The sequence below is a fragment of the Pseudomonas medicaginis genome, assembly GCF_965119365.1.
GTDB lineage: Bacteria > Pseudomonadota > Gammaproteobacteria > Pseudomonadales > Pseudomonadaceae > Aquipseudomonas.
Genome location: NZ_OZ221631.1, coordinates 630,687 through 687,302, shown reverse-complemented (window position 1 = coordinate 687,302; position 56,616 = coordinate 630,687). Strand labels below are relative to the sequence as shown.

Genomic DNA, 56,616 nt, shown 5'->3' with positions numbered 1-56,616 from the left:
CTGGACCCAGGCCTGCTCAAGAATGCCATTTCCTCAGCCGTGGACTCGCGCCCCAACACCGCATTGCGGTGGGGAAACCGTCCAAACCGGGCAATGATCCTCTGGTGCCGCTCGGCATAATCCAGGTTGTCTTCAAACACCGCCCGCCGCGCTTCAGGCTGTTCTCGAACCAGGTCGATAAACCGTGACACGGCTTCGTTCTGCACCGCGAGGTTTTCGCAGTGTTCGAGTACGAGGTAGATGAATACGCGCTGGATCGGCTTGAGTTGTCGGTCGAACCCCGCCGCCAGGCCTTGGGCGACCAGTGCTTGGGCACGCAGGTCGCCGGAAAAGCTTTTAGGGGTGTCGCGATAGATCATCCGCGGGAGTTGATCCAGTAGCAGTACCAGGGCCAGCCAACCTTCCGGGCGTTGCGCCCAGTCGGTCAATCCGCCGGTCAGCGCCTGCTCGACCCGATCGCCGAAGCGCTCTTGCGCCTGGCGATCATGGCCTTTGCCAAACCACAGCTTGCCCTTGTCAGCCGCTATGTCGTCCGGCGTCTGGGCTGAACCAAACCACCAATCGAGCAACGGCTGCCAGGGCTCGGCCATGATTTACTCCTTGTGGTATGCCGTGGCGCGGGCCACTTCTTCCTTCGAACCGAGGAACACGGCCACGCGCTGGTGCAGGCCTTCAGGCTTGATATCGAGGATGCGCTGGTGACCGTCGGTGGAAGCACCGCCGGCCTGCTCCACCAGGAACGACATCGGGTTGGCTTCGTACATCAGGCGCAGCTTGCCCGGCTTGGACGGCTCACGGCTGTCGCGCGGGTACATGAACAGGCCGCCACGGGTGAGGATCCGGTGCACATCGGCAACCATCGCGGCGACCCAGCGCATGTTGTAGTTCTTCTTCAGCGGACCTTCTTCACCGGCCAGCAGCTCACTGACGTAGCGTTGTACCGGAGCTTCCCAGTGACGCTGGTTGGACATGTTGATGGCGAATTCCTGGGTGGTTTCAGGAATGGTGATGTCTTCGTGGGTCAATACGAAGCTGCCCATCTCGCGGTCCAGGGTGAAGCCCTTGACGCCGTCGCCCAGGGTCAGCACCAGCATGGTCTGCGGGCCGTAGATGGCATAACCGGCGGCGACCTGCTCGGTGCCTGGTTGCAGGAAGGCCTTTTCATTCAAGGCTTCGTTCTGGCTCAGGTACTCGTTCGGGCAACGCAGTACCGAGAAGATGGTGCCGACCGGCGCGTTGATGTCGATGTTCGACGAACCGTCCAGTGGGTCGAACACCAGCAGGTAGGCACCCTTGGGGTATTTGCCCGGGATCTGGTAGGCGTTGTCCATTTCCTCGGACGCCATGCCGGCCAGGTGACCACCCCATTCGTTGGCTTCGAGCAGGATTTCGTTGGACAGCACGTCGAGCTTCTTCTGCACTTCGCCCTGCACGTTTTCGGTGCCCATGCTGCCCAGGACACCACCCAGCGCGCCTTTGGAGACGGCGTGGCTGATCTCCTTGCACGCACGCGCCACCACTTCGATCAAAAAGCGCAGATCGGCAGGGGTATTGTTGCTGCGGGTCTGCTCAATCAAATAGCGACTCAAGGTAACGCGGGACATGGACGGCTCCGAAGAATAGGGGGCGGAAAAACCAGCGCAGTTTAGCGCGAGTCGCGACTTAATTCCTCCTATGAGACGGGGAATGGCGGATTGAGTTCACGGGGTGGCGGCTTGCTTGGATATTTCTGTGATTGGAAAGGACGCCATCGCGAGCAAGCTCGCTCCCACAATAGACCGCGTTCGTCGAAACAACTCGATCAACTGTGGGAGCGAGCTTGCTCGCGATGAACGCACCTCAGTCCTTGACCGGTGGCTTGCGCAGCAAGCTGAACGCCATCGCAGCAAGGAACAGCACGCTGAGCAGCAGCACCGCCCACAAGCCGATTTTCTTCCAGTGGGTCTCGACCGTCGCAGGCGTGGTTGCCGTGGCCGCAGCCGGGGTCGATGTGGCCGCGCCGATCACAGTCGCCGTACCCAGCGTCGCCAGGCGCGACGGTTTGTAGTCGGGCACCAGCGTGGTCAATGGCAAGCTGGCCGCCTTGACTGTCGCGTTGCCCAGCGCCAGTCGATAGGGCCCTTCGCCCCGTGCCAGGAACACCACCTGGGTCGGACGCACGGCAAAGCGCAGGGGCGGGGCTTCGGCTCCCAGGCCGCCGCCACGCTCGTCCACGGTCAGTTTCAATTGCTGCACGGTCTGGCCGGACAGTCGCAATTGATTTTGCAGCACATCCTGGCCGTTCTGGGTCAGGCGATAGAGCAAGCCACTGCCCAGCGGCTGCCACGGATGGCTGCTTTCACGGCGACCGGCCAGGGTCACCGGCGCCAGGCTGTTGGCCTGGCTCAGCTCGACCTCCACCTGTTCGATGTTCAGCCCCATGGGCAACTGCCAGGTGTATTCACCGGCCTTCGTCGTGCTGCCGGCCAACGGTTGCGACCAGGCCAGCGGCAACGGCAGGTTTTCGCGACGGGTGCTTTGCAACTGGGCCGAAGTCAACACCGGTGCGGAGGACGGCGAATCCCACAACAGCCGCAGGTAACGCGCCGGCTGCCCCGGCAGGTTCACTTCATGCTGCTCGACCTGTTCGTCGGCGAAGGTCAAGCGCGCCACCTGGCCTTCGCCCCACGACTGCCAGTGCTGCAAGTCGTCACTGGCTTCGACGGTGAACCGCTGGAAGCCGTCCCGCTCGCTGGTCCAGTCGAGGATCAACTGCTGCAGCGGCGCCTTGATCGCGCTGGCATCCAACAACCAGCCACGCAATTGCTCCTCCCCCGCTTCGAGCCGGCTCGCGGGCTGGACTTCCACCAGGGTGCCGTTGGCGTTCGATTGCACCCGCACGCTGGGCGCGCGCTCGTCGTCATCGGCGGCGTTGTACAGCGGGAACCACTTCACGTCGGTGAGGGTGCGGTTTTCCCGGCTCTGGGCCGACTCACGCACCAATGCATAGGCCTGGGCCTGGCCTGCGGCGTTGAAGACCCGCAGGTCGCTCAGGTCGGTCTGCCGCGCTTGCAACTGGACGTCCAGCGGCAACGGGAAGCGATACCACGGCCCCTCGCCGCTCAAGGCCAATGGCACCTGATGGGCGAAATCCGTCGGTTGCTCCTGGGCCACGGCCGACAAGGCCACCCATAACCCGATCCCACCCAGCCCGATCCGATTCAACTTGCGACTCAAGACGACACTCCCTCACTGACAGGCGCAGGCGGCTCATCCTGGACGACCGTCTCCGGACGCTTGGGTGGCAGTGGCGCGAAGTAGCCCACCACCAGCAACAGGACACCCACGCCGATAAACGACACGATCCGCGCCAGACCGCCACGGTTACTCAATTCGACAAAGAACAGCTTGGCCACGACCACGGCGATCAACGCCGCACCGATCAGCCACACTTCCCGGCGATGGCGCAGATGCCCACCGATCATCAGGCCCAGGGCAATCAGGGTCCAGACAATGGACAACCCGGCCTGCACGAACATCGATTCCAGCAGCGCATCCAGCTCGAACGGCACCCCCATCCATTGATGGGCACTGCGCATCACCAGGGCGGTGAAGAATGCGAACAGCGACACACCGGCGATCAACTGGGCGATGTGCCCGACGCGACTCCATCGGTTCGTCGATTGCGCCACGGCGTTGCGAGCCCATACATAGATACCGAACAAGGCAAACAGCAGGCCCAGCTCCAAGGGATTGAGCAATGGCACGTAAGGCAGTGGCTCTGCGGTGCCATCACTGAAGGTGTTGGTCAGCCAGAACCAACCGAGCATCAACAGCGCCATGGGCGCCGCCGCATAGACACGATATTCCCGTGGCTGCGCCGAAACCGGCCATGGCAAGGCACGCGGCGTGGCCATCAGCACCAGGTAAAGACCTGGCAGGATCGCCCAGGCCAGCCAGCGCCAGGCGTTGTACTGCTCGGACAGCAACAGCAGGCCGTAACGCAACTCCAGCATCAAGACTGCCATCAGCAACCAGCAACCGAGCACATGGGCCGTACTGCGCGCCGGGGCCGGCAGCGTCTCGGCCAAGTGCTTGAGCGACAGAAAATGCACGGCGAATACCGCCAGCCAGGCCAGCCAACCGAAATCCGCGGCAGGGTGATAGTAGCCGTGCCCCGTGGCCACCAGCACACAGCCCGCCGCCGGGATCAACAAGGTGCACAGCAGCCCCAGCGCCGGCCATTTCAACCTCAGCGACAAAACGCTCCACACCGCCACGCTGAGCGCCGCGACCACCAATAGCAAGCTGCCTTGCAGGTTCGCCGGGGCAAAGCGCAGCACTTCGCTGACCCACGCCAGTGCCCACCAACCGGCGCCCCAGATCAGCAGCAGCTCGGACAGGCGCTGCAAGCTCAAGGCCTCCAGCTCCTGCGCCGCGTGCGCCCGCTGCAGGCGCCATGCCCCCACCAGCGCCGCCAGCCCCAGCACCAGCGGCGTCCAGAAGCCGCTATGGGCCAGGGGTCGCAGATCCTCGGCATTGAGTGGCCCCAACAGCGCCGGCCCGGCCGTCAGGAACGCCGCGCCACCCAGCAGTTGCAGCAGCAGGCCGAAGACAAAGCTCACCCGTTGTTTCAGGTACAGGCTCAGCCAGATGATCAACAGGCCGCTGGCCGCCCACACACCGCTCGCCGCTTGCCACGGCAAGACGAACAATACCGCCAGATTGATCAGCACCAGCCCCGCCAGCAACACCACCGACAAGCCACGCAGCAACCGGGCGTCGTTGCGCACCATGTCGTCGCGCGCCGCCAGCAACATACCGCCGATCAACGCCAGGCCAATCAACGAAGCGCTGAGCAAACCGCTCCAGCCCGCGCTGAACACCGCCGTCGAATCGCCCTGGGCGCCTTGCAAGCGCAGCAGGAACAGCGCGCCGCCGAGCAATTGCACCGCAAATGCCGTGAACAGGAAGCTGCGCGATTGCAGGCGCAGGCCGACAAACAGCGTCGCCAATCCGGCCAGGGCCCAAGCGATGGCGGTGCCGTGGGTGAGGAAGAACAGCGGTGCCAACAGATAGAGAAAACCCAACCCCAGCACCGCCAGCACCGGCCGACCTTGGCGCTCCCACGGTGCGCAGTGTTCAGGCTCAGCCTTGTGCAGTTGGTAGAAGGTGAATAGCAAGGCGGCGCCGAGCATCAACGCGCCCAGCGGTGAGCCATCGAGCAGGCTGCCGACGCCGCCGCGCAATTCGCTGACAAACGCCACTGCCGAGCCCAACTGCAGCAACAAGGCAAAGGCCCGGGCGAATGGACGTTGCTGGCGCAGGCCCAGCCAGAAGATTCCCGCGCCTTCCACGGCCCACGCCGCAGCGGTCCAACGGGCGTCGAGCCCCAGGGGGATCGCCAGGCTGGCGAAAATAACCCCCAGGGCCAGGCAGGTTTCCGCCAACAACAGGGCACGACCGCCCATCAATAGCCGCGCCAGGCCCATGTAGATGATGCCCAGGGCCAGGGCGCTGAAGGCGGCGGCGAATTCCAGGTGCTGCACCACCGCGAACTGCAAGCCGAAGCCCACCAGCGGTGGGCCGAACAGCATGCTGCCGTCCACGTAGTCGCCCTTGCGGGCCGACCAGCGCAGCAACCCATCACGGCTGCCGTCTTCGGGGGCATCGCTCATTTCCAGCAGTTTGCGGCGGGTGAACAGCAAGCCGATTGCCAGATAAATAAGGAAGAAGAGCACCAGGAACGGCTCGGTGCTCCAAAGCAGTTCTGGCGTGTAGGAACGCAGGCCCCAGGCGAAACCGATGCCGAAGGTGCCGACAAAGCCGATCAGGTTGAGCAGGCGCCAGGCCTTGAACCAGGCAATCGCCAGGATACCGGCATTGAGCAGGATGAAATAACTGAACAGGGCGACGTGGTTGCCACTGCCGGTGGAGGTCAGGATCGGCGCGGCAAACCCGCCCAGGGCCGCCGCCGCAGCCAGGCCCAGGGCGTTCTGGGTCACCGCCAGGATCGCCGAGAACACCGTCACCGCTACCAGCAAGCCCAGGGCTGCCTTGGAGTCGAGCAATGGATGCAGGCGCATGGCGGCAAACACGGTCAGGTACAGCACGGCGATCCCGGTGCCCTGGAGCATCAGCGCATAACTGTTGTTACGTTGGCGCAACCACCAGCCCAGGCCCAACAGGCCCAACGCGCTGGCCGCGACGCCGGCGTAACGCACTTCGATCGGCACCACCATGCCTTCGGTGGCATAGCGCAGCAGAAATGCCAGGCCGAGGAACAACAGCACCACACCGACCCGCAGCACCGTATTGCCGCCGAACAACCAATTGCGCGCACCGATGATGGCGCGGTCGAACAGATTCGGACCACGCGGGGCCGCCGGTTCCGCCGCGACGGGCTCCAGGGGCAGAGGGGCAAAGTCGCGGGCAGCACGTCGACTGGACGTGGCGGGCGCGGGTGTCCAAATGTCATCGGGCAACGGCTGGCTGGCCTGGGGGGCCATCGTGGGGACGGGTTCGAGGTCTGGTGGCAGTTCCCAGACGAGTGGCGGCTCGCTGTGCGGTTCGGGCTTCGCGGCCTGGGGCACGACCCTCTCGGGCGCAGGAGCCGACTCACTCGATTCGGCCACCTGACCGCGTTCGAGAACCGCCAGACGGGCTTCCAAGGTGAGCAAGCGCTGCTGGGCCTCTTGCAACACAGTCTGTTGCTGGGCCGCCTGGACACCCAGGCGCCCCAATCGAAACGCCTGGGCGACGCCAAGCCCCACCAGCGCGCCTATCAGCGCATCGGCGATCGACTCGTCCACCACCCAGCCGAGTGCCAGGCCCAACAGCGTCAAGATCCATTGCATTGGTCGATATCCCTAAGCGGCCCGTTGCGGGCGTAACCGGGGTGATGCGGTGCCTGGATCAGTCTAGTGGAAACCCCCAAACCCTGTGGGAGCGAGCTTGCTCGCGATAGCGGTGTGTCAGGCGACACTCATATTGCCTGACCTGCCGCTATCGCGAGCAAGCTCGCTCCCACATTGGATTGTTGGCACTTCCAGCGCTGAGCCCGGCCACATAGCCCGGCGATACTGGCGCCTAGTATATCGACGAAGCCCAAACGCCGTTGGGCTTCGCTCACATTTCTTGCAGCAAAGGCTACTCCAGGGCTTTCCAGATGTCGGTGGCGTATTCGCGTATGGTCCGGTCCGAGGAGAACCAGCCCATGCGCGCGGTGTTGAGCACCGCCGAACGCCACCATTGCTTGGAGTCGTGCCAGCGCTCTTCGACCCTGGCCTGGGCGCTCCAGTAGGCGTCGAAATCGGCGCATACCAGGAAGCGGTCGTAATCCACCAACGAGTCGACGAGCCCGGCGTAGCGCATCGGGTCATCCGGCGAGAACACCCCGCCACGAATGGCCTGCAGCACATCGTTGAGCCGATGGGAGGCGGCTATGTCCGGCGCGGCGCTGAATTCGCCATTGCGCTTGCGGGCTTCCACCTGCTCGGCCGTCAAGCCGAAGATGAACATGTGCTCACCGCCGACACGCTCATGCATCTCCACGTTGGCGCCGTCCATGGTGCCAATGGTCAGCGCGCCGTTGAGGCCGAACTTCATGTTGCTGGTGCCCGACGCTTCGAAACCGGCGGTGGAAATCTGCTCCGACAAGTCCGCCGCCGGGATGATGCTTTCGGCCAGGCTGACGTTGTAGTTGGGCAGGAACACCACCTTGAGCAAGCCGCGCACGGTCGGGTCGTTGTTCACCACCCGGGCGATGTCGTTGGTCAGCTTGATGATCAACTTGGCCTGGTGGTAACTGGCGGCGGCCTTGCCGGCGAAGATCTTCACCCGCGGCACCCAGTCCACTTCCGGCTCGGCGCGAATCGCCTGGTACAGCGCCACGGTGTGCATCAGGTTGAGCAACTGGCGCTTGTATTCGTGGATCCGCTTGACCTGCACGTCGAACATCGCCGCCGGGTTGACGGCAATGCCCAGTCGTTCGTGGATCAGGTAAGCCAGGGCCTTCTTACTGTGCAGGCGCTGCTCGGCGAACTGCTTGCGAAACGCCGGCTTGTCGGCAAACGGCTCCAGCTCGATCAGGCGCTCCTCGGGGTTGTCGAGCACACTCGGACCGAGGGCGTCGACCATCATCGAGGTCAATTCGGCGTTGGCCTGGAACAACCAGCGGCGGAAAGTAATGCCGTTGGTCTTGTTATTGATCCGCTCCGGATAGAGCTTGTGCAGTTCGGAGAACACCGTGCTGCGCATCAGTTGGGTATGCAAACCGGACACGCCGTTGACGCTATGAGAACCAAGGAACGCCAGGTTGCCCATGCGCACCCGACGACCATTATCCTCCTCGATCAGCGAAACCGAGCGCAGCACGTCGAAATCGTGCACGCCCTTGGCCCGTAGCGAATCGATGTGCTGGGCGTTGATCAGGTAGATGATCTGCATGTGCCGGGGCAACATGCGTTCCATCAGCCCCACCGGCCAGGTCTCCAGGGCTTCGGGCAGCAGCGTGTGGTTGGTGTAGGACAGCGTGTCCTGGGTGATCTGCCAGGCCGCGTCCCACGCCACGTCGTAGACGTCCACCAATTGCCGCATCAGCTCGGCCACGGCAATGGACGGGTGCGTGTCATTGAGCTGGATCGCGGCGTGATCACCCAGGGTCAGTACTGAGGTGTGCATGTTGCGATGGCGGCGCAGCAAATCCTGCAACGAGGCCGCGACGAAGAAATACTCCTGGCGCAACCGCAGCTCCTGGCCGGCTTCGGTGCTGTCGGCCGGGTACAGCACCCGGGAAATACTTTCGGCCCGGGCCACTTCCGCCACCGCACCGAGGTGATCGCCGGCATTGAAGCGTTCCAGATGCAACTCTTCCATGGCCCGGGCGCGCCACAGGCGCAGGGTGTTGACGCTGGCGCCACGCCAGCCCACCACCGGCGTGTCATAGGCAATGGCCCGCACGGTTTCGGCCGGCGACCAGACCTGGCGGGTCTTGCCGGTGTCATCGGTGACGGTTTCGACGCTGCCGCCAAAGCCGATCGGGTAGACCACTTCCGGCCGCTCGAACTCCCACGGGTTGCCGAAATCCAGCCAATGCTCGGTCTGCTCCTGCTGCCAACCGTCGACGATGGCCTGGCGGAACAGGCCGTGTTCATAACGAATCCCGTAGCCATGGCCGGCAATGCCCAGGGTCGACATGCTTTCCATGAAGCACGCCGCCAAACGACCAAGACCGCCGTTGCCCAAGGCCGCGTCCGGCTCGAGCAGGCGGATGCGCTCCAGGTCCACACCCAGCTCAGTCAGGGCTTCGCGCGCAGTGTCCAGCAGGCCCAGGTTGCTCAGGCTGTCGTAGAGCAAGCGGCCGATGAGGAATTCCAGGGAGAGGTAGTACACGCGCTTCTGGCCCTTGCGGTAGATCTGTCGCGTGTGGTCCATCCAGTGTTCGACCATGTGGTCGCGGGCGGCGAGGGCGATGGCTTCGAACCAATCGTGATCAAACGCATGATCCGGGTCCTTGCCGACGGCATAAGTGAGTTTGGTCAACACGGCATCGCGAAATGCAGCCACTTCGGCTTCGCGAACAAGTGGTTCTTGAGTCATTGATGAGACCTCGAACGAGCATGGAATTGTCTTAGCCTAGTCGGTCTGACAGACGGTACAGGCTCTTGGTTCGGTGGTAGTTCCCCGAACGCCGGAGAATCGTCGCCAAGGAATTGCCGATGGACGAATGAATGCAGGGGCCGTGCCGGTACGGGCGGGTTTTGCCGGGATGTAAAAAAAACTGGCGGATGGTCGTTCAAAATTTCACCAGTCCCGGTATGATCGCGCGCCCTGATGCATGCTGGTAAACCGTGATGATGAAGCCCAACCTGATCGCCGCCGCGGAGATCGACCGACTCGATACCTGGGCCAAGTACTCCGCCCCGATGTGCGGTTCCTGCGTGTCGAGCTGCTGCACGCTGCCGGTGGAGGTCAAGATCAAGGACCTGATCCGCATCGGCATCGTCGATGAGTTCGAACTGGGCGACCCGCCGAAGAACATCGCCAAGCGCCTGCAAAAGGAAGGGATCGTCGAGCGCTACAACCAGAAGTCGGAAATCTTCACGCTCCAGCGCATGAGCAACAACGACTGCCTTTATCTGGACCGCAAGAGCCGGCTGTGCACCATTTACGAGAAGCGTCCCGACACCTGCCGCAACCATCCGCGGGTCGGGCCACGGCCGGGCTATTGCGCCTACAAGCCCAAGGAAGTGGAGCGCGAGCGCAATCCACGGACGTTGGACAAGTTCTGATCGGCTGCTGATTCAGCGGTGCCTGAGCCGGCGCCATCGCGAGCAAGCTCGCTTGTATGGTAGGACTTGAAGGGAGGAGGAGGGACAAGGCTCGATTCTGACTGTTTGGCGCAGTACAGACCGTGGGAGATTTCGCCCCTCCTCCTTTCACCCAAGCGCCGATAAAGAATGCATCTGGCCTAAACCGACGATAGGAACAAGCCTGCGCCTCTGGGTGAACCCTTCAAGTGTTCAAACCTTAGCCCGGAGAATTTTCAATGGCAATGCCGGTTTCTGTCACAAAGCCGATTGTGGGCGTGGATGTCGCCAAGAACGAACTGGTGATCTATCACGCCGAACTTGACGTACTGGAGGCGACTCCCAACAACAAAGCGGCCATCAAAAAGTGGTTGAAAGCATTGCCGGGCCCCGTCGCTGTAGCCATTGAGTCGACCAATATCTATCACCTGGAATTCGCTGATCTGGCCTATGAGGCCGGCTGCGAGATCTACATGGTGGGCGGTTATGAACTGCATCACTACCGCGAAGGCGTAAAAATCCGCGCCAAAACTGACGCGCTGGATGCCAAGCTGCTGGCCCGTTACCTGAAAAACGAAGGGCATGAGCTTAACCCCTGGACCCCGCCATCTCCGCTGTATCGCCAGCTCCTGAGCCTTTTCCGCCGTCGCGCAGCCCTGGTTCAGGCTCGAGTGGCCCTGGTACAAAGCTGGGCTAACGAGCCGCTGCTGAAGACCGCTTTCGCCGAACAAATTGCAGCCATGCAGAGGCTTGAGACATTGATCGAGAAGACGATCAAGGATCATCTGAGGGATGCCGGTTTGCAGGGTCAGTTGAACCGTTGCTTGAAGGTTGAGGGCATTGGATTTCTGACCGGAGCCCGCTTGCTTACGGCATTTCAACGAGGGGATTTCAGAAACTCAGACGCCTTCATTGCCTTTTTGGGAATGGACTTGCGAGTGTCGAAATCAGGACAAAAAGATGGGCGCCGTAGCTTGAGTAAACGAGGCGACCCGGAAGTCCGTCGGCTGTTACACAATGCCGCCATGTCGGCTAGCCGCACGTCCGCCTGGAGAGGCTTCTATGAAAAGCAAAGAGCTCGCGGTTTCACTACCACTCAGGCGTTGGTAATGCTGGCTCGCAAGCTTGCTCGGATCGTATTCGCTCTGCTGAAAGGGCAAAGCGAATACCAACCTAACGCGGCTTGAGGGCTTTCCCTCAACCATAGAATCTCCCACAGGGAATTCATGTTGGACACAACATCTGTATCCACTGAAGATCCACTGTGGGAGCGAGCTTGTTCGCGATAGGGCCCTGACAGCCGCCACATAACTTCCAGGCATAAAAAAACGCCCCCGATCTCGCGACCGGGGGCGTTTTTCATTCAGCCGGGGCTAAACGATCAAGCCTTGGCTTTCTTGGCGGCGCGGGTACGCTCGCTTTCGTCCAGGATCTTCTTGCGAAGACGGATGGACTTAGGCGTCACTTCGCACAGCTCGTCGTCCTGGATGAATTCCAGGGCCTGTTCCAGGGTGAAGCGAACAGGTGGAACCAGGGCGATGGTTTCGTCTTTACCCGAAGCACGCATGTTGTCGAGCTTCTTGCCCTTGGTAGGGTTCACACCCAGGTCGTTGTCACGGCTGTTCAGACCAACGATCTGGCCGCCGTAGATTTCCTGGCCGTGCTCGACGAACAGCTTGCCACGCGCCTGGAGGGTTTCCAGGGAGTAGGTCAGCGCCTTGCCGGTTTCGACCGAAACCAGAACGCCGTTCTGACGCCCGGACATGTCGCCGGACTTCATCACGTCGTAACGGTCGAAGATCGAGGTCAGGATGCCAGCGCCGTTGGTCAGGGTCAGGAACTGGTTACGGAAACCGATCAGGCCACGAGCAGGGATGTTGTATTCCAGACGAACACGGCCCTTGCCATCCGGCACCATGTTGGTCAGGTCGCCCTTACGCAGGCCCATCTCTTCCATCACCTTGCCCTGGGATTCTTCTGGCAGGTCGATGGTGACGTTTTCGAACGGTTCGTGCTTCACGCCATCAACCAGGCGGATGATCACTTCCGGACGGCCTACAGCCATTTCGAAGCCTTCGCGACGCATGGTTTCGATCAGTACCGAGAGGTGCAGCTCGCCACGGCCGGAGACCTTGAACTTGTCAGCCGAGTCGCCTTCTTCAACGCGCAGTGCAACGTTGTACAGCAGCTCTTTGTCCAGACGCTCCTTGATGTTACGGGAGGTCACGAACTTGCCTTCTTTACCGCAGAACGGCGAGTCGTTCACCTGGAAGGTCATGGAAACGGTTGGCTCGTCAACGGTCAACGGCTTCATCGCTTCGACAGTGTCCGGGTGGCACAGGGTGTCGGAGATGAAGAGCGATTCCATGCCGCTGATGCAAACGATGTCGCCAGCAGCTGCTTCTTCAACGTCTACACGATGCAGACCGTGGTGCCCCATCAGCTTCAGGATACGACCGTTACGCTTCTTGCCGTCAGCGCCGATAGCGACAACCGGGGTGTTCGGTTTGACGCGACCGCGGGCGATACGGCCAACGCCGATCACACCCAGGAAGCTGTTGTAGTCCAGTGCGGAGATTTGCATCTGGAACGGACCGTCACGGTCAACCGCCGGCGCCGGTACGTTGTCGACGATCGACTGGTACAGCGGGGTCATGTCTTCAGCCATTTCGTTGTGGTCCAGACCGGCAATGCCGTTCAGGGCCGAGGCGTAGACGACTTTGAAGTCCAGCTGTTCTTCGGTGGCACCCAGGTTGTCGAACAGATCGAAGATCTGGTCCAGGACCCAGTCCGGACGCGCGCCTGGACGGTCAACCTTGTTGATGCACACGATCGGACGCAGGCCGGCTTCGAAAGCCTTCTTGGTCACGAAACGGGTTTGCGGCATAGGGCCGTCCTGGGCATCGACCAGCAGCAGCACGGAGTCGACCATCGACATCACGCGCTCTACTTCACCACCGAAGTCGGCGTGGCCCGGGGTGTCCACGATGTTGATGTGGTAACCGTTCCAGTTGATGGCGGTGTTTTTAGCCAGGATGGTAATACCGCGCTCTTTTTCCTGGTCGTTGGAGTCCATCACGCGCTCGTCGTTGAGCTCGTTGCGCTCCAGGGTGCCGGATTGACGCAAGAGTTTGTCTACCAGGGTGGTCTTACCATGGTCAACGTGAGCAATGATGGCGATGTTGCGTAGATTTTCGATCACTTGTGTATCTCGATCAGAGGATTCGGTGTGCTGACAGGTCGTGGCAGCGATTTACGTTGAGTTCCGACAGCCGTTACAGCCTGTCGGCGGCGTCGGGGGGCCGGTGACGCAGGCCACAGGCAAACAGCCCCGGGCACTTAGCTCGGTCGATAAACGCGCACATTGGCATGCCCCTCACTGAGCAAATGGTGGGCATGCAGGCGACTCATCACGCCTTTGTCGCAATAGAGCAGGTACTGGCGAGTAGGGTCCAGTTCCTTGAAACGCGCGTTCACGGCATAGAACGGCATCGTTTTTACCTCGATGCCGGCGACACTCAGCGGATCGTCTTCAGCGTCATCCGGGTGGCGGATATCGATGATGATCTGACCGGCCAGCGCTTCGCCGACTTCTTCAATCCTGATGTCCTGGCCCAATTCGTCGATCACCCGATCGATTGGCACCAGCCTGGCGTTTTCGAGCGCTCGCTCGAGCACCGCCATGTCGAATTCTTTCTCTTCGTGCTCAACCCGCCCACGCTTGGCCGCCGTCTTCGGATTGACCGATATGACGCCGCAATACTCCGGCATGTGCCGGGCAAACTCGGCGGTGCCGATTTCATTGGCCTGGTCGATGATGTCCTGCTTGTGGCTGGCAATCAGCGGCCGCAAGACCAGTTTCTCGGTCACGCAGTCGATCACCGACAGGTTCGGCAACGTCTGGCTCGACACCTGGGAGATCGCCTCGCCGGTCACCAGCGCATCGATGTGCAGGCGGTCGGCAATGCTCGACGCGGCACGCAACATCATACGCTTCAAAATGACGCCCATATGACTGTTATCGACTTTGCCGAGAATCTCGCCCAGGACTTCCTCGAACGGCACACTCACAAATAACACGCGTTGGGAGCTGCCGTACTTCTTCCAGATGAAGTGCGCCACTTCCATCACGCCCAGTTCATGGGCGCGGCCGCCGAGGTTGAAGAAGCAGAAATGGCTCATCAGCCCGCGACGCATGATCTGGTAGGCGGCCACCGTAGAGTCGAAGCCCCCCGACATCAGCACCAGGGTCTGCTCCAGCGAACCCAGCGGATAACCGCCGATGCTGTTGTGCTGGCTGTGGATCACGAACAGCCGCTGGTCGCGGATTTCGATACGCACTTCGATTTCCGGGTCTTTCAACGAAATACCGGCCGCGCCGCACTGCCGGCGCAACTGGCTGCCGACATACTTCTCTACATCCATCGAACTGAACGGGTGTTTGCCGGCACGCTTGCAACGCACCGAAAAGATCTTGCCGGTCAGTGCATCACCATAATGAAGCATGCACTTGGCGAGGATGTCGTCGAAGTCTCCCAACGGGTATTCATCGACTTGCAGGAAATGCGCGATGCCCGGCATGCAGCTCAGGCGCTCGGTCATTTCCTTCAGGACCTTGGGTTCGCTGACACGGGTTTCCAGTTCGAGGTTGTCCCACACGCCGTTCACCACCACGGCCGGGTCCAGGTCTCGGAGCACGGCACGGATGTTCTTGGCCAACTGGCGGATGAAACGCATCCGTACCGGGCGGCTCTTGATGGTGATCTCGGGGAAGACTTTTACGATTAGTTTCATGAAAACAGCGCGCGAACGGCCAGCCGAAAAAGGGGGGCGCGGATTATAGCGGAAATTGCTCAAGGTTTAACCAGTTAATGTGCAGATGGTTTTGAACGCACCAAAAAAGATCACTGGCCGCGATTGGCGCCACATTACAGTGCGCTATTGTCCGACAATCCTGGATTCAAGCCCCGAAAAGCCTGGAATTGGTGCAAAAAACCCATGCTGGGGCACTGGCATGCAAATTGCTCCCTTGTGAGGCAGGTTGCCTTGGCAGAGTATTCGCGCCGGCATCACCCATATCTAAGGGCACTCCACTACCCGCCCGAAGCCACCCGGAGGACATATGTCGAAGTCGGTTCAACTCATCAAAGATCATGACGTCAAGTGGATTGATCTGCGCTTCACTGACACCAAAGGCACTCAACATCACGTGACCATGCCGGCCCGTGATGCGCTGGACGACGAATTCTTTGAAATCGGGAAAATGTTCGACGGCTCCTCCATCTCCGGCTGGAAAGGTATCGAAGCCTCCGACATGATCCTGATGCCGGATGACGAAACCGCCGTCCTGGACCCGTTCACCGAAGAGCCGACCCTGATCCTGGTCTGCGACATCATCGAACCTTCGACCATGCAAGGCTATGACCGCGACCCACGCGCCATCGCCCACCGCGCCGAGGAATACCTGAAGTCCACCGGTATCGGCGACACCGCTTTCTTCGGTCCTGAGCCTGAGTTCTTCATCTTCGACTCGGTCAAATTCAAGTCCGACATTTCCGGCTCCATGTTCAAGATCTTCTCCGAACAAGGTTCGTGGATGTCCGACCAGGACGTGGAAGGCGGCAACAAAGGCCACCGTCCAGGTATCAAGGGCGGCTACTTCCCGGTTCCACCGTTCGATTTCGACCACGAAATCCGTACCTCCATGTGCAACGCACTGGAAGAAATGGGCCAGACCGTGGAAGTTCACCACCACGAAGTGGCAACTGCCGGCCAGAACGAAATCGGCGTGAAGTTCAACACGCTGGTCAAGAAGGCTGACGAAGTCCAGACCCTCAAGTACTGCGTACACAACGTTGCCGACGCCTACGGTCGCACCGCGACCTTCATGCCGAAGCCACTGTACGGCGACAACGGTTCGGGCATGCACGTTCACATGTCGATCTCCAAAGACGGCAAGAACACCTTCGCAGGCGAAGGTTATGCCGGCCTGTCGGACACCGCCCTGTACTTCATCGGCGGTATCATCAAGCACGGTAAGGCTCTGAACGGCTTCACCAACCCGTCGACCAACTCCTACAAGCGTCTGGTACCAGGTTTCGAAGCACCGGTCATGCTGGCCTACTCGGCTCGCAACCGTTCCGCCTCGATCCGTATTCCTTACGTGAACAGCCCTAAAGCTCGCCGTATCGAAGCGCGCTTCCCGGATCCGGCTGCCAACCCGTACCTGGCCTTCGCAGCACTGATGATGGCCGGCCTGGACGGTATCCAGAACAAGATCCACCCTGGCGATGCCGCTGACAAAAACCTGTATGACCTGCCGCCTGAAGAGGCCAAGGAAATCCCACAGGTGTGTGGCAGCCTGAAAGAAGCCCTGGAAGAGCTGGACAAGGGCCGTGCGTTCCTGACCAAGGGCGGCGTATTCAGCGATGACTTCATCGACGCTTACATCGCACTGAAAAGCGAAGAAGAAATCAAGGTCCGCACCTTCGTACACCCACTGGAATACGAGCTGTACTACAGCTGCTGATCCAGTAAACGCCGCCACGCACGGCGTGAATAAAGAGAGGCCTCCTTCGGGAGGCCTTTTTTATGGGCGCAGGTTACGTGCATGATGCCTCGTCGCTCCCCCATAGAAGACGAGACTGCCCATGACTTTGCGCTTCAAGCTCTGCCTTGCCCTGTCTGCCGCACTGCTGGCCTCCACCGCCGAAGCCGCCTCGGCCCCCGCCCCTGAGGCCCTTACCCCGTTGCTTAACGCCATTGGCGAACGCCTGGCCCTTGGCGATCAAGTGGCGCTGAGCAAATGGGACAGCCATAAACCGGTAGAAGACCGTCAGCGCGAGCGTGAAGTCATTGCCGCCGCCGTCGCCCAGGCACCGGCCTACAAGCTGAGTGGCGAAACCGTGGAAGCGTTTTTCGCTGCCCAGATAGAAGCCAACAAAATGGTGCAGTACATCAACCTGTCCGACTGGGCCCTGGAAGGCAAGGCCCCGGACCTCCCACGGCCGGACCTGGTGGGACAGATCCGCCCGCAACTCGATCGACTGCAAAAACGCCTGTTGCAACAACTGGCCGACTTCGCCCCCTACCGCACAGACCCGCAGTGCCCGCAATGGCTGGCCCGGGCCACGCACCATAACAAGCAACACCCGGTGCACCGCCTCGCCCTGATCCGAGCGACCGGAGAGCTGTGCATTTCCACAAAGTCCTGAAACACCCCACCTCCCCCTGTGGGAGCGAGCTTGCTCGCGATGAGGCCAGCACATTCAACATCTCAGTGACTGACATGCCGCTTTCGCGAGCAAGCCCGCTCCCACAGGGGTTATGTGCATCAACTTGGGTCAATCACCCTCCCTGGCCTATGCTGCAACCCATCACTTTTCGTTTTCGGTCGATTTTCCATGGGTCGTGGTTTTTCAATCATCCTGTTGTTGCTGTTGGCTCTGCCAGCCACCGCGCAGATCTACAAGTACACCGACGCCGACGGCAACACCGCCTACAGCAACCAACCGCCCCAGGGCGTGCCGGCGCAGACGGTGGAGTTGCCGCCGCTCAACAGCATCGAACGCCAGTCCCCGGCCAACCCGGACACACCGCCAGCCCCCGCCAACAGCGACGAGCCGCGCAATGCCTACGAGATATTGGAACTGACGGACATCCCCACCGACAAGGCCCTGCGCGCCAACAACGGCACCTTCACCGTTGGCGTCCGGGCGCAACCACGCCTGCAGAGCCCGCATCTGTTCCGGCTGTTGCTGGACGGCCAACCCTACGGCCAGCCGTCCAACGTGCCGCGCCTGCAATTGGTGAACATCGATCGGGGCGAGCACAGCCTGGCGGTTCAAGTCATCGACGGGAACACCCTCGTGCAACAAAGCGAAACCGTCACGTTCACCGTGCAACGGGTGCACCAGCCATGATCCGCTGGTGGCTGGCGCTAGGCCTGACGCTGGCGGCACTGCCTGGGGTGGCACAGGTCTACACCTACATCGATGCCCAGGGAAATCGCGTGTTCACCGATCAGCCACGCCCCGGCAACGCGAAGAAAGTCCAACTGCCACCCGGTAACCGGATGCCGGCGCCGCCAGGGAGCACACCCTCGGCGCCCGCCGCCGAAGCCCGGCCCGAGCCGCTGTTTCATTACGAAATGCTCAGGCTGTTGATTCCCGAGCCGGACGCGACGATACGCAGCACCGCTGGCGAACTGATCGTCAGTGTCACCAGCGAACCCGGCCTGAAAAAAGGCCACCGCTATCGCCTGCTGCTCGACGGCAAGCCCACGGGCGCGCCGGGGCCGAGCCCGGTGTTTGCCCTGGGCAACATCGATCGAGGCACCCACCACCTGGCGGTCGAAATCCTCGATGAGCAGGACCGCATCGTCGAACGCACCGCCAACCAGCCCTTCCATATGCAACGCATGTCCCTGGCGCAAAAGCGCCGCACCAAACCCTGCGCCACGGCCGATTACGGTCAACGCCCCGAGTGCCCCCTCGCCGAAAAGCCTGAAGAAGAAAAAAGCAGCCTCTTGCCGTTCTTCTGATGCCGTTCAGGCTAGCGCACTATATTGGTGCAAACCTTTGCACGCTACCCAGTTTCCAAACCCATTTTGGTTCGAAAGTACCCGAAAAAGCTGGCAGAACGCCACGCAACTGGGCGAAAAACACCCTTTTAAGGCTCTAAACGCTTCTTTTCGGAGCCTTGGTTTGGTTTTTGCATTTTCCTGGCAACAGCGCATCAATCGCGCGCGCAATTTGGGACCGGTCCTAAGTTGCTACGCTCCAAAAGAGGTCCTGATGACCATTAGCGACGCACTACACCGCTTGCTGCTCGACAACCTCACCACCGCGACCATTCTGCTCGACGCCGAACTGCGCCTCGAGTACATGAACCCGGCGGCGGAGATGCTCCTGGCCGTCAGCGGCCAGCGCAGCCACGGACAGTTCATCAGCGAGTTGTTCACCGAATCCGCCGAAGCGCTCAATTCCCTGCGCCAAGCCGTGGAACAGGCCCATCCGTTCACCAAGCGCGAAGCGATGCTCACCGCGCTGACCGGCCAGTCCCTGACCGTGGATTACGCGGTCACGCCGATCCTGAACAATGGCGCCACCTTGCTGCTGCTGGAAGTCCACCCGCGTGATCGCCTGCTGCGCATCACCAAGGAAGAGGCGCAATTGTCCAAGCAGGAAACCAGCAAGATGCTGGTGCGCGGCCTCGCGCATGAGATCAAGAACCCCCTCGGCGGGATACGTGGCGCCGCGCAACTGCTCGCCCGCGAGCTGCCGGAAGAAAGCCTCAAGGACTACACCAACGTCATCATCGAGGAAGCCGACCGCCTGCGGAACCTGGTGGACCGCATGCTCGGCTCGAACAAGCTGCCGTCCCTGGCGATGTGCAACGTCCATGAAGTGCTCGAGCGGGTCAGCAGTCTGGTGGAAGCCGAAAGCCAGGGTTGCATCACCTTGGTGCGCGACTATGACCCGAGCATTCCCGATGTCTTGATCGATCGCGAGCAGATGATCCAGGCAGTGCTGAACATCGTGCGCAACGCGATGCAGGCCATCAGCAGCCAGAACGAACTGCGCCTGGGTCGCATCAGCCTGCGTACCCGGGCCATGCGCCAGTTCACCATCGGCCATGTGCGCCATCGCCTGGTGACCAAGATCGAGATCATCGACAACGGCCCGGGCATCCCTGCGGAACTGCAGGAAACCATTTTCTTTCCCATGGTCAGCGGCCGTCCGGACGGTACCGGGCTGGGCCTGGCCATTACCCAGAACATCATCAGTCAGCATCAGGGCTTGATCGAATGTGAGAGCCACCCCGGCCACACCACTTTCTCGATCTTCCTGCCACTGGAACAAGGAGCCACATCGACATGAGCCGTAGTGAAACCGTGTGGATCGTCGATGACGACCGTTCTATCCGTTGGGTCCTGGAAAAAGCCTTGCAACAGGAAGGCATGACCACCCAGAGCTTCGACAGCGCCGACGGGGTGATGAGTCGCCTGGCGCGTCAGCAACCGGACGTCATCATCTCCGACATCCGCATGCCCGGTGCCAGCGGCCTGGACCTGTTGGCGCGGATTCGCGAACAGCATCCGCGGCTGCCGGTGATCATCATGACCGCCCATTCCGACTTGGACAGCGCCGTGGCGTCCTACCAGGGCGGTGCTTTCGAATACCTGCCCAAACCATTCGATGTCGACGAAGCCGTGTCACTGGTCAAGCGCGCCAACCAGCACGCCCAGGAGCAACAGGGCATGGAAGAGGTGCCGGCCCTGGCCCGTACCCCGGAAATCATCGGTGAAGCACCGGCGATGCAGGAAGTGTTTCGCGCCATCGGGCGCTTGAGCCACTCCAACATCACCGTGCTGATCAACGGCGAGTCCGGCACCGGTAAAGAACTGGTGGCCCACGCCCTGCATCGCCACAGTCCGCGGGCGGCGTCGCCGTTCATCGCACTGAACATGGCGGCGATTCCCAAGGATCTGATGGAATCCGAGCTGTTCGGCCATGAAAAAGGCGCGTTCACCGGCGCCGCCAACCTGCGGCGCGGGCGCTTCGAGCAGGCCGACGGCGGCACGTTGTTTCTCGATGAAATCGGCGACATGCCGGCTGATACCCAGACCCGCTTGCTGCGCGTACTGGCCGATGGCGAGTTCTATCGGGTCGGCGGCCATACGCCGGTCAAGGTAGACGTGCGCATCATCGCCGCGACGCACCAGAACCTGGAAACCCTGGTACACGCCGGCAAATTCCGTGAAGACTTGTTCCACCGCCTGAATGTGATCCGCATTCATATCCCGCGCCTGGCGGATCGTCGCGAAGACATCCCGACCCTGGCCCGCCACTTCCTCAGCCGCGCGGCCCAGGAACTGGCGGTCGAGCCCAAGCTGCTCAAGAGCGAAACCGAGGAATACCTCAAGAACCTGCCGTGGCCCGGCAACGTGCGCCAGCTGGAGAACACCTGCCGCTGGATCACGGTGATGGCTTCGGGTCGTGAAGTGCACATCAGCGATCTGCCGCCGGAGCTGTTGAGCCTGCCGCAGGACTCGGCCCCGGTGACCAACTGGGAACAAGCCCTGCGCCAGTGGGCCGACCAGGCCCTGGCCCGTGGCCAGTCGAGCCTGTTGGACAGCGCCGTCCCCAGTTTCGAACGGATCATGATCGAAACCGCCCTCAAGCACACCGCCGGCCGCCGCCGCGATGCCGCCGTGCTGCTGGGCTGGGGCCGCAACACCTTGACCCGCAAGATCAAGGAGCTGGGGATGAAGGTCGACGGCGGGGATGACGATGACGGGGATGAGGGCTGAATCGCCTTTAACTCTTCGCTGAATTTGAAGGCCAATCGCGAGCAAGCTCGCTCCCACAATGGAAACGTAACGCCTGTGGGAGAGAGCTTGCTCGCGAAGCTTTTAAAGGCTCCATGCACCGCATCAATGCACTGCGAACCGCAATTGCGCATGCACAACGAGCCAAAACCAATCGTTCCAGGTCGAAAAAACCGCACAAATAAAAACAAAAGCCCCGGAATACGGGGCTTTTCGCATCACCAGCAGTTTTTTTGTGACAAGCCATTTAAAACTGGCACGCCCCCTGCAATAACTCAATCACTACCCAGTTTCGGGGACCTTGGTACAGGCAGGCCGGGGAATCCCCTCTTTTACACCGGGCTCATCGAGCCCACTGTTTTGGGGGCCTTGATACAGGCAGGTCAAGGTTTCCCTTCTTTACACCCTGGGCCATGCGCTTGGCGCAACCCTCCCGTTTTGGGAACCTTGGTACAGGCAGGCCGGGGATTCCCTCTTTTATTGCTCTTGGAGACGGACCTCCAGTCGCCAGCGATCATCCACTTCGCTGCCGGTCCACACCCCCCGCAACGGACGCGCCGCCACCAGCGTCAGCAACAACCCCTTGTCACTCAAACGCACCCGCCAGTTCACATCCCTGCCATTGAGCTTCAATCGGCCGTTCTGCGGCCGACCTTCTGCCTGGAACAACAGCGCCAGCGAGCCATCGATGACTTCCCCGTGCAGTTTGGGCTCGTTGTTGAACCAGGCCACCAGCACCCCATCTGTTACCTCGACCTGTTGCAACGCGCTCGGGTCGGGCGTGGTCAGGCGCCCGATCATCAGCCCGACCATCATGCCGAAAATCGCCAACGAGCCCATCACCCGAGGCATTAGCTTCGAACGTCGGTCGGTTTGCGGCGTAGAATGCCGCTCATCTTTATCTGCGGAGCCGTGCATGTTTCACGTCATCCTTTTTCAACCGGAAATTCCGCCGAATACCGGCAACGTCATCAGGCTGTGCGCCAACAGCGGCTGCCACCTGCATTTGATCGAACCGCTGGGCTTCGACATGGACGACAAACGCCTGCGCCGCGCCGGCCTCGACTACCACGAGTATGCCACCTTGCAGCGTCACGCCGACCTTGCCAGTTGTCTGGAGAGCCTCGGGCATCCGCGCCTGTTCGCGTTTACCACCAAGGGTTCGCGGCCGTTCCATGACGCCAGCTTCGTCGCCGGTGATGCGTTCCTGTTCGGCCCGGAAAGTCGTGGCCTGCCGGCCGAGGTGCTGGACGCCCTGCCTGCCGAGCAGCGCCTGCGCCTGCCGATGCGCGAGGGTTGCCGCAGCCTGAACCTGTCCAATACCGTGGCAGTGGCGGTTTATGAGGCGTGGCGGCAGAACGGCTTCGCCTGATTCGGCACCGCTAGCCAAAAACACCTGTGGGAGCGAGCTTGCTCGCGATGGCGGTGTATCAGCCGACTTTAATGTTGACTGGTGCACCGCTATCGCGAGCAAGCTCGCTCCCACAGGTTTTGTGCTTGGCAGTGGACGCTTACTGAACGGTCGCGCCGCCTTCCTGCTGCATGCGCTGCAGTTCTTGCGCATACAGGGCATCGAAGTTCACCGGGGCCAGCATCAGGGCCGGGAACGAGCCGCGGGTCACCAGGCTGTCCAGGGTTTCCCGGGCGTAAGGGAACAGGATGTTCGGGCAGAATGCGCCCAGGGTGTGGCTCATCGAAGCGGCATCCAGGTTCTTGATCAGGAAGATACCGGCCTGTTGCACTTCGGCGATGAACGCCACTTCGTCACCGTTCTTCACGGTGACCGACAGGGTCAGCACCACTTCGTGGAAGTCGTCTTCCAGGGCTTTCTGACGGGTGTTCAGGTCCAGGCCTACGCTCGGCTCCCACTGCTGGCGAAAGATCGCCGGGCTTTTCGGAGCTTCGAAGGACAGGTCACGTACATAAATGCGCTGCAAGGAGAATTGCGGTGCGGCTTCTTCTTCGCTGGCAGCTGTGTTCTGTTGGTCAGTCATCGCAGATCCTTCTTACTTTCAGGTTCTCAGTGGGAAATTCAGGCCTTGAGCAGCGCGTCGAGCTTGCCGGCGCGCTCCAGGGCGAACAGATCATCGCAACCGCCCACGTGGGTGCTGCCGATCCAGATCTGCGGCACGGAGGTGCGCCCGGCCTTCTGGGTCATTTCGGCTCGCAATTGCGGCTTGCCGTCGACCTTGATCTCTTCGAAGGCCACGCCTTTGTTCTGGAGCAGGAACTTGGCTCTGGAGCAATAGGGGCAGTAATCGCTGGAATAGACAACAACGTGGGACATTTCACTTCACCAGGGGCAGATTGTCGGCTTTCCAGCTGGCAACGCCACCGGACAGCTTGGCGGCGGTAAAGCCGGACTTCATCAGCTCGCGGGCATGGGTGCCGGCGTGCTGGCCTTGGGCGTCCACCAGGATCAGCGTCTTGGCCTTGTGTTTTTCCAGCTCGCCGATACGGGCGATCAGTTTGTCCTGGGGAATGTTCACCGCCCCGACAATGTGACCGGCGGCGTAGTCCTTGCTCGGACGGATATCCACCACCAGGCCTGCATCCTTGTTGACCAGCGCGGTCAGCTCGGCGGTGCTCAGGCTGCGACCGCCGCCCTGCATCGTGTGGGCAACCAGCAACGCCAGCAGCACGACGAAGATACCGACGAGAATGTAGTGGTTAGTGGCAAATTGAATCAGGTGAGCAACCATCGAAGGAGGTTCCAGGGCGTTAAAATGTCGGCCAGTATACACAGCACGCAAGGTCGGCCAAACCCCGCCCGGCGGTGACGCCGCCGGAACTTACCTTTAAACTGCCCGTCCCTTTTCCATCGTCTTCTTTTAACCCGCCACGAGTGGATTCCATGACTACCACGCCTAAACCTTTGGTCCTGATGATTCTCGACGGCTTCGGTCACAGTGACAGCCACGAATCCAACGCCGTGTATTCGGCCAACAAGCCTGTGCTGGACCGTCTGTGGGCCACCGTGCCCAACGGCCTGATCTCCGGCAGTGGCATGGACGTCGGCCTGCCGGATGGGCAGATGGGCAACTCCGAAGTCGGCCACATGAACCTCGGCGCTGGCCGCGTGGTGTACCAGGACTTCACCCGCGTGACCAAATCGATCCGCGACGGCGAGTTCTTCGAAAACCCGACCATCTGCGCCGCCGTGGATAAAGCCGTGGCCGCCGGCAAGGCCGTGCACTTCATGGGTCTGCTGTCCGACGGTGGCGTGCACAGCCACCAGGACCACCTGGTCGCCATGGCCGAACTGGCCGCCAAGCGCGGCGCCGAGCAGATCTACCTGCACGCGTTCCTCGATGGCCGCGACACCCCGCCGAAAAGCGCCGCCTCCTCGATCGAATTGCTGGACGCCACCTTCCAGGCCCTCGGCAAGGGGCGCATCGCCAGCCTTGTCGGCCGCTACTACGCCATGGACCGTGACAACCGCTGGGATCGCGTCTCCCAGGCCTACAACCTGATTGTCGATGGCAACGCCGAGTTCAACGCCGCCACCGCCCAGGAAGGCCTGCAAGCCGCCTACGAGCGCGGTGAAAGCGACGAATTCGTCAAGGCCACCACCCTCGGCGAGCCGGTAAAAGTCGAAGACGGCGATGCCGTGGTGTTCATGAACTTCCGTGCCGACCGTGCCCGCGAGCTGACCCGCGTGTTCGTCGAAGACGATTTCAAGGAATTCGAACGCGCCCGCCAGCCAAAACTGGCCGGCTTCGTGATGCTGACCCAATACGCCGCCAGCATTCCCGCGCCATCGGCCTTCGCCGCCGGCAGCCTGGAAAACGTGCTGGGCGACTACCTGGCGAAAAACGGCAAGACCCAGCTACGCATCGCCGAGACCGAAAAGTACGCCCACGTGACGTTCTTTTTCTCTGGCGGGCGCGAAGAACCTTTCCCGGGCGAAGAACGCATCCTGATTCCGTCGCCGAAAGTCGCCACCTACGACCTGCAACCGGAGATGAGCGCGCCGGAAGTGACCGATCGCATCGTCGACGCCATTGAAAACCAGCGTTACGACGTGATCGTGGTCAACTACGCCAACGGCGACATGGTGGGCCACAGCGGCGTATTCGAGGCGGCGGTCAAGGCCGTCGAATGCCTGGACACCTGCGTTGGCCGCATCGTCGAGGCCCTGGAAAAGGTCGGCGGCGAAGCGTTGATCACGGCCGACCACGGCAACGTCGAGCAGATGTCCGACGAGTCCACCGGCCAGGCCCACACTGCCCACACCACCGAGCCGGTGCCGTTCATCTATGTCGGCAAGCGTGATTTCAAGGTCCGCGACGGCGGCGTGCTGGCTGACGTGGCACCGACCATGCTGATGTTGCTGGGCATGGAAAAGCCGGCGGAAATGACCGGTACTTCGATCCTGGTCTGATTCCGCAAACCCTGTGGGAGCGAGCTTGCTCGCGATAGCGCCGGATCAGCCAACCTTGATGTTGACTGATGCACCGCCATCGCGAGCAAGCTCGCTCCCACCTGGGTTCTTGGTGTTTTTCAGGCCAGTTATCACACAGCCCCAAATGGGCGTTTTTTTTGCAGCGTGGGGCGGGCATACTAGGTCGTCCCTTTCCCTGGTGTCGCCCGCCTCTATGCTTCGCGTCCTGATAGCCCTCGTTCTGACCTGCCTGCTCCAACCGGCCTTTGCCGACGAGCGCGCGCAAACCCAACAACAGTTGGAAGCCACGCGCCAGGACATTGCCGAGCTGAAAAAGCTGCTGGGCAAGTTGCAGGAAGAGAGATCCAGCGTGCAGAAAGACCTGCGCGGCACCGAAACCGAGATGGGCAAGCTGGAGAAGCAGGTCGAGGCCCTGCAAAAAGAACTGAAGAAAAGCGAATCCGAGCTGCAGCGGCTCGATGGCGAGAAAAAAAAACTCCAGAGCGCGCGCACTGAACAGCAAAAGCTGATCGCCATCCAAGCCCGGGCCGCCTACCAGAATGGTCGCCAGGAATACCTCAAGCTGCTGCTCAACCAGCAGAACCCCGAGAAATTCGCCCGCACCCTCACGTATTACGATTACCTGAGCCAGGCACGCCTGGAGCAGCTCAAGAACTTCAACGAAACCTTGCGCCAGCTGGCCAGCGTCGAAAAGGACATCGAACTGCAGCAGGCCCAGTTGCTGGTACAGAAAAGCAGCCTAGACACCCAGCGTGAAGAACTCGAAAAGGTTCGCAAGGAACGCCAGGTGGCACTGGCCAAGCTCAATGACGACGTGAAGGCCCGCGACAGCAAGCTCAAGGCTCGCGAACAGGACCAGGCCGAACTGGCCAACGTGTTGAAAACCATCGAAGAAACCCTGGCCCGCCAGGCTCGAGAGGCAGAAGAAGCGCGCCAGAAAGCGCTGATCGCCCAGCAGGAAGCCGAAAAAAAGCGTTTGCGTGAAGCCCAGGCCGACGCGGACGCCGGCGATGCACCGCGCAAACTGGCAAAATCCAGCCCCGGCGCACTGGTTTCCAGTGATGGCGCAACCTTCGGCGGCGCTTTTGCTTCGGCGCGAGGCAAACTTCCATGGCCAGTCAATGGTCGATTGCTTGCGCGCTTCGGTGAAACCCGCGGCGACGACACCCGCACCAAATGGGACGGGGTGATGATCAGCGCTTCCGCCGGCAGCCAGGTGCATGCCGTACACGGCGGACGCGTGGTATTCGCCGACTGGTTGCGCGGTGCCGGCCTGCTGGTGATCCTTGACCACGGCAACGGTTATTTGAGCCTGTACGGCCACAACCAGACGCTGCTCAAGGCAGCGGGCGATGTGGTCAAGGCCGGAGAGTCCATCTCCACGGTCGGTAACAGTGGCGGACAGGATACGCCAGCATTGTATTTCGCTATTCGTCAGCAGGGTCGCCCCAGTGACCCGGCCCAATGGTGTCGTGCGCAAGGATAAGCGCGCCCATCCTATTAAGGAGTTCGTTCGACATGCTGCATTTGTCCCGCCTTACCTCGCTGGCCCTGACGATCGCCCTCGTGATCGGTGCGCCCCTGGCTTTCGCCGCCGACCCGGCCCCATCGACACCCGCCGCCACGGCCGCGACCACCAAGGCCCCACTGCCGCTGGACGAACTGCGCACCTTTGCCGAGGTCATGGACCGGATCAAGGCGGCCTATGTGGAACCGGTGGATGACAAGACGCTGCTGGAGAACGCCATCAAGGGCATGCTCAGCAATCTCGACCCGCATTCCGCGTACCTGGGCCCGGAGGATTTCGCCGAGCTGCAGGAAAGCACCAGCGGCGAGTTCGGCGGCCTGGGCATCGAGGTCGGCAGCGAAGACGGCTTCGTCAAAGTGGTTTCGCCCATCGACGACACGCCTGCTTCCAAGGCCGGCATCCAGGCCGGTGACTTCATCGTCAAGATCAACGGCCAGCCGACGCGCGGCCAGAGCATGACCGAAGCCGTGGACAAGATGCGCGGCAAGATCGGCCAGAAGATCACCCTGACCCTGGTGCGCGACGGCGGTACGCCGTTCGACGTGACCCTCACGCGGGCGGTCATCCAGGTCAAGAGCGTGAAGAGCCAACTGCTGGAGTCGGGCTACGGCTACATCCGCATCACCCAGTTCCAGGTCAAGACCGGCGAAGAAGTCGCCAAGGCCCTGGCCAAGCTGAGCAAGGACAACGGCAAGAAACTCAACGGCCTGGTCCTGGACCTGCGCAACAACCCCGGCGGCGTGCTGCAATCAGCGGTGGAAGTGGTGGACCACTTCATCACCAAGGGCCTGATCGTCTACACCAAGGGCCGCATCGCCAATTCCGAGTTGCGCTTCTCGGCCACCGGCAACGACTTGAGCGAAGCCGTGCCATTGGTGGTGCTGATCAACGGCGGCAGTGCTTCGGCCTCGGAAATCGTCGCCGGCGCCCTGCAAGACCAGAAGCGCGGCGTGGTCATGGGCACCACCAGTTTCGGCAAGGGCTCGGTACAGACCGTGCTGCCACTGAACAACGAGCGCGCCCTGAAGATCACCACCGCGCTGTACTTCACGCCCAACGGTCGCTCCATCCAGGCCCAGGGCATCGTCCCGGACATCGAGGTGCGCAAGGCCAAGATCACCAGCGAGCAGGACAGCGAGTACTTCAAGGAAGCCGACCTGCAAGGTCACCTGGGCAATGGCAACGGCGGCGCCGACAAACCGACCGGTTCCGGCGCCAAGGCCAAGCCAATGCCGCAGGATGACGACTATCAGTTGGCCCAGGCCTTGAGCTTGCTCAAAGGGTTGAACATCACGTCCGGCCGCTGAGATGGGCCTGCGCTTTACCTGGGTCCTGCTGTGCCTGCTGGCGGGAGTCGTTCACGCGGCCCCCGCCACAGCCTCTTCGCCGCACAAGGCGTACCTGAGCCTGATCATCGACGACCTGGGGCAAAACCTGCCTCGGGATCGCCGGGTCCTGGCCCTCCCCGGTCCGGTCACCGCCGCGATCATGCCTGACACCCCACACGCCGCCGACGTCGCCCGCGAAGCCCATCGCGCCGGCAAGCTGGTCATGCTGCACATGCCCATGGACCCGGCCACCGGGCCGTTCGCCTGGCACCCGGAACTGTCCATCGAAGAACTGGGCAAGCGCCTCGACGCCGCATTCGCGGCCGTGCCCTACACCAGCGGGATCAACAACCACATGGGCAGCCGCATGACTGCCCAGCCCCAGGCCATGGCGTGGTTGATGGCGAACCTGCAGCAGCGCCACAAATTTTTCGTCGACAGCCGCACCAGCGCCCAGACAGTCGCCGCCGCCGAGGCGCAGAAGATCGGCCTGGCCAGTGTGTCGCGGGACGTGTTCCTGGACGACGAGCGCACGGAGGCAGCCATCACCCGGCAACTGCAAACCGCCGTCGACCTGGCCCGCCGACAGGGTTCGGCCGTGATGATCGGCCATCCCTACCCGCAGACCCTGGCGGTGCTGGAGCGCGAGCTACCCAAGCTCAAGGCACAGGGCATCGAATGGATCGACATCAAGTCGATGATCAGCCTGCGCAGCAATCGGGCGATGATCGGGCATGGGAAGGATGGGGTCTACCGATAGCGGTAGCCGCGACGCCGCCATCGCGAGCAAGCTCGCTCCCACAACGGTTTTGCATCGGGCACAAGATTGGGGTTCACAGCAGATCCCCTGTGGGAGCGAGCTTGCTCGCGATGACGGCGACACATTCAACATCTCTACAAGCTGACCCACCGCTTTCGCGAGCAAGTCCGCTCCCACAGGTTTGTTCCAGCGGTCAGAGATACCGCGCCATGATCGCGTCCACCGCCCCTTCCTTGCGCAGTTCATCCAGGGCGGCTTGAAGCCGGGCCACCACCTCGTCAGGCACGTCCTTGTTCAAGGCCAGGTACAACTCGGCACTGTTGAATCGCAGCACGGTCTTGAGGTCGTTCACCCCTTCTTGACGCGCCAGGTAGCGCCCGGCCGGATCGCCGGTGGCCCACAGATCGATCTGGCCGTTGACCAGTTTCCTGGCGTTGTCCTGATCGCGCAGCACGACCATCGGCTTCAGTCCCTGCTTGGCCAATGTCTCGGCAATCGCGTCGCCCTTGTAGGCACCGATCTTGTATTGACGCGCCTGCTCCAGCGAGTCGAGGGCAATCTTGCTGTCGGCCTTGGCGAGCATGATCCAGTCGTCCGGACCGATGGGACCGACCCATTTGAATAGTTTTTCACGCTCCGGCAACCGCGCCATGACAAACACACCGTAACCTGGGCTTTCCAAGGCGAGTTTGTAGATGCGCTCCCAAGGGAAACGCAGCGTCAGGCTGTAGGAGACATCGGCGCGCTTGAACATTTCGCGGACGATGTCAACGGCAATGCCATGGATGTTTTCGTCCTGGGCGAAGTTCTTGCCGTTCTTGGCCATGTTGTACGGGGGGAAGTTTTCCGTCAGCAACACCAGCGAAGTGTCAGCCGCGCGAACAGTGCCGGCGAGCAGCAATGTGGCACCGGCAAAGGCAAGAACTAGACGTTTGAGCATGTCGGGCTACCGCAATCCATGGTGTGCCCAAGAGTGCCTTGGGCCCGCCATGGTGTCCAGCGGTCAGCGAATGCAGATACCGCGGTGGGCCATGTAGGCCTTGGCTTCCGGCACGGTGTATTCGCCAAAGTGGAAGATGCTCGCCGCCAGTACCGCGCTGGCATGGCCTTCCAGGATGCCGTCGGCCAGGTGTTGCAGGTTGCCGACGCCGCCGGACGCGATCACCGGAATGCCCAGGGCATCGCTGATGGCGCGGGTCACACCCAGGTCAAAGCCGTTTTTCATGCCGTCCTGGTCCATGCTGGTCAGCAGGATTTCACCGGCACCCAGGCCTTCCATCTTCTTCGCCCACTCGACGGCGTCCAGGCCCGTGGGCTTGCGGCCGCCATGGGTGAAGATTTCCCAGCGCGGGGTTTCGCCCGGGCCGGAGACCTTCTTCGCATCGATGGCCACGACGATGCACTGCGAGCCGAAGTGCTGGGCCGCTTCACCGACGAACTCCGGGTTGAACACCGCCGCGGTATTGATGGACACCTTGTCCGCACCGGCATTGAGCAGGTTGCGGATGTCCTGCACGGTGCGCACGCCACCGCCCACGGTCAGCGGGATGAACACCTGGCTGGCCATGCGCTCGACGGTATGCAATGTGGTATCGCGGCCATCGACGCTGGCCGTGATGTCGAGGAAGGTAATCTCGTCCGCACCCTGTTCATCGTAGCGACGGGCGATTTCCACCGGGTCGCCGGCATCACGGATGTTCTCGAACTTGACGCCCTTGACCACGCGGCCGTTGTCCACGTCCAGGCAAGGGATGATGCGTTTGGCCAGCGCCATGGTGATTCCTCAGCCTTTATAGGTATCGCAGAAGGCCTGGGCCTCGGCGACGTCCAGGGTGCCCTCATAGATCGCACGACCGGTGATCGCACCGATGATGCCCGGTGCCTTGGCATCGAGCAGCGCCTTGATGTCACCCAGGTTATGGATGCCACCGGAGGCGATCACCGGGATCCGGGTAGCGGCGGCCAGGGCGGCGGTGAACGGGACATTGCAGCCCTGCATCATGCCGTCTTTGGCGATGTCGGTGTAGACGATGGCAGACACGCCATCGGCTTCGAAACGCTTGGCCAGGTCGATCACTTGCACGCTGCTGACTTCGGCCCAGCCGTCGGTGGCGACGAAACCGTCCTTGGCGTCGAGGCCAACGATGACCTTGCCCGGGAACGCGCGGCAGGCTTGGGCGACGAACTCAGGTTCCTTCACGGCCTTGGTGCCGATGATCACGTAGCTCACGCCGGCCTTGACGTAGTGCTCGATGGTTTCCAGCGAGCGAATGCCGCCGCCGATCTGGATCGGCAGGTTCGGGTAACGCTTGGCAATGGCCGTGACCACTTCGCCATTGACCGGCTGCCCTTCGAAGGCGCCGTTCAGGTCGACCAGATGCAGGCGACGGCAGCCGCCCTCCACCCACTTGGCGGCCATGCTCACCGGGTCATCGGAAAACACCGTGGAGTCTTCCATGCGGCCCTGGCGCAGACGTACGCAAGCGCCGTCCTTGAGATCGATAGCGGGGATAATCAGCATCTGGCAAACCTTCAAATACGAATATTCAGCTTGGCTCGAAAATCAGTTTTTCTCGAGCGCCCACAAGTCGCTTTCAATGCTTTCGAACCTTTCTTTAAGGTGCGTCTGCACATCGAAAATCGCCCTGTTGTAATAGTGCGGAGCAATTTCGCGGGTAAACAGGTCAAGAATTTCCGCCGCTTCGAACGAGCCCAGGTCCAGCTCGAAACGCTCCTCCATGAACCGCTGGATCTTGCGGTTCGCTTCACCCTCCTGCTCGGGCGTGAGGGTGAGGATCGGCGGTTTCTTGCGGGCCATTACCAGCGCCCGTCCCACGCCGCGAAGTTCTGCAACAGTTGCAGGCCATGGGTATGGCTCTTCTCCGGGTGGAACTGCACGGCGAAGCGCGAGCCATCGGCCAGGGCCGCGGCGAAATCGACGCCATAGTGACCGCTGCCCACCACCTGCCGGGCGTTGCCGGCGGCGATGTAGTAGCTGTGCACGAAATAGAAGCGCGCCAGGTCCGGGATGTTGTGCCACAGCGGGTGATCCACCGTCTGCTTCACTTCGTTCCAGCCCATGTGCGGGACCTTCAGGTGTTCGCCGTCTTCATGCAGGCCCTTGCCGAAAAACTTCACCTGGCCTGGAAACATGGAGATGCAATCGACGCCGTCGTTCTCTTCGCTGCGCTCGAGCAAGGCTTGCATGCCCACGCAGATACCGAGGAACGGACGGTCCTGGCTGACTTCGAGCACCAGTTTGTCGAAGCCCAGGCGACGAATCTCGGCCATGCAGTCACGAATCGCGCCGACGCCGGGGAACACCACACGGTCGGCTTCGCGAATCACGTCGGCATCGCTGGTGATCAGCACCTTGCCGGCGCCCACGTGCTCGAGGGCCTTGGCCACCGAGTGGAGGTTGCCCATGCCGTAGTCGATAACCGCGACCGTCTGCATTACAGGACGCCCTTGGTCGAAGGCATCTGGCCAGCCATGCGGTCATCGAGCTCCACGGCCATGCGCAGCGCGCGGCCGAAGGCCTTGAACACCGTTTCGATCTGGTGGTGGGTGTTGTGCCCCCGCAGGTTGTCGATGTGCAGCGTCACGTTGGCGTGGTTGACGAAGCCCTGGAAGAACTCCTGGAACAGGTCGACGTCGAAGCCGCCGACGGTGGCACGGGTGTACGGCACGTGCATTTGCAGGCCCGGGCGGCCGGAGAAGTCGATGACCACCCGCGACAGCGCTTCATCGAGCGGCACGTAGGCATGGCCGTAGCGACGGATGCCCTTCTTGTCGCCGATGGCTTGGGTAAAGGCCTGCCCCAAGGTGATACCGACGTCTTCCACCGTGTGGTGGTCGTCGATATGCAGGTCGCCCTTGCTGACGATGTCCAGGTCGATCAGCCCGTGACGGGCGATCTGGTCCAGCATGTGCTCAAGAAAAGGCACGCCGATATCAAACCGGGCCTTTCCGGTGCCATCCAGGTTGATCGAGGCTTTGATCTGGGTTTCCAGAGTGTCGCGCTCGACAGACGCCTTACGTTCGGCCATCACCAGCTCCGCAAAATCATTGGGCGAAAAAGGCAACCATTATAGGGGCGCGAGCGGCAAACAGAAACACAAGAGGTGACATCACTGACGGGTTGTTGCCCGCCTTGTCGGGGTTAGACATGTCCATACAAGCTTTCAAGGTCAGCCAAAAGCAAATGTGGGAGCGAGCTTGCTCGCGATAGCGGTGGGTCAGCCGACCATGATGTCGACTGACACGCCCTCATCGCGAGCAAGCTCGCTCCCACAAGGGTTGCCCTGACCCGATGGGTCAGGGCGAGCGGCTTACTGGAACAACACCGCCGTCTTCTGCAGGGTCACCCACACGCCCCACGCCAGCGGAATGCCCACCACCAGCCAGGCGGCCACCGCCATGAGCTTGGTGCTCGGGTCGGCTTTCCATTCCAGCGAAGTCGTGCTGTCGGCACCCTTGTCGTGACCCAGCGCCTGTTCGGCGGCCAGTTCGGCGTCGGTCATGAAGTACTTGTCGGCGACCGGACGAACCATCAGGTTGCACAGGAAGCCCAGCACCAGCAGGCCGGCGAGGATGTACAAGGTGATGTCGTAGGCTGCGGCACGTTCAACGCCGATGCTCAACTGATACTCACGCAGGTAGTTCACCAGTACCGGACCCAGCACGCCTGCCGCGGCCCAGGCGGTCAGCAGGCGACCGTGGATCGCACCGACCATTTGCGTACCGAACAGGTCCGCCAGGTAGGCCGGCACGGTGGCGAAACCGCCGCCGTACATCGACAGGATGACGCAGAACGCCGCCACGAACAGCGCAACGCTGCCCAGGTGGCCCAGGTTCGGGATCAGCGCATACAGGGCAACACCCAGGGCGAAGAACACAAAATAGGTGTTCTTACGACCCAGGTAATCCGAGAAGGAGGCCCAGAAGAACCGGCCACCGATGTTGAACAGGCTCAACAGGCCAGTGAAACCGGCAGCAATGGCCGCGATCTGACCCAGCTGGGTAGCGTCCAGCTGGCCAAACGGCAGGTCGTTACCGAGCAGCTTGCCGCCGAACACTTCCTGCAACAGCGGCGACGCCATGCCGATGATGCCGATACCCGCGGATACGTTCAGGCACAGCACCAGCCAGACCAGCACGAACTGCGGCGTCCTCCAAGCGACGTTCACATGGACGTGGCGGTGGGTGATCATCGCGTTCGCGGCTTTCTTCGGTGCCGGGGTCCAGCCTTCAGGCTTCCAACCGGTTGGCGGAACGCGGTACGACAGGGCGCCACCGATCATGAACACGAAGTAGATCGCCGCCATGACCAGGAAGCTCTGCCATACGCCCACGCCCGTCGGCGAAGCGAAATGGCTCATCAGTGCGGCGGCCAGTGGAGCACCCACCATCGCACCGCCACCAAAACCCATGATCGCCATGCCGGTCGCCATGCCGCGCTTGTCCGGGAACCACTTGATCAACGTGGAGACCGGGGAAATGTAGCCCAGGCCCAGACCGATACCACCGATCACCCCGGAACCGAGCCACATCAGCCAGATCTGGTGGGTATAGATACCCAGCGCAGAAATCACCAGGCCACCGCACCAGCACAAGGCCGATACAACACCGGCCTTGCGCGGACCGGCGTGTTCCAGCCAGCCGCCCCAGATGGCTGCCGAGCAACCCAGGAAGATGAAGAACAGGGTGTAGATCCAGCCGAGCATCGAGATCGGCCAGTCGCATTGGGACGAGAAGACTTGCGAAATGAAGCTCATGTCCGGCGCACAGGCCACCGGTTTGGTGATTCCCAGGGCCTTGGACAGTGGCAACCAGAACACCGAGAAGCCGTAGGCCATGCCGATGCACAGGTGGATGGCCAGCGCGGCCGGTGGAACCAGCCAACGGTTGAAACCGGGCTTGGCGATGATGCGCTCCTTGGAGAGGAACGCAGGCTGGTCGGCAATGCCGCCGGCCGTGATGCTTGTGCTCATTGTGTATCCCCCAATTGTTAGAATGATTCACCAGCCACGCCTCACCCTCAGCCTTCATTGCACGCAGGCACGGCTGTATTTTCTGGTGAAGCTCCATAGTAGTGCGACATCAAGTCGCAGAAGGACGGTGAACGGACGAAAGGTTACCACTTGCAGGTGACAGAAAAACCAAAGTGATATCACCTTTTTCATGTCTTCTGTCTTATCGCGCCGATGTCCGTTTTCTGTAGGGTGCTAATCATTTTTTTTTCGCATGCCCCATTCTTCCATGGCTGCCGTGCCGGACATCACCCTCGATCCGCCAACGCACCTTCCACTCTCGGCGTTATACTCCCAGGCTGAATTTTGAACTCAACCTACAAGGATTCGCCCATGAAAGCGTTCGGCAAAATCCTGGGTCTGGTACTTCTCGGGCTGTTGCTGATCATTGTGGCCCTGGGCTTTGCCCTGACCCACCTGTTCGATCCCAACGACTATAAAGAAGAAATCCGCCAGATAGCCCGCGACAAGGCCCACATCGAGCTGACCCTCAATGGCGACATCGGCTGGAGCCTGTTTCCATGGCTGGGCCTGGAGCTGCACGATGCCAGCGTCGCGACCTTGGCCCATCCAACCCAGCCTTTCGCCGACCTGCAGATGCTGGGCCTTTCGGTCCGGGTCATCCCGCTACTGCGCCGGGAAGTGCAGATGAGCGATGTGCGCGTGGAAGGCCTGAACCTGCGGCTCAACCGTGACAAGAACGGTCACGGCAACTGGGAGGACATCGGCAAGGCGCCAGCCACCGCGACAACGGCGAACACCCCGGCACCGGCCGAACAACCGGCTCCGCCCGCCAGCACCCCGGCAGAAAAACCGGCCCAGCCGACCCGCCTGGACATCGACAGCCTGACGGTGAACAACGCCCGGGTCGAATACACCGACGAGCAGACCGGCAAGCTGTACACCGCCGAGAGCATCCAGCTAAGCACCGGCCCGGTCCACGACTCCACCAACATCCCGGTGACCCTGACCGCCTTCCTGTCCAGCAACCAGCCGGCCGTACGCGTACGCACCGAAGTGACCGGCGAACTGCGCTTCGAGCGGGCCCTGCAACGCTACAAATTCGAAGACCTGAAACTGTCCGGCGAAGCCACGGGCGACCCCTTGCAGGGCCAGACCCTGAATTTCGCCGCCCAAGGCCAACTGCTCCTGGACAAGGCGGCCAACGTCGCCGAATGGACAGGCATCAAGCTGTCGCTCAACCAACTGCGCGCCCTGGGTGAACTGAAGGTCAACGACCTCGACAAGACCCCGCAACTGAATGGCGGAATATCGATCGCCCAGTTCGATCTGGCGAAGTTCGTCGGCAGCATCGGCCAGAAACTCCCGGCCATGGCCGAAGGCAGCCTGAGCAAGGTCGAGTTGGCCAGCCGCATTGTCGGCACGCCGACCAGTGTCGAACTCAACAACATCAACCTGAAGCTCGACGACAGCACCTTCAGCGGTCGTATCGCCGTGGAAGACTTTGCCAAGCAGGCCCTGCGCGTGCAGCTCAAGGCCGACACCTTCAACGTCGACCGCTACCTGCCGCCAAAAACCGCCGAAGCCGACAGCGCCAAGGCGGCCCGCGAGGCCGAAGTCAGCAACACCGAAGCCAGCGCCATGGCCGGTGCCGGCAGCACACCGCTGCCGAACGCTCCGACCCAGGGTGCCTGGAGCAACGATCGGCTGTTTCCGGTGGAGCGCCTGAGCAAACTGGACCTCGATGCCGACCTGACCTTCGGGCAACTGACCCTGGATAAACTGCCGATCCAGAACGCCGCACTCAAAGCCACCGGCCTGGGCGGCCTGCTGACCCTGGAGAACCTGCGGGGCGATCTGTACAGCGGCAACTTCGAAACCAAGGGCACCCTGGACGTACGCCAGCCTACCCCACAGTTGAGCCTGCAAACCCGCATCAACCGGGTCCCTGCCGAGAAGATCATCGAAAGCCAGGGCAAGAATCCGCCGGTCAAAGGCCTGGTCACTGTCAACAGTGCGATCACCGCCAGCGGCAATAGCCAGAAGGCCCTGATCGACAGCCTCGACGGCAACGCCGGGTTCGTCATCAACGATGGTGTGCTGCTCAATGCCAACCTCGAACAGCAATTGTGCAAAGGCATCGCCACCCTCAATCGCAAGTCCCTCAGCGGCGAACCCCGGGGCAAGGACACACCGTTCCAGCAACTCAACGGCAACCTCACCTTCAACAATGGCGTTGCCCACAACCCGGACCTGAAAGTCCGCATCCCCGGCATGACCGTCAACGGCAACGGTGATATCGACCTGCGGGTGCTGGGCATGGATTACCGCGTCGGGATCATCGTCGAAGGCGACAAGAGCGACATGCCCGACCCGGCCTGCCAGGTCAACGAACGCTACGTCGACATCGAATGGCCGTTGCGCTGCCGTGGCCCGCTGGAACTGGGCGCGAAGGCATGCCGCCTGGACAGCGAAGGGATGGGCAAGGTCGCGGCGAAACTGGCCGGTGACCGCCTCGGGGACAAGATCGATGAAAAGCTGGGTGACAAGGTCAGCCCCGAACTGAAAGACGCGCTCAAGGGGCTGTTCAAGCGATGAGAGCCGAGCAGTTTTCCACCGCCGTACTGGACTGGTTCGACCGCCACGGGCGCCACGACTTGCCCTGGCAACAGGACATCACGCCGTACCGGGTGTGGGTGTCGGAGATCATGCTGCAGCAGACCCAGGTCAGCACCGTGCTCGGTTACTTCGATCGGTTCATGGCCTCGCTGCCCACCGTCCAAGCCCTGGCCGCCGCGCCGGAGGACGAAGTGCTGCACCTGTGGACCGGGCTGGGTTATTACACCCGTGCGCGCAACCTGCAGAAGACCGCGAAAATCGTCGTCGAGCAGTACGGCGGCGAATTCCCCCGGGACGTGGCAAAACTCACCGAGCTGCCGGGGATCGGCCTGTCCACCGCTGGCGCCATCGCCAGCATCAGCATGGGCCTGCGGGCGCCGATCCTCGACGGCAACGTCAAGCGGGTGCTGGCGCGCTTCACCGCCCAGGAAGGCTACCCAGGCGAACCCAAGGTGGCGAAACAGCTCTGGGCCACCGCCGAGCGCTTCACGCCCCAGGACCGGGTCAACGCCTACACCCAGGCGATGATGGACCTGGGCGCCACCCTCTGCACCCGCAGCAAGCCCAGTTGCCTGCTCTGCCCGTTGAAACAAGGCTGCGAGGCCCACATGCTGGGCCTGGAAACCCGCTACCCGATTCCCAAGCCTCGCAAGGAAGTGCCCAAGAAGCGCACCTTGATGCCGATGCTGGCGAACCACGAGGGCGCAATCCTGCTTTACCGTCGCCCTTCCACGGGGCTGTGGGGCGGGTTGTGGAGCCTGCCGGAACTCGACGACCTCGACGACCTGCAGCATCTGGCCCTGCAACACTCGCTGGAGTTGGGCAGCCAACACGAAATGCCAGGCCTGGTGCACACCTTCAGCCACTTCCAGTTGGCGATCGAACCCTGGCTGGTCCGGGTCCGGGAAACCGGCCATCACGTGGCCGAGGCCGACTGGCTCTGGTATAACCTCGCCACCCCGCCGCGCCTGGGCCTTGCCGCCCCGGTCAAAACCTTGCTCGAACGCGCGGCCGCCGTAATGAACGCAGGAGAGTTGCAATGACCCGCACCATCATGTGCCGCAAGTACAAAGAAGAACTCGAAGGCCTGGAACGTGCGCCGTTCCCGGGCGCCAAGGGCCAGGACATCTACGACAATGTCTCGGCCAAGGCCTGGGCCGACTGGCAGAAACACCAGACCCTGCTGATCAATGAAAAACGCCTGAACATGATGAACGCCGAAGATCGCAAATACCTTCAGGGCGAGATGGACAAGTACTTTTCCGGCGAAGATTACGCCAAGGCCGAAGGCTACGTACCGCCGTCCGAATAAGCTGTCCAGCGCGGGGGCGGATCGTAAGCGACGGTAATAATTAAATATTTTTTGATAACGTGCTTGACGCCCCCCTGAAAAACCCGTTTAATGCGCCCCGTTGCCCAGATAGCTCAGTCGGTAGAGCAGGGGATTGAAAATCCCCGTGTCGGCGGTTCGATTCCGTCTCTGGGCACCAAATACCGAAAACCCCGATCAAGCAATTGATCGGGGTTTTTTATTGCCCGAAATTTCCTTCCGCCTTCTCGACTCAGCTACATTCGTCCGCTCCCCTCTGAAAAGCGAGTCGACATGGACATCACCGGCATCCCCTTCGGTACTACCGATTGGTCAACCATCGAACCTACCGAACACAAAGGGGTCACCGGAACCGCCTATTGGCGCACGCGGCAATTCGGGAATATTCGGGTGCGGATGGTGGAATACACAGCCGGGTACCTGGCCGATCATTGGTGCACCAAGGGCCACATCCTGTTTTGCCTCAAGGGCGAGCTCAATACTGAACTCGAAGACGGTCGGCAATTCTTGCTCAAGCCTGGCATGAGCTATCAAGTTGCCGACCAGGCCGAGCCTCATCGATCCTCCACTTCATCGGGGGCTACGCTCTTCATAGTGGATTGAGATTCGAAGCGTCCGCGTTGAAGCTGTAGGATAGATGGCCTTATCCATCAGGAATCCGACCATGTCATCGGCGAACAAACAGCACAAGCGCAGCCAGCGCGCCAAGGCGAAAGCCAAGCAGAACCGCACTCGGCGTGCTGCTGCGCCGAACGATTTCCTGGACCCGAACGACGAGCGCATCGATCTGGAAACCGTGGACCTGACGGAGCTGTTCCAACTCATGAGTGCCGCCGAGAAGGTCAGCCAGAAGGCGATGTGCGAAGCGTTCCTGACCCATCCCCTGCTGGCGCTGGTGCTGGAACAGGAAGGTGAGGAAGAAGCGACCGACTTCATCATTACCGCATTGATCGAATACCGCCGCCTGACCACGGGCGTGGATGAGCAGACCGCGCTGGATTGGGTGGAAAGCAAGCCATTCCAGGCCGATTATGTGGCCGCGTCCCAGGCAGTGGCCCAAGGTCAGGGCTGACTGTCAGGCCGAGGCCGCGATGGATGACGCCCTGCGGGGATAGCGCCTGCAAACCACGGTCAACCCACATGGAGCGGCGTCATACCGCCCTGCGTCAATCCACTATTTTTTCTTTCAGCAACGCTCCAATCAAAGAACTCTACCCTGCATGTCATCGGCCGCACCCTACCCTTCTCTGATCCAGGCATTGCGGACCGAAACCGCTGAACTGCACATCGCCTTGGAAAAACGCCTGCCGTTTTTCTCCGAACAGCTGGACTTCGATCTGTATCGGCGCCTGATGGCGGCCTACTACGGTTTCTATCAACCGTTGGAACAACGTCTTCATGTACTTGCACTGACGCCGACCGGGCTGGACCAATCCCTACGGATCAAACTTCCGGTGCTACGGGCGGATCTCACGGCACTGGGCCTGGAAGAAGCCGTTATCGAAGCGCTGCCCACCTGCCAGGCGTTGCCGCTGATCGACTCCCGCGCCGCGGCACTCGGTGTGTCCTACGTGCTGGAAGGCGCAACCCTCGGCGGGCAGATCCTGCGGCGCAGGGTGGCCGAGCAACTCGGTCTTGATGCCTCCAGTGGCGCTGCCTTTCTCAATGTGTATGGCGAACTCACCGGCCGACGCTGGAAGGATTTCCTCCAATACCTGGACGACAGGAACCTTGGGGAGGCCCAGACGCTCGAAGTCACACGCGCCGCCAAGACGACGTTCACTCATTTTGAACACTGGCTGGACAGCCAGAAGGTACTGTTATGACCCCGGAAAACCAGGAAGCCTTCGAAGAACTGCTGGCCAATTGCGCAGACGAACCGATTCGCTTTCCCGGGGCTATCCAGCCTCATGGCGTGTTGCTGATGCTGTCCGAGCCCGATTTCGTGATCCGTCAGGTCAGCGCCAACGTGTTGCAATTGATGGCGCAGGATCCCCACGGGCTGTTGGGCCAGACGCTCGACGCCCTGTTGGGGCTGGAGCAGGCCCAGGCGATCCTCAACGCCTGTCGCGCCGCCCCGGAAAGCGACAGCGTGCCCGTGGCCATTGTCGTGAACCGGCAACGCTTCGACGCCTTGGTGCATCGCCATCAGGGCGCCCTGATCATCGAACTGGAACAGCACCTGAGCGACTACCGCCCCGAAGGGGTCAGCGGCGAGGCCAACCTGGGCCGCATGCTGCAACGCCTGCAAAGTGCGAAGAGCCTCCAGGCCCTGTACGAAATCAGCGTGCGGGAAATCCAGGCCATGACCGGTTACGACCGGGTGCTGATCTACCGCTTCGAGGAAGAAGGCCACGGCCAGGTGATCGCCGAGGCCAGCGCGCCGTCGATGGAGCTCTACAAAGGGCTGTTTTTCCCGGCCTCGGATATTCCCGAGCAGGCCCGCGAGCTGTACCGCACCAACTGGCTGCGGATCATCCCCAACGCCGACTACGCGCCGGTACCGCTGGTCCCGGAGCGGCGGCCCGACACCCAGGCGCCCCTGGACCTGAGTTTTGCCACGCTGCGCAGCGTCTCGCCGATCCACCGTCAGTACATGAAGAACATGGGCGTGCTGTCGTCCATGAGTATCTCGCTGATGGAAGGCGAACGCTTGTGGGGGCTGATCAGTTGCGGCAATCGCCAGCCGCTGCTGGTCCCCCATGAAATGCGCATGGCCTGCCAGACCATCGGCCAGGTGCTGTCGTTGCAGATCAGCGCCATGCAAGCCCTGGAACTGACCCGGCAACGGGACGCCAAGCTGGAAGACCTCAAGGTCCTCGCCACGGTCATGGCCGAGTCCAGCAATAACGTTTTCGATGGCCTGTCCCACGAGCCGCAACGCCTCATGGACCTGACCGGTGCCAGCGGCGTAGCGATTTTCGAGGACAACAAACTGCACCGCCATGGCCAGTGCCCGGCACCGGAGCAGATCCGCGAACTGCACAAATGGATCCTGGAGACCGGCAAGCCGGTGTTCGCCCACCACAACCTGAGCAGCGTCTTCGCACCTGCCCAGGCTTATCAGGACGTGGCGAGCGGCGTATTGGCGATCCACTTGCCCAAGCCGGTGGAAAACGGCGTGCTGTGGTTCCGCCCCGAAGTGAAGCAAACCCTCCAATGGAGCGGTGACCCGCAAAAACCCCTGGACCTGGAAAACAGCGAGACCGGCCTGCGCCTGCGGCCCCGGACGTCTTTCGAAATCTGGAAAGTCGAAATGGCCGGTATCAGCGCCCAATGGACCCATGGCGACCTGTTCGCCGCCAACGACCTGCGGCGCTCGGCCCTGGAAAACGACCTGGCCCGCCAGGTGCACAAGGAGCGCCTGGCCGTGCAGGCCCGCGATGAGCTGGTGGCGGTGGTGTCCCATGACCTGCGCAGCCCGATGACGGTCATTTCCATGCTCTGCGGCATGATGCAAAAGGCCTTCAGTTCCGACGGCTCCCACAGTTCCAAGCGAATCTCTTCAGCCATCGACACCATGCAACAGGCCACCAGCCGCATGAACGCGTTGCTGGAAGACCTGCTCGACACCTCGCGCATCGATGCCGGGCGCTACACCATCAATCCACAACCGATGGACGTCAGCCAGATCTTCGAAGACGCCTGCTCGCTGCTGACGCCGCTGGCCACTGCCAAGGCCATCGACATTTCCTTCCATGCCGAACCCAACCTGAGGATCAACGCCGACCCCGAGCGGCTGTTCCAGGTGCTGTCCAACCTGATCGGCAACGCCATCAAGTTCACGCCGCAACAGGGCTCGGTAGGCATCAGTGCGATGTCCGTCGGCAATGAGATCGTGTTCAGCGTTCGCGACACCGGTGAAGGGATCGCACCAGAGCAATTGCCTCATGTTTTCGAGCGCTATTGGACGACCAAGGAAGGCAACCCCCATGGCACCGGGCTGGGGTTGTACATTTCCAAGGGGATTGTCCAGGCCCATGGCGGTAAACTGCACGCCGAAAGCCAGCCAGGCCAGGGCAGCGAATTCCGCTTTACCGTGCCGAGAATTGACTGAGCCGGGCACCGCCCCCTAACGAATTGGAAACCGAAGCCCAATGGCCTCACTGAACAAGCAGCAAAAACGCGCCAAGCGTGCCAAAGACAAAGCCAAGCAGATCCGCATGAGCGGGCGCCAAGCGATCCCAATGTATGGCGACCCGGCCCACGCCACCGCCCAGCCACCGGTCTACGTGCTGGAACTGTTCGCCAAGCTGCGCGAAGCCGAGGCCGTCAGCCGCCATGAAATGCTCGATACGCTGCTCACATCCCTGAGCGCAATGATCATCGAGCGCCCGGGCCTGCTGGACCTGAAAAACGCCGAAAACGAAAGCATGGCGGCGACCAACCTGGCCGCCGACATGCTGGTGGACTACCGCATGTGGGTCGATGACATGGACCGCGAGACCGCTCAGCGCTGGCTCAGCACACCGGAATTCATCAAGGACTTCAGCGAGGCGCTGGATCGGTATCGCCAGTCGATGGAAGAACCCGCCAGCGAATAAACCGGCCGGTTATTCGTCACCGTTCCAATGGAACACCAGGTTGCGCGCGGCCCCGCTGCCTACCTCAGCAGTGTCGCGACGCGCCTCACCGTTGCGCGTCGCCACCACCGTGTACTTGCCCGGCGGCAATTGCACGTAAACCAGCGGCCCGGCTTCAGTCAGCGTCAGCAGCGTTTGCCCCGATGCCTTCTGGATGACGACCTCCACATCCGGGATGTATTTGTTTTCCGGGCCAACCGCGAATGTCATGTGCAAGTTGTAACCCTGGGCCTGCCCGATGGCCCGGGCTTCATCCTCACCAATACCGCCCGACAGGTAAGTGATGCCGTTCTGCCGCATGGGTTGGACCTGCACGCCTGCGTTGTCGATGGGCGCGAGGTTGGTGGCATTGAGGGCGATGGGGAACAGCAGAATGCTGATGGCGATGAAGGGCAACACAAAGTAATGCATAAGCTTCATGGCGAGGACTCCAGGTGCTGGAAATAACTCACATGAGTTCTTTTTTTAGATCACAGGTGCTCGTTAAGGTTTAGATCGATTGGGAGTACTGATTAGGACAAGTTCATCCTCGCAGCCGGTATATCCCATCGACATATCCCTCCATTACCCTATGCATCCGGGCAGAGCTGGCAAAGATTGGCAGGCCAATCGGCCCCTACGACCAGATGATTGCCGGCCATGCCCGCTCCCTCGGGTTGATCGTAGTCACCAATAATCTGAAGGAATTCGAAAGAGTCCCCGGACTGCGCATTGAGGATTGGACAGGGTTGTAACTTCGGTGGCCTGAAGTTAAACAGCTCCATCAAGACTCCTGTGGGCGTGAGCCTGCTCGCGATGAGGCCATCACCCGCTCATCTCTACCGGCTACTCTTATCGCTATCGCGAGCAATCTCCCACAGATTTCACGGCTACTTTCTTCAACGAATGATGGAACCACAGCCATGGCCTCCGCGAACAAGCAACAAAAACGTGCCAAGCGCGCAAAGGCAAAAGCCAAGCAACTACGCGTCAGTCGTACAAAGCCTGCTGCGGTCACGCTTGATCTTCCCGAGTACGACGATCCGTACTTGCGCGATACCCTGCAGGACGAGTTCGCAGAACGCCCCAGAGACTTCTTGTCGCTGTTTTATGAGATGCAGGACGCCGAAGAAGACACGGGGCGCATTGACATGATGGTCAGGATGCTCGGACTACTCCTTGCGATGACGAATGAACAGCCCGAGCTTCTGGACAATGTGAATGCCGAAAACGAAGCCATGGCGATCCATAACCTGGCCGAAAATACCCTGATCGCTTACCGAAAGTGGGCTGACGATATCGATCAGGAAACAGCGGAGCACTGGCTCCACAGCCCCGAAGTACAGGCGGATTTCGAAACAGCACGCGCCAGCTTCAAAGAGGTCCTCAAAATATTGTGGGATCTTGAGGACGCTCCCGAATAACCCGAAGTACTTCTGATTGCGGTAACGCTCATCCGGTTAACCCTTCCAACCCCCGCCCAAAGCTGGCACCATCGCGCCTTTTTTTACGCGACTCCCCGGACTTTTCACCGGGTAAACCAGGTTCAAACGGCCGTTCGGTTGTTGATGGCGCGACAGTCTGCTGTGCCGATGCGACAACCTGCCGCACATCACCGGTTTACCGCCCGTCGCGCTGTTGGCTGTCGTTCGGACGCATGCTAGCTTGGCCGCCTCGCCAAGGAAGGCAGCCAACAGCAAGGGAGCACATACCATGAGGACCGCACATGGCCCAGGCCACGCCCGCGCTTGAAATCCGCAACCTGCACAAACGCTACGGACAGCTGGAGGTGCTCAAGGGCGTCTCGCTGACCGCCCGCGACGGCGATGTGATCTCGATCCTCGGATCCTCCGGGTCCGGCAAGTCCACGTTCCTGCGCTGCATCAACCTGCTGGAAAACCCCAACCAGGGCCAGATCCTGGTGGCCGGCGAAGAACTCAAGCTCAAGGCCGCAAAAAACGGTGAGCTGGTGGCCGCCGACGGCAAACAGATCAACCGCATGCGCAGCGAGATCGGTTTTGTCTTCCAGAACTTCAACCTTTGGCCGCACATGAGCGTGCTCGATAACATCATCGAAGCGCCGCGCCGGGTGCTGGGCCAGAGCAAGGCCGAAGCCGTCGAAGTGGCCGAAGCGCTGCTGGCCAAGGTCGGTATCGCCGACAAGCGCCACGCCTATCCGGCCGAACTGTCTGGCGGCCAGCAACAACGCGCAGCCATCGCTCGCACATTGGCGATGCAGCCCAAGGTGATTCTGTTCGACGAACCCACCTCCGCCCTTGACCCGGAAATGGTCCAGGAAGTACTTAGTGTGATCCGCGCCCTGGCCGAAGAAGGACGCACCATGCTGCTGGTCACCCATGAAATGGGCTTCGCCCGCCAGGTCTCCAGCGAAGTGGTGTTCCTTCATCAAGGCCTGGTCGAGGAGCAAGGATCGCCACAGCAGGTCTTCGAGAACCCGCTTTCGGCGCGCTGCAAACAATTCATGTCCAGCAACCGCTAACGGAGCAGTACATATGCAGATCTACAAGAAATTCCTTTTGGCCGCTGCCGCCAGCCTGGTGTTTTCGGTCAATGCCATGGCGGCCGAAAAGCTGAAGATGGGCATCGAAGCGGCCTATCCGCCGTTCAATAACAAGGATGCCAGCGGCCAGGTCGTAGGGTTCGATAAAGACATCGGCGACGCCCTGTGCGCCAAGATGAAAGTCGAGTGCGAAGTGGTCACCTCCGACTGGGACGGCATCATCCCGGCCCTGAACGCCAAGAAGTTCGACTTCCTGATCTCCTCGCTGTCGATCACCGAGGAGCGCAAGCAGGCGGTGGATTTCACCGACCCGTACTACTCCAACAAACTGCAGTTCATCGCGCCGAAAAACGTCGAGTTCAAGACCGACAAAGACTCGCTCAAAGGCAAGGTCATCGGCGCGCAACGGGCGACCCTGGCCGGCACCTGGCTGGAAGACGAACTGGGCAGCGACATCACCGCCAAGCTCTACGACACCCAGGAAAACGCTTACCTGGACCTGACCTCCGGCCGGGTCGACGCGATCCTGGCAGACAAATACGTCAACTATGACTGGCTGAAAACCGACGCCGGCCGCGCCTACGAATTCAAGGGCGACCCGGTGGTGGAAAGCGACAAGATCGGCATCGCCGTGCGCAAGGGCGAGGACGACCTGCGCAACAAGCTGAACGCCGCACTCAAGGAAATCGTCGCCGACGGCACCTACAAGAAAATCAACGACAAGTACTTCCCGTTCAACATCTATTGATGCTGACGTGCCCGGCCGACGCTGATACTGCGCAGCGTCGGCCCTTAGCAAAGCCTGCCGCGATATGAACATACACCCATGATGATCGATCTCTACGGATTCGGCCCGGCGCTCGCCGCTGGCGCGCTGATGACCGTCAAACTGGCACTCTCGGCCCTGTGCCTGGGGCTGGTGCTCGGCCTGCTCGGCGCCTTGGCCAAGACCTCGCCGTACAAGCCGCTGCAATGGCTTGGCGGCACTTACTCGACACTGGTCCGCGGCATTCCGGAATTGCTCTGGGTGCTGCTGATCTACTTCGGCACCGTCAACCTGATGCGTGCGCTGGGTGAATACCTGGGCAAGCCCGACCTCGCCCTCAACGCCTTCGCCGCCGGCGTCATTGCCCTGGGCCTGTGCTTTGGCGCCTATGCGACGGAAGTGTTTCGCGGTGCGATCCTGGCGATTCCCAAAGGCCACCGTGAAGCCGGCGTCGCCCTGGGCCTGTCGAAATGGCGGATCTTCACCCGGTTGATCATGCCGCAGATGTGGCGCATCGCCCTGCCGGGCCTGGGCAACCTGTTCATGATCCTGATGAAGGACACCGCGCTGGTCTCGGTGATCGGCCTGGAAGAAATCATGCGCCACGCACAGATCGGCGTGACGGTATCCAAGCAGCCATTCACCTTCTACATGGTGGCCGCGTTCATGTACCTGGGCCTGACCGTACTCGCCATGGCCGGCATGCACCTGCTGGAACGACGCGCCGCGCGCGGCTTTATCAGGAGCACCCAATGAACTGGGAAGTCATCATCAAGTGGCTGCCGAAACTGGCCCAGGGCGCCACATTGACCCTGGAGCTGGTGGCCATCGCCGTGATCGCCGGCCTGTTATTGGCGATTCCACTGGGCATCGCCCGCTCTTCACGCCTATGGCAGGTGCGGGCATTGCCCTACGCCTACATCTTCTTTTTCCGTGGCACGCCGCTGTTGGTCCAGCTGTTCCTGGTGTACTACGGCCTGGCACAGTTCGATGCCGTGCGCAGCAGCGCGATGTGGCCGTACCTGCGGGATCCGTTCTGGTGCGCCACGGCCACCATGACCCTGCACACCGCCGCTTACATCGCCGAAATCCTGCGCGGCGCGATCCAGGCCATTCCCCGCGGCGAGATCGAAGCCGCTCGGGCCCTGGGCATGTCGCGGCCCAAGGCGCTGTTCTACATCATGCTGCCCCGCGCCGCGCGCATCGGCCTGCCGGCCTACAGCAACGAAGTGATCCTGATGCTCAAGGCCAGTGCCCTGGCGAGTACCGTGACATTGCTGGAACTCACCGGCATGGCCCGCACCATCATTGCCCGGACCTACCTGCCAGTGGAGATCTTCTTCGCGGCCGGCATGTTCTACCTGCTGATGTCCTTCCTGTTGGTGCAAGGCTTCAAACAGCTGGAGCGCTGGTTGCGCGTCGATGCCTGCCAAGGGCGCTGACAGCGGCGTGCTGACGGGCGAGGCACTCCTCGCCCGCTTCACGGCGCTGGACGCTTTTCTCACGGCACACCAGGCGCTGTGGAAGCCACGTCCGTTCACCCATCTGCGACTGCCCTGGGAAACGTCCCACCCGGAATTGGCCCGATGGCTACGCCAACGTTCACTGGCAGCGGCAGAAAACGACCACCACCAGCCGTGGTTGATGCAGCACGCCCCAGCGCCATTCCCGGAATTGGCCGCGCTCTCCCGCGCATTGAGCGCTGTCACAGAATTGCCCGCCATCACGCTCGAAACGCCAAGCCATCGCCTCAACGTCGACGTACCCGGGCGCAAATGGCAGCAAATCGAAGCCTTCGCCAGCCGCCTGCGCTTCACCACCCAACCAACCCACTGGCTGGACTGGTGCGCCGGCAAAGGCCACCTCGGTCGCCGTCTGCTGCACGGCGAACAGCAACTGACCTGCCTGGAGTACGACCCCGCACTGGTCGCCAGCGGCCAACAACTGAGCCTGCGCCATCGCCTGCCCGCCACCCACCGGCAACAAGACGTGCTCGCGGCGGACGCCGCCCTGGCACTCCACGCCGGACACACGCCCGTGGCCCTGCACGCCTGCGGCGACCTGCATGTTCGCTTGATGCACCTGGCCAGCGCCGCTGGCTGTGCACAATTGGCTGTCGCACCGTGCTGTTACAACCGCATCAGCGGCGAACGTTATCAAGCACTGTCCGATGCAGCCAAAGGCTCTGCCCTAGAGCTGTCACTCGACGATCTCGGCCTGCCGCTGACCGAAACCGTCACTGCTGGCGCGCGCGTCAGAAGACAACGGGACCACTCCATGGCCTGGCGCCTGGGCTTCGATGTGCTGCAACGGCAAATCAGAGGGTGCGACGAGTACTTGCCCACGCCGTCACTGCCCAGTGCCTGGCTGGAAAAATCCCTCGCCCAATACTGCACCGATCTGGCGGCCCTGAAAGACTTATCCACAGTCGGCACGCCTGATTGGATCGCCCTGGAAGCAGCAGGCCATCAGCGGCTGGCCGAGGTGCGCAACCTGGAGTTGCTGCGAGGCCTTTTCCGACGGCCGCTGGAGCTTTGGCTGGTACTGGACCGGGCGCTTTTCCTCACTCAAAAAGGCTACGACGTTCGCCTCGGCACCTTCTGCGAAACCCCGCTGACCCCGCGCAACCTGCTGTTGCTGGCAGAGCGTTGCTGAGACGAAACAGCCTGTGGATAACTCTGTTGATGAAATAAACTCGAATCCAAGAAATCCGTGATTTCCTGACCGAATCAGCATTGGTCATTTTTTGTTCATATGGATAAAAAACCATGAAAACAGGCATTTGCGACAAAACGCGAAAGCGGTCACAAAATTGCAAGAGGCCCTGCGCCCTCTCCTGCCCGTTGTGCATAAGCGTCTAAGCAAAACGACATAACCGCCGAATTCAGTGCTGTCCCGCGCCAGTAATTGCGTCCACCGCGCCCGTGCTATACAACAGCCCCACGTACCATGATTGACACAATGCCGACACACGCAAGGACTGGCCGTGACGTTCATTTCCTACGCACAAAACTTCGAAGACATACGCCTGTGGCGCGCCCTTCAATCGGTGGAAAACGGCTTTTACCTCGACGTCGGCGCCAACCATCCGACAGATGATTCCGTCACCCGAGCGTTTTACGACCGCGGCTGGCGCGGCATCAACATCGAACCCGTGCCGGCCTACTACGACGCCCTCTGCCAACAACGCCCCCACGACATCAACCTGCAATGCGTGGCCGGCGAAAACGCCGACAGCCTGACCTTCTACACCATCGCCGACACCGGCCTGTCCACGGTAGAAGCCAGCGTCGCCCAACAACACCGCGACGCCGGCATGGACGTGGGTACCCAGACCGTCCAGTCCCGCACCCTGGCCTCCATTTGCGAGCAATACGCCCCCGACTGCCCCATCCACTTCCTGAAAATCGACGTAGAAGGCCACGAAGAAACCGTGCTGCGCGGCATGGATTTCAGCCGCTGGCGCCCCTGGATCATCCTCATCGAAACCCCATGGGCCCGCGACCAGACCTGGGAAAACCTGGTGACCGACGCCGGCTACCAGTCCATCCTGTTCGACGGCATCAACACCTACTACCTCGCCGAAGAACACCTGGCCCTCAAACCCGCCTTCGACATCCCCCCGTGCAACCTCGACGGCTTCCAACTCTGCAAAGGCCACAAGTTCAGCCACCCCATCGACGACCCGGACCAACAACTCAGCGCCGCCCTGCAACGCGCCGAACAGGCCGAAACCCAACTCCACGCCATCCAAAACAGCCGTACCTGGCGCGCCCTGAACAAACTGCGCAACCTGCTGCACCGCGCTTGAGTATGGGTAGTGCAAAAATAGTCAGAATTCAGGGGTTTACAGAACGCACCCAATCGCTATAATCGTCGCCCACACGCCGGTATAGCTCAGTTGGTAGAGCAACTGACTTGTAATCAGTAGGTCCCGGGTTCGACTCCTGGTGCCGGCACCACATTAGGCTCCATTGCATTCTACTGAATGCTCTGGAAGCCCCGAAAACCCGCCCTTTGGCGGGTTTTTTCGTTCCAGGACCCTCCGTCGGGATCCAACAAAATCCCCCTTCCCCGAGGGTATGTTAGGGGTACTGCGATTTCCCAGTCAGGAGCGCGTACCCCTATGCCACGTCTAGCGATCCCCCTCAGCGACCTGCAATGCCGCACCGCCAAAACCCGCGAACGCGCCTACAAACTGTTCGACGGCGGAGGCATGTACCTTTTCGTCAAACCCAATGGCGTGAAGACCTGGCGCTTGAAGTACACCAAGCCCAGCGGCAAGGAAGGTACGCTCATCATCGGCAATTACCCCATCGTTACCCTTTCCGTCGCACGACGTAAGCGAGACGAAGCCAAGGCGTTGCTGCTCGACAACCTCGACCCAATGGAAGAAAAGAAGAAGGCCAAGATCGTAGCCCAGCGGGCGGCACTGCTTTTCGAAACCGTTGCCCTGGAGTGGCACGCTGATATGTCCCGCCGCTGGACCGAAGGCCACGCAAAAACCGTGATGAGCCGACTGCGCACCCACGTCTTCCCGATGATCGGCCAACGACCCATCGCCGAACTCGATACCCACGACCTGCTAGAGATCACCCAGCGCATCAAGGAACGCGGCACCATGGATGTGGCGCTCAGGGTGCAGAACTACTTATCCACCATCATGCGCGGGGCCAAAAGAGCCCGGCAGATCACCATGAATCCTGCACTGGATCTGGCAGGCTCGATTCACGCGCCGCGCACAATCCATCGCCCGGCCCTCTCCCTCAACCGCCTACCCGAACTGCTACACCGTATCGACAACTACAACGGCCGCGAGCTGACGCGCCTTGCCGTCCTGCTCACGCTGCATGTATTCGTCCGCTCCAGTGAATTGCGCTTCGCGCGATGGAGTGAGTTCGACCTCCAACGCGCCATGTGGGAAATCCCCGATACGCGCGCACCGATTGAAGGGGTACGCAACTCCACACGCGGGACCAAGATGAACGGCGACATTCAAATGGTTCCGCTATCGCCGCAGGTCATCGAAATACTGGAGCGCCTACGCAGCCTCAGTCGCTTTTCAGAGTTGGTGCTACCGGGCGACCACAAGTACTGGAAGCCCATGTCCGAGAACACGGTGAACACCATGCTCCGCAACGTCGGCTATGACACCAGCAAGGACGTGTGCGGCCACGGCTTCAGGACCATGGCCTGTAGCGCCCTGCTGGAGTCCGGGTTATGGACCGACGCAGCCATCGAAAGACAAATGAGCCACAAGGAACGCAACCGCGTGCGCGCCGCTTATATCCACAAGGCCGAATTCCTCGAACAGCGCAGGCTCATCATGGCGTGGTGGAGCAACTACATCGACGCCAACCGCCATGGGCATGTGACGCCCCACGAATTTGCTCACCCGGTCGGCGACAACATTACCGCCCTACAAAATAGCCGTGGCGCATCCAAACGTGGGTAAGCCAATGAGATCACCGCAGTCCGCCCTTCTACGCGGGTCCATCCAAGCGGGGCTGCAAAGCCGCCCTGCTTGGATGGACCTCACTTAAAAAATCTAAAGCCCACGCAACTGTCTGTGGAAAACCACTGATTTCCACCGGTGGATAATTTCATCCACAGCCGCAGAATTCCCGAAAATTCGAGCCTTGACCCAAATTATCCACAGGCGTAGAAAAGATCGGGCAAAGCGCTGTCGTTGACAGCAACCCAGGCAGCCAGAACCTTTAAGGCTGCGCCACACCGTGGTGGTTCCCCCAAAGTGCGATTAGCGTCCGGCGGCTCGCACGGTCACTCACCGAGTGATGGATGCCTACTTCAGATCGTTGCCATTGCGGCAAATACATCCCCCTACCCAGCTGCCCTGCAGCAACCTTTCCGCTTGGCCATTTCACTGCGCCAACTTGCGCCCGTCTCTTTCTCCCGGAAAGAGACGGGCACTCCTACCGCTGCTGCAGCCCAACTCGTACAAGGCTTTGCGGCATTCCCACTCGTGACAATCGGCGTGACAAACACCGAAGTCACCAGCAACAGCGATGCAGATGATGGTGCCGCAGCCCACGGAATGGACTGCACCTGACTGACAGTCAGGCATGCCCCGGTCATCGCATAGCTGCCTTCACCCAACTCAGGATCTCGCGGCGTTGGTTTCGTCAGCCAGTGCAGCCTCCACCCGCCCACTTCTTCGGAAGTGTTCAGGAGGCCAGATCATGAGATGCCCAAGCTCCCGGTCGTAAGGAGCCGCCAGTCCCGCGTTAGTGGACAACCCTCACAGGTCGCAGGGGCCTTGATCCCTGATAACACTCAACATTCTTGGCGGGATGACGTGGGGACGGTTTTGAAGGTTTAGCTTCAAGAGGAGTTTGATCATGGCATTGGTGGGTAAACGGGATGGGCGTAATTTTGGATATGGGCGACAACTGAGTTATGCCGGGCCGCAAGCGCTACGTGATCTGTTTGGCGGAGGGCATTACGGCACGGTCAAGGCACACAGTGATCGCTGGCTGGCATTTGTACGCTGGTGTCGGTCGGAGGATGGGCCGGGGTTTAACGATGCGCGGCAGATTGATCGGCAGACCTTGCTGGACTACGCCGGGCATCTGCGCCAACAAGTTGAACAAGCTGAGCTCGCCATCGCCACTGCGCAGAACCGATTGTCCAGTGTGAATCGGACCATGGCCGCGCTTCGCGGTGATCAGTATGTGAAAGTGCCGAGTCCGAGCAAGGCGTTGGGAATGCGACGCACCAGTGTTCGTCACTCGGTACCGCAAGGCCAAGACCGCGAACACGTGAAGCGGATCGTAGAGGTGCTTTGCGAACACCAGCAGCCGCGCGCCGCAGCCATCGGGCAGTTAACGCGGGCCGCCGGTATGCGCTTACGCGAGGCGATTTTGGCCGACCTTCCGCGTCTAAAACGTGAAGCCGAACAATTTGGCAAAATCAACATCCAGGATGGCACCAAAGGGGGCCGCTCAGGTGCCTCGGCACCTCGCTGGATCAGGGTGGATGATCATATTCGCGAAGCACTGAGATTCGCCGAACAGGTCTCACCCGACGGCAGCCACAACCTGCTTGCGCCGAACGAAAGCTACCTCGATTTCCAACGGGAAATCATCCGCCCCGCACGGGACCTCCTCCATAAGCACAACCTTAAAGGCTTTCATGAATTACGGGCGGCCTATGCGTGCGAACGCTATGAACAAATCGCCCGTTACCCCGCGCCCGTCAACGGTGGCCGTATCTACCGACTAGACCGACACCTTGATCGAGTGGCCCGAGCACAAATCAGCCATGAGCTGGGACACGGTCGTATCGACGTGGTATCGGCTTACATAGGGGGTCGAGCATGAGCAAGCCATTCGATATGGAGCTGTTCCTAGCGGGCATCCTTACCGGTTCGTTCGCCACTCGTAAGCGCCACATCCGCCAAGCTAAAGTCATTCAAACAGCTATCGCCGATCGTTGGAAAATACCTAATCCATGGAACTGGCGACAAAAACACTTGGTATGGTTCGTACGTCACAGGATGGGTACTCGCTCTGACGCGACCAAATATTACTACTGGTTAACCATCCAACTGCTCGTGGTCAAACTTGGTAAAAAATGGTTTGTCCGGAACGGAGCCTACCCATAGATAGCGATTGCACTTTGTATCCATCAGCAGCGATTTACACGGTTCGCTCTTCGCGATAGCCTCACGTTATGGCTTAAGGCCATGAAAGGACGCCGAAGGAGTCGGAATGGAAAGCCGTATTCAAGAACCGCTATGTACCCACAATACACAGACGTCAGCATGTCGGTCGCTCCCATGCGTAGCCCCAGTTCCTCGATCCCTCCCATATTTTCTTTCGGCCTCCCTCCCAGCTCGAAGAACGCGAAAGTTGAGCTCCCTAGCACACCCCTTTCTAGTCGATCCTCCCAGACCATTTCTTGAGTCGTTTTTGAAAAGCTCCCCACGGCTTCTCTCTATGGAAAGCCCTCTTGGCAATCAGATCTACAATATAAACTTAAAAAACTCGAGTTTCTTACTCTTCCTCCTCGATTCATTTATTCGACCTCAGCCAGTCTACGCCTCCCACTATTTTGGAAAAGTCTGATGAGCAATGTACCTTCGTATGGTCGCGACGTAGACGATTTGGATTGGGGCTGCACACATACAGAACTTTTATATAAAACAGCAGCGAGCACCGTAAAAATCTGTCATGTAAAAGTTAGTGACGTGAAAAAGATAGCACTTGAGCTCTCCAATTCAGTTATTGATACATCGTGGATTATGAACTTAGATACAGGAACTCGTAGATCCTATCAAAAAACTGCCGCAGAAACTGCTCAGCTTCTCGTAGAAATTTTTGAGAGCACCGCAAGCTCTAGTGTCGTCGCCGGAGAGTTCGGCGAACTCATGGTATCCATCGGCTCAGCAAGGGCGTTAGAGCTAATTTTTAATCATACTAGAATTCCCATAGCGGAATTATGGAAACCGCAAGCAAAGCAAAATGAAGGTTTCGACTTCCATACTACATGCAAATCCAGCTTGATAAATTTTGGAGAAGCAAAGTACTCCTCCTCTGCAAGCCCCCACGGAAATGCATTATCCCAAGCTTCAGATTTCCTAGAAGCCGAAAAACATTATCGTGATCGAGTGCACCTAGTAAATTTAGTATCCACAGATGCAATTGACAATCTTGACAACGAAAGATTTGGAGTCATTGCTGCCTTTTCGATAAACGCAGCAAATCCGGCAACCATATTTTATAACGCTCTAAAGACCGCTAGCGAAATGGTATCACTTGGTAAGATATCTAATATTTATCTCGTAGGGGTTAGCAATTGATTATTGAAGAAATTAAAAATAGCTTGGACCCATACTCTGAACTTCTCGAGATATTAGACACACTACATAAGACAGGGCCTATCGACGCTGGAATATTGGAGAAACTAAGCTACTATAAAGAATTCCATAGCAAAGTTTTTGCAAACATAGAAGAGCAAATAATTTCTGCACTCGGCCTATTTTACAAAGTAAAATCACCGAATAATTTATACTCATTCCTGCTATCAGCTTTTGGTGACCAACACAAAAAGGAATTTGGAGAGTTTTTGACTCCGGTCCAAGCTAGCGTTAGGCGAGCAATCGAAAGCAAGCAATTTGTGTCCATCTCCGCGCCTACAAGCGCCGGCAAGTCCTATTCAATA

At 60.6% G+C, this 56,616-nt stretch carries 52 protein-coding genes, 2 tRNA genes and 1 pseudogene (2 of these 55 running past the window's edge); 36 read left to right on the top strand and 19 right to left on the bottom strand.

Features of this window, described 5'->3' with window-relative positions:
* From ACMTA2_RS03030 to ACMTA2_RS03010, 5 genes are all read right to left on the bottom strand, one after another.
* Window positions 1-590, bottom strand: partial view of a DUF924 family protein gene (locus tag ACMTA2_RS03030; RefSeq protein WP_413793659.1) — the 5' portion only. The gene continues 7 nt to the left of window position 1, outside the view; only the first 590 of its 597 coding nucleotides appear in the window; its start codon is at window positions 588-590; the stop codon falls past the left edge of the window.
* A 3-nt stretch (window positions 591-593) separates the two neighbouring features.
* On the bottom strand, window positions 594-1,604 hold the full coding sequence (locus ACMTA2_RS03025; RefSeq protein ID WP_030141457.1) for a class 1 fructose-bisphosphatase: 1,011 nt from the start codon (window positions 1,602-1,604) through the stop codon (window positions 594-596).
* A gap of 235 nt (window positions 1,605-1,839) precedes the next feature.
* Complete coding sequence (locus tag ACMTA2_RS03020; protein WP_413793658.1) at window positions 1,840-3,216, bottom strand: DUF3999 domain-containing protein; 1,377 nt, start codon at window positions 3,214-3,216, stop codon at window positions 1,840-1,842.
* Window positions 3,213-6,836, bottom strand: coding sequence for a DUF2339 domain-containing protein (locus tag ACMTA2_RS03015; protein ID WP_413793657.1), 3,624 nt, complete (start codon window positions 6,834-6,836; stop codon window positions 3,213-3,215). Before ACMTA2_RS03015 ends, ACMTA2_RS03020 begins: the two co-directional genes overlap by 4 nt.
* A 292-nt stretch (window positions 6,837-7,128) precedes the next feature.
* Window positions 7,129-9,579 (bottom strand): glycogen/starch/alpha-glucan phosphorylase, encoded by a 2,451-nt coding sequence (locus tag ACMTA2_RS03010; protein ID WP_413793656.1) that lies wholly within the window; start codon window positions 9,577-9,579, stop codon window positions 7,129-7,131.
* Window positions 9,580-9,833: 254 nt separating this feature from the next.
* Here ACMTA2_RS03010 and ACMTA2_RS03005 point away from each other — a divergent pair, with 254 nt between their 5' ends.
* Window positions 9,834-10,271, top strand: coding sequence for a YkgJ family cysteine cluster protein (locus ACMTA2_RS03005; RefSeq protein WP_003196865.1), 438 nt, complete (start codon window positions 9,834-9,836; stop codon window positions 10,269-10,271).
* A gap of 257 nt (window positions 10,272-10,528) precedes the next feature.
* A complete protein-coding gene (locus ACMTA2_RS03000; protein ID WP_413791447.1) occupies window positions 10,529-11,476 on the top strand; it encodes an IS110 family transposase in 948 nt (315 codons plus the stop codon).
* Between the two features lie 194 nt (window positions 11,477-11,670).
* Here ACMTA2_RS03000 and typA read toward each other — a convergent pair whose 3' ends face one another.
* A complete protein-coding gene (typA, locus tag ACMTA2_RS02995; protein WP_413793655.1) occupies window positions 11,671-13,491 on the bottom strand; it encodes a translational GTPase TypA in 1,821 nt (606 codons plus the stop codon).
* 137 nt (window positions 13,492-13,628) lie between these two features.
* Window positions 13,629-15,083 (bottom strand): tRNA uracil 4-sulfurtransferase ThiI, encoded by a 1,455-nt coding sequence (gene thiI, locus ACMTA2_RS02990; RefSeq protein WP_413793654.1) that lies wholly within the window; start codon window positions 15,081-15,083, stop codon window positions 13,629-13,631.
* A 328-nt stretch (window positions 15,084-15,411) separates the two neighbouring features.
* Here thiI and glnA point away from each other — a divergent pair, with 328 nt between their 5' ends.
* From glnA to ntrC, 6 genes are all read left to right on the top strand, one after another.
* On the top strand, window positions 15,412-16,818 hold the full coding sequence (gene glnA, locus ACMTA2_RS02985) for a type I glutamate--ammonia ligase (RefSeq protein WP_014336114.1): 1,407 nt from the start codon (window positions 15,412-15,414) through the stop codon (window positions 16,816-16,818).
* 121 nt (window positions 16,819-16,939) lie between these two features.
* Window positions 16,940-17,503, top strand: a complete 564-nt coding sequence (locus ACMTA2_RS02980; protein ID WP_028237803.1) for a chorismate mutase — start codon at window positions 16,940-16,942, stop codon at window positions 17,501-17,503.
* Window positions 17,504-17,692: 189 nt separating this feature from the next.
* Entirely contained in the window at window positions 17,693-18,211 is a 519-nt protein-coding gene (locus ACMTA2_RS02975) for a DUF4124 domain-containing protein (RefSeq protein ID WP_413793653.1), read from the top strand.
* Window positions 18,208-18,831, top strand: coding sequence for a DUF4124 domain-containing protein (locus ACMTA2_RS02970; RefSeq protein ID WP_413793652.1), 624 nt, complete (start codon window positions 18,208-18,210; stop codon window positions 18,829-18,831). The genes ACMTA2_RS02975 and ACMTA2_RS02970 overlap by 4 nt, the downstream gene beginning before the upstream one ends.
* A 253-nt stretch (window positions 18,832-19,084) precedes the next feature.
* The gene (gene glnL, locus ACMTA2_RS02965; protein WP_413793651.1) at window positions 19,085-20,170 is read left to right on the top strand and encodes a nitrogen regulation protein NR(II); all 1,086 of its coding nucleotides are present in this window, start codon (window positions 19,085-19,087) and stop codon (window positions 20,168-20,170) included.
* A complete protein-coding gene (gene ntrC, locus ACMTA2_RS02960) occupies window positions 20,167-21,603 on the top strand; it encodes a nitrogen regulation protein NR(I) (protein WP_014336110.1) in 1,437 nt (478 codons plus the stop codon). Before glnL ends, ntrC begins: the two co-directional genes overlap by 4 nt.
* 495 nt (window positions 21,604-22,098) lie before the next feature.
* Here the strand turns inward: ntrC and ACMTA2_RS02955 are convergent, their stop codons facing one another.
* Window positions 22,099-22,539, bottom strand: a complete 441-nt coding sequence (locus ACMTA2_RS02955; RefSeq protein ID WP_413793650.1) for a hypothetical protein — start codon at window positions 22,537-22,539, stop codon at window positions 22,099-22,101.
* Here ACMTA2_RS02955 and trmL point away from each other — a divergent pair.
* The gene (gene trmL, locus ACMTA2_RS02950) at window positions 22,538-22,993 is read left to right on the top strand and encodes a tRNA (uridine(34)/cytosine(34)/5-carboxymethylaminomethyluridine(34)-2'-O)-methyltransferase TrmL (RefSeq protein ID WP_039592709.1); all 456 of its coding nucleotides are present in this window, start codon (window positions 22,538-22,540) and stop codon (window positions 22,991-22,993) included. The two genes, ACMTA2_RS02955 and trmL, sit on opposite strands and share 2 nt — an antisense overlap.
* Before the next feature lie 139 nt (window positions 22,994-23,132).
* Here the strand turns inward: trmL and secB are convergent, their stop codons facing one another.
* Genes secB through ACMTA2_RS02935 form a run of 3 tightly spaced genes read right to left on the bottom strand, consistent with a single transcriptional unit; the run spans window position 23,133 to window position 24,323 of the window.
* Entirely contained in the window at window positions 23,133-23,615 is a 483-nt protein-coding gene (gene secB / locus ACMTA2_RS02945; RefSeq protein ID WP_024618249.1) for a protein-export chaperone SecB, read from the bottom strand.
* Between the two features lie 38 nt (window positions 23,616-23,653).
* A complete protein-coding gene (gene grxC / locus ACMTA2_RS02940; RefSeq protein ID WP_092173383.1) occupies window positions 23,654-23,908 on the bottom strand; it encodes a glutaredoxin 3 in 255 nt (84 codons plus the stop codon).
* Window position 23,909: 1 nt separating this feature from the next.
* A complete protein-coding gene (locus ACMTA2_RS02935; RefSeq protein ID WP_413793649.1) occupies window positions 23,910-24,323 on the bottom strand; it encodes a rhodanese-like domain-containing protein in 414 nt (137 codons plus the stop codon).
* A 152-nt stretch (window positions 24,324-24,475) separates the two neighbouring features.
* On the opposite strand from ACMTA2_RS02935, the gene gpmI reads away from it, so the two are divergent.
* The 4 genes from gpmI (at window position 24,476) to ACMTA2_RS02915 (ending at window position 29,642) form a co-directional block, all read left to right on the top strand.
* Window positions 24,476-26,005, top strand: coding sequence for a 2,3-bisphosphoglycerate-independent phosphoglycerate mutase (gene gpmI / locus ACMTA2_RS02930; protein ID WP_413793648.1), 1,530 nt, complete (start codon window positions 24,476-24,478; stop codon window positions 26,003-26,005).
* A 214-nt stretch (window positions 26,006-26,219) separates the two neighbouring features.
* A complete protein-coding gene (locus ACMTA2_RS02925; RefSeq protein WP_413793647.1) occupies window positions 26,220-27,512 on the top strand; it encodes a murein hydrolase activator EnvC family protein in 1,293 nt (430 codons plus the stop codon).
* 32 nt (window positions 27,513-27,544) lie between these two features.
* Window positions 27,545-28,861, top strand: a complete 1,317-nt coding sequence (locus ACMTA2_RS02920) for a S41 family peptidase (RefSeq protein ID WP_413793646.1) — start codon at window positions 27,545-27,547, stop codon at window positions 28,859-28,861.
* Window position 28,862: 1 nt separating this feature from the next.
* On the top strand, window positions 28,863-29,642 hold the full coding sequence (locus ACMTA2_RS02915) for a divergent polysaccharide deacetylase family protein (RefSeq protein ID WP_413793645.1): 780 nt from the start codon (window positions 28,863-28,865) through the stop codon (window positions 29,640-29,642).
* Between the two features lie 193 nt (window positions 29,643-29,835).
* Here the strand turns inward: ACMTA2_RS02915 and ACMTA2_RS02910 are convergent, their stop codons facing one another.
* From ACMTA2_RS02910 to ACMTA2_RS02880, 7 genes are all read right to left on the bottom strand, one after another.
* Window positions 29,836-30,582 carry a substrate-binding periplasmic protein gene (locus tag ACMTA2_RS02910; RefSeq protein ID WP_413793644.1) on the bottom strand — a complete coding sequence of 249 codons (747 nt, stop codon included), beginning with the start codon at window positions 30,580-30,582 and terminating at the stop codon, window positions 29,836-29,838.
* Window positions 30,583-30,645: 63 nt separating this feature from the next.
* Window positions 30,646-31,416 carry an imidazole glycerol phosphate synthase subunit HisF gene (gene hisF / locus ACMTA2_RS02905; protein WP_003196830.1) on the bottom strand — a complete coding sequence of 257 codons (771 nt, stop codon included), beginning with the start codon at window positions 31,414-31,416 and terminating at the stop codon, window positions 30,646-30,648.
* Window positions 31,417-31,425: 9 nt separating this feature from the next.
* On the bottom strand, window positions 31,426-32,163 hold the full coding sequence (gene hisA, locus ACMTA2_RS02900) for a 1-(5-phosphoribosyl)-5-[(5-phosphoribosylamino)methylideneamino]imidazole-4-carboxamide isomerase (protein WP_413793643.1): 738 nt from the start codon (window positions 32,161-32,163) through the stop codon (window positions 31,426-31,428).
* Window positions 32,164-32,205: 42 nt separating this feature from the next.
* Window positions 32,206-32,460, bottom strand: coding sequence for a DUF2164 domain-containing protein (locus tag ACMTA2_RS02895; protein WP_109751980.1), 255 nt, complete (start codon window positions 32,458-32,460; stop codon window positions 32,206-32,208).
* Window positions 32,460-33,098, bottom strand: a complete 639-nt coding sequence (gene hisH, locus ACMTA2_RS02890) for an imidazole glycerol phosphate synthase subunit HisH (protein ID WP_413793642.1) — start codon at window positions 33,096-33,098, stop codon at window positions 32,460-32,462. The genes ACMTA2_RS02895 and hisH overlap by 1 nt, the downstream gene beginning before the upstream one ends.
* Window positions 33,098-33,691, bottom strand: a complete 594-nt coding sequence (hisB, locus tag ACMTA2_RS02885; protein WP_024778052.1) for an imidazoleglycerol-phosphate dehydratase HisB — start codon at window positions 33,689-33,691, stop codon at window positions 33,098-33,100. Before hisB ends, hisH begins: the two co-directional genes overlap by 1 nt.
* 282 nt (window positions 33,692-33,973) lie before the next feature.
* Window positions 33,974-35,635 carry an OFA family MFS transporter gene (locus ACMTA2_RS02880; RefSeq protein ID WP_413793641.1) on the bottom strand — a complete coding sequence of 554 codons (1,662 nt, stop codon included), beginning with the start codon at window positions 35,633-35,635 and terminating at the stop codon, window positions 33,974-33,976.
* 372 nt (window positions 35,636-36,007) lie between these two features.
* On the opposite strand from ACMTA2_RS02880, the gene ACMTA2_RS02875 reads away from it, so the two are divergent.
* From ACMTA2_RS02875 to ACMTA2_RS02835, 9 genes are all read left to right on the top strand, one after another.
* Window positions 36,008-38,233 (top strand): AsmA family protein, encoded by a 2,226-nt coding sequence (locus ACMTA2_RS02875; protein ID WP_413793640.1) that lies wholly within the window; start codon window positions 36,008-36,010, stop codon window positions 38,231-38,233.
* Complete coding sequence (mutY, locus tag ACMTA2_RS02870) at window positions 38,230-39,297, top strand: A/G-specific adenine glycosylase (protein ID WP_413793639.1); 1,068 nt, start codon at window positions 38,230-38,232, stop codon at window positions 39,295-39,297. Before ACMTA2_RS02875 ends, mutY begins: the two co-directional genes overlap by 4 nt.
* On the top strand, window positions 39,294-39,566 hold the full coding sequence (locus tag ACMTA2_RS02865; protein ID WP_092201180.1) for an oxidative damage protection protein: 273 nt from the start codon (window positions 39,294-39,296) through the stop codon (window positions 39,564-39,566). Before mutY ends, ACMTA2_RS02865 begins: the two co-directional genes overlap by 4 nt.
* Before the next feature lie 102 nt (window positions 39,567-39,668).
* Window positions 39,669-39,744: transfer RNA gene (locus ACMTA2_RS02860), tRNA-Phe, on the top strand.
* A 113-nt stretch (window positions 39,745-39,857) separates the two neighbouring features.
* The gene (locus tag ACMTA2_RS02855; RefSeq protein ID WP_305482412.1) at window positions 39,858-40,187 is read left to right on the top strand and encodes a DHCW motif cupin fold protein; all 330 of its coding nucleotides are present in this window, start codon (window positions 39,858-39,860) and stop codon (window positions 40,185-40,187) included.
* Between the two features lie 61 nt (window positions 40,188-40,248).
* Entirely contained in the window at window positions 40,249-40,656 is a 408-nt protein-coding gene (locus tag ACMTA2_RS02850) for a hypothetical protein (RefSeq protein WP_413793638.1), read from the top strand.
* A gap of 148 nt (window positions 40,657-40,804) precedes the next feature.
* Window positions 40,805-41,410 carry a biliverdin-producing heme oxygenase gene (locus ACMTA2_RS02845; RefSeq protein ID WP_413793637.1) on the top strand — a complete coding sequence of 202 codons (606 nt, stop codon included), beginning with the start codon at window positions 40,805-40,807 and terminating at the stop codon, window positions 41,408-41,410.
* Window positions 41,407-43,641 (top strand): ATP-binding protein, encoded by a 2,235-nt coding sequence (locus ACMTA2_RS02840; RefSeq protein ID WP_413793636.1) that lies wholly within the window; start codon window positions 41,407-41,409, stop codon window positions 43,639-43,641. The genes ACMTA2_RS02845 and ACMTA2_RS02840 overlap by 4 nt, the downstream gene beginning before the upstream one ends.
* 40 nt (window positions 43,642-43,681) lie before the next feature.
* Entirely contained in the window at window positions 43,682-44,128 is a 447-nt protein-coding gene (locus tag ACMTA2_RS02835) for a hypothetical protein (protein ID WP_413793635.1), read from the top strand.
* A gap of 9 nt (window positions 44,129-44,137) precedes the next feature.
* Here ACMTA2_RS02835 and ACMTA2_RS02830 read toward each other — a convergent pair whose 3' ends face one another.
* Window positions 44,138-44,587 (bottom strand): carboxypeptidase regulatory-like domain-containing protein, encoded by a 450-nt coding sequence (locus ACMTA2_RS02830; RefSeq protein WP_413793634.1) that lies wholly within the window; start codon window positions 44,585-44,587, stop codon window positions 44,138-44,140.
* 155 nt (window positions 44,588-44,742) lie between these two features.
* On the opposite strand from ACMTA2_RS02830, the pseudogene ACMTA2_RS02825 reads away from it, so the two are divergent.
* The 14 genes and pseudogenes from ACMTA2_RS02825 to ACMTA2_RS02760 all read left to right on the top strand — a co-directional run.
* A pseudogene (locus ACMTA2_RS02825) lies at window positions 44,743-44,901 on the top strand (PIN domain-containing protein); the annotation flags it as partial.
* A 168-nt stretch (window positions 44,902-45,069) separates the two neighbouring features.
* Window positions 45,070-45,570, top strand: a complete 501-nt coding sequence (locus tag ACMTA2_RS02820) for a hypothetical protein (RefSeq protein WP_413793633.1) — start codon at window positions 45,070-45,072, stop codon at window positions 45,568-45,570.
* 302 nt (window positions 45,571-45,872) lie between these two features.
* Window positions 45,873-46,646, top strand: a complete 774-nt coding sequence (locus tag ACMTA2_RS02815; protein ID WP_003196795.1) for an ABC transporter ATP-binding protein — start codon at window positions 45,873-45,875, stop codon at window positions 46,644-46,646.
* A gap of 13 nt (window positions 46,647-46,659) precedes the next feature.
* Entirely contained in the window at window positions 46,660-47,415 is a 756-nt protein-coding gene (locus ACMTA2_RS02810) for an ABC transporter substrate-binding protein (protein WP_413793632.1), read from the top strand.
* 78 nt (window positions 47,416-47,493) lie between these two features.
* Entirely contained in the window at window positions 47,494-48,189 is a 696-nt protein-coding gene (locus tag ACMTA2_RS02805; protein ID WP_413793631.1) for an ABC transporter permease, read from the top strand.
* Window positions 48,186-48,875 carry an ABC transporter permease gene (locus tag ACMTA2_RS02800; RefSeq protein ID WP_413793630.1) on the top strand — a complete coding sequence of 230 codons (690 nt, stop codon included), beginning with the start codon at window positions 48,186-48,188 and terminating at the stop codon, window positions 48,873-48,875. The genes ACMTA2_RS02805 and ACMTA2_RS02800 overlap by 4 nt, the downstream gene beginning before the upstream one ends.
* Window positions 48,856-50,088 (top strand): methyltransferase, encoded by a 1,233-nt coding sequence (locus ACMTA2_RS02795; RefSeq protein WP_413793629.1) that lies wholly within the window; start codon window positions 48,856-48,858, stop codon window positions 50,086-50,088. Before ACMTA2_RS02800 ends, ACMTA2_RS02795 begins: the two co-directional genes overlap by 20 nt.
* 331 nt (window positions 50,089-50,419) lie before the next feature.
* Entirely contained in the window at window positions 50,420-51,244 is an 825-nt protein-coding gene (locus ACMTA2_RS02790) for an FkbM family methyltransferase (protein ID WP_413793628.1), read from the top strand.
* Between the two features lie 75 nt (window positions 51,245-51,319).
* Window positions 51,320-51,395: transfer RNA gene (locus tag ACMTA2_RS02785), tRNA-Thr, on the top strand.
* A gap of 164 nt (window positions 51,396-51,559) precedes the next feature.
* Window positions 51,560-52,888 carry a tyrosine-type recombinase/integrase gene (locus tag ACMTA2_RS02780; RefSeq protein ID WP_413793627.1) on the top strand — a complete coding sequence of 443 codons (1,329 nt, stop codon included), beginning with the start codon at window positions 51,560-51,562 and terminating at the stop codon, window positions 52,886-52,888.
* A gap of 904 nt (window positions 52,889-53,792) precedes the next feature.
* Window positions 53,793-54,773 (top strand): integrase domain-containing protein, encoded by a 981-nt coding sequence (locus tag ACMTA2_RS02775; protein ID WP_413793626.1) that lies wholly within the window; start codon window positions 53,793-53,795, stop codon window positions 54,771-54,773.
* Window positions 54,770-55,057: a hypothetical protein gene (locus tag ACMTA2_RS02770; RefSeq protein ID WP_413793625.1), complete on the top strand. Its 288-nt coding sequence runs from the start codon at window positions 54,770-54,772 to the stop codon at window positions 55,055-55,057. The genes ACMTA2_RS02775 and ACMTA2_RS02770 overlap by 4 nt, the downstream gene beginning before the upstream one ends.
* Before the next feature lie 462 nt (window positions 55,058-55,519).
* Window positions 55,520-56,254, top strand: a complete 735-nt coding sequence (locus ACMTA2_RS02765; RefSeq protein ID WP_413793624.1) for a hypothetical protein — start codon at window positions 55,520-55,522, stop codon at window positions 56,252-56,254.
* Window positions 56,251-56,616 carry the beginning of a DEAD/DEAH box helicase gene (locus tag ACMTA2_RS02760; RefSeq protein ID WP_413793623.1) on the top strand. The gene runs 1,917 nt beyond the window's last position, so 366 of the gene's 2,283 nt are visible here — the first part of the coding sequence; its start codon is at window positions 56,251-56,253; the stop codon falls past the right edge of the window. The genes ACMTA2_RS02765 and ACMTA2_RS02760 overlap by 4 nt, the downstream gene beginning before the upstream one ends.

Excerpts from the sequence above, each read along its gene's own strand:
- ACMTA2_RS03025 (WP_030141457.1), bottom strand. The coding sequence starts at position 1,604 with ATGTCCCGCGTTACCTTGAGTCGCTATTTGATTGAGCAGACCCGCAGC.
- ACMTA2_RS03015 (WP_413793657.1), bottom strand. The coding sequence starts at position 6,836 with ATGCAATGGATCTTGACGCTGTTGGGCCTGGCACTCGGCTGGGTGGTG.
- ACMTA2_RS03010 (WP_413793656.1), bottom strand. The coding sequence starts at position 9,579 with ATGACTCAAGAACCACTTGTTCGCGAAGCCGAAGTGGCTGCATTTCGC.
- ACMTA2_RS03005 (WP_003196865.1), top strand. The coding sequence starts at position 9,834 with ATGATGAAGCCCAACCTGATCGCCGCCGCGGAGATCGACCGACTCGAT.
- ACMTA2_RS03000 (WP_413791447.1), top strand. The coding sequence starts at position 10,529 with ATGGCAATGCCGGTTTCTGTCACAAAGCCGATTGTGGGCGTGGATGTC.
- thiI (WP_413793654.1), bottom strand. The coding sequence starts at position 15,083 with ATGAAACTAATCGTAAAAGTCTTCCCCGAGATCACCATCAAGAGCCGC.
- glnA (WP_014336114.1), top strand. The coding sequence starts at position 15,412 with ATGTCGAAGTCGGTTCAACTCATCAAAGATCATGACGTCAAGTGGATT.
- ACMTA2_RS02980 (WP_028237803.1), top strand. The coding sequence starts at position 16,940 with ATGACTTTGCGCTTCAAGCTCTGCCTTGCCCTGTCTGCCGCACTGCTG.
- ACMTA2_RS02975 (WP_413793653.1), top strand. The coding sequence starts at position 17,693 with ATGGGTCGTGGTTTTTCAATCATCCTGTTGTTGCTGTTGGCTCTGCCA.
- ACMTA2_RS02970 (WP_413793652.1), top strand. The coding sequence starts at position 18,208 with ATGATCCGCTGGTGGCTGGCGCTAGGCCTGACGCTGGCGGCACTGCCT.
- glnL (WP_413793651.1), top strand. The coding sequence starts at position 19,085 with ATGACCATTAGCGACGCACTACACCGCTTGCTGCTCGACAACCTCACC.
- ntrC (WP_014336110.1), top strand. The coding sequence starts at position 20,167 with ATGAGCCGTAGTGAAACCGTGTGGATCGTCGATGACGACCGTTCTATC.
- trmL (WP_039592709.1), top strand. The coding sequence starts at position 22,538 with ATGTTTCACGTCATCCTTTTTCAACCGGAAATTCCGCCGAATACCGGC.
- ACMTA2_RS02955 (WP_413793650.1), bottom strand. The coding sequence starts at position 22,539 with ATGCACGGCTCCGCAGATAAAGATGAGCGGCATTCTACGCCGCAAACC.
- secB (WP_024618249.1), bottom strand. The coding sequence starts at position 23,615 with ATGACTGACCAACAGAACACAGCTGCCAGCGAAGAAGAAGCCGCACCG.
- grxC (WP_092173383.1), bottom strand. The coding sequence starts at position 23,908 with ATGTCCCACGTTGTTGTCTATTCCAGCGATTACTGCCCCTATTGCTCC.
- ACMTA2_RS02935 (WP_413793649.1), bottom strand. The coding sequence starts at position 24,323 with ATGGTTGCTCACCTGATTCAATTTGCCACTAACCACTACATTCTCGTC.
- gpmI (WP_413793648.1), top strand. The coding sequence starts at position 24,476 with ATGACTACCACGCCTAAACCTTTGGTCCTGATGATTCTCGACGGCTTC.
- ACMTA2_RS02925 (WP_413793647.1), top strand. The coding sequence starts at position 26,220 with ATGCTTCGCGTCCTGATAGCCCTCGTTCTGACCTGCCTGCTCCAACCG.
- ACMTA2_RS02920 (WP_413793646.1), top strand. The coding sequence starts at position 27,545 with ATGCTGCATTTGTCCCGCCTTACCTCGCTGGCCCTGACGATCGCCCTC.
- ACMTA2_RS02915 (WP_413793645.1), top strand. The coding sequence starts at position 28,863 with ATGGGCCTGCGCTTTACCTGGGTCCTGCTGTGCCTGCTGGCGGGAGTC.
- ACMTA2_RS02910 (WP_413793644.1), bottom strand. The coding sequence starts at position 30,582 with ATGCTCAAACGTCTAGTTCTTGCCTTTGCCGGTGCCACATTGCTGCTC.
- hisF (WP_003196830.1), bottom strand. The coding sequence starts at position 31,416 with ATGGCGCTGGCCAAACGCATCATCCCTTGCCTGGACGTGGACAACGGC.
- hisA (WP_413793643.1), bottom strand. The coding sequence starts at position 32,163 with ATGCTGATTATCCCCGCTATCGATCTCAAGGACGGCGCTTGCGTACGT.
- ACMTA2_RS02895 (WP_109751980.1), bottom strand. The coding sequence starts at position 32,460 with ATGGCCCGCAAGAAACCGCCGATCCTCACCCTCACGCCCGAGCAGGAG.
- hisH (WP_413793642.1), bottom strand. The coding sequence starts at position 33,098 with ATGCAGACGGTCGCGGTTATCGACTACGGCATGGGCAACCTCCACTCG.
- hisB (WP_024778052.1), bottom strand. The coding sequence starts at position 33,691 with ATGGCCGAACGTAAGGCGTCTGTCGAGCGCGACACTCTGGAAACCCAG.
- ACMTA2_RS02880 (WP_413793641.1), bottom strand. The coding sequence starts at position 35,635 with ATGAGCACAAGCATCACGGCCGGCGGCATTGCCGACCAGCCTGCGTTC.
- ACMTA2_RS02875 (WP_413793640.1), top strand. The coding sequence starts at position 36,008 with ATGAAAGCGTTCGGCAAAATCCTGGGTCTGGTACTTCTCGGGCTGTTG.
- mutY (WP_413793639.1), top strand. The coding sequence starts at position 38,230 with ATGAGAGCCGAGCAGTTTTCCACCGCCGTACTGGACTGGTTCGACCGC.
- ACMTA2_RS02865 (WP_092201180.1), top strand. The coding sequence starts at position 39,294 with ATGACCCGCACCATCATGTGCCGCAAGTACAAAGAAGAACTCGAAGGC.
- ACMTA2_RS02855 (WP_305482412.1), top strand. The coding sequence starts at position 39,858 with ATGGACATCACCGGCATCCCCTTCGGTACTACCGATTGGTCAACCATC.
- ACMTA2_RS02850 (WP_413793638.1), top strand. The coding sequence starts at position 40,249 with ATGTCATCGGCGAACAAACAGCACAAGCGCAGCCAGCGCGCCAAGGCG.
- ACMTA2_RS02845 (WP_413793637.1), top strand. The coding sequence starts at position 40,805 with ATGTCATCGGCCGCACCCTACCCTTCTCTGATCCAGGCATTGCGGACC.
- ACMTA2_RS02840 (WP_413793636.1), top strand. The coding sequence starts at position 41,407 with ATGACCCCGGAAAACCAGGAAGCCTTCGAAGAACTGCTGGCCAATTGC.
- ACMTA2_RS02835 (WP_413793635.1), top strand. The coding sequence starts at position 43,682 with ATGGCCTCACTGAACAAGCAGCAAAAACGCGCCAAGCGTGCCAAAGAC.
- ACMTA2_RS02830 (WP_413793634.1), bottom strand. The coding sequence starts at position 44,587 with ATGAAGCTTATGCATTACTTTGTGTTGCCCTTCATCGCCATCAGCATT.
- ACMTA2_RS02820 (WP_413793633.1), top strand. The coding sequence starts at position 45,070 with ATGGCCTCCGCGAACAAGCAACAAAAACGTGCCAAGCGCGCAAAGGCA.
- ACMTA2_RS02815 (WP_003196795.1), top strand. The coding sequence starts at position 45,873 with ATGGCCCAGGCCACGCCCGCGCTTGAAATCCGCAACCTGCACAAACGC.
- ACMTA2_RS02810 (WP_413793632.1), top strand. The coding sequence starts at position 46,660 with ATGCAGATCTACAAGAAATTCCTTTTGGCCGCTGCCGCCAGCCTGGTG.
- ACMTA2_RS02805 (WP_413793631.1), top strand. The coding sequence starts at position 47,494 with ATGATGATCGATCTCTACGGATTCGGCCCGGCGCTCGCCGCTGGCGCG.
- ACMTA2_RS02800 (WP_413793630.1), top strand. The coding sequence starts at position 48,186 with ATGAACTGGGAAGTCATCATCAAGTGGCTGCCGAAACTGGCCCAGGGC.
- ACMTA2_RS02795 (WP_413793629.1), top strand. The coding sequence starts at position 48,856 with ATGCCTGCCAAGGGCGCTGACAGCGGCGTGCTGACGGGCGAGGCACTC.
- ACMTA2_RS02780 (WP_413793627.1), top strand. The coding sequence starts at position 51,560 with ATGCCACGTCTAGCGATCCCCCTCAGCGACCTGCAATGCCGCACCGCC.
- ACMTA2_RS02775 (WP_413793626.1), top strand. The coding sequence starts at position 53,793 with ATGGCATTGGTGGGTAAACGGGATGGGCGTAATTTTGGATATGGGCGA.
- ACMTA2_RS02770 (WP_413793625.1), top strand. The coding sequence starts at position 54,770 with ATGAGCAAGCCATTCGATATGGAGCTGTTCCTAGCGGGCATCCTTACC.
- ACMTA2_RS02765 (WP_413793624.1), top strand. The coding sequence starts at position 55,520 with ATGAGCAATGTACCTTCGTATGGTCGCGACGTAGACGATTTGGATTGG.